Annotated in this window: 57 protein-coding genes and 3 pseudogenes (2 of these 60 only partly in view); 30 read left to right on the forward strand and 30 right to left on the reverse strand. The window is 64.5% G+C overall.

The window, feature by feature from the left end; translation table 11 throughout:
* Window positions 1-634, reverse strand: partial view of an enoyl-CoA hydratase/isomerase family protein gene (locus tag B9A11_RS15740; protein ID WP_058248768.1) — the 5' portion only. 173 nt of this gene lie to the left of the window's left edge; 634 of the gene's 807 nt are visible here — the first part of the coding sequence; its start codon is at window positions 632-634; its stop codon lies off the left edge, out of view.
* A gap of 126 nt (window positions 635-760) precedes the next feature.
* Here B9A11_RS15740 and B9A11_RS15745 point away from each other — a divergent pair, with 126 nt between their 5' ends.
* The 3 genes from B9A11_RS15745 to B9A11_RS15755 are packed head-to-tail and all read left to right on the forward strand — an operon-like array spanning window position 761 to window position 3,431.
* Window positions 761-1,237 (forward strand): MarR family winged helix-turn-helix transcriptional regulator, encoded by a 477-nt coding sequence (locus B9A11_RS15745; protein WP_058248769.1) that lies wholly within the window; start codon window positions 761-763, stop codon window positions 1,235-1,237.
* A 37-nt stretch (window positions 1,238-1,274) separates the two neighbouring features.
* Window positions 1,275-2,414 (forward strand): CaiB/BaiF CoA transferase family protein, encoded by a 1,140-nt coding sequence (locus tag B9A11_RS15750; RefSeq protein ID WP_058248770.1) that lies wholly within the window; start codon window positions 1,275-1,277, stop codon window positions 2,412-2,414.
* 21 nt (window positions 2,415-2,435) lie between these two features.
* Complete coding sequence (locus B9A11_RS15755; RefSeq protein WP_058248771.1) at window positions 2,436-3,431, forward strand: NAD(P)H-dependent flavin oxidoreductase; 996 nt, start codon at window positions 2,436-2,438, stop codon at window positions 3,429-3,431.
* Window positions 3,432-3,577: 146 nt separating this feature from the next.
* Here the strand turns inward: B9A11_RS15755 and B9A11_RS15760 are convergent, their stop codons facing one another.
* Window positions 3,578-5,149 (reverse strand): class I adenylate-forming enzyme family protein, encoded by a 1,572-nt coding sequence (locus B9A11_RS15760; RefSeq protein WP_058248772.1) that lies wholly within the window; start codon window positions 5,147-5,149, stop codon window positions 3,578-3,580.
* Window positions 5,150-5,303: 154 nt separating this feature from the next.
* On the opposite strand from B9A11_RS15760, the gene B9A11_RS15765 reads away from it, so the two are divergent.
* From B9A11_RS15765 to B9A11_RS15785, 5 genes are all read left to right on the forward strand, one after another.
* Window positions 5,304-6,392 carry a type 2 periplasmic-binding domain-containing protein gene (locus B9A11_RS15765; RefSeq protein ID WP_058248773.1) on the forward strand — a complete coding sequence of 363 codons (1,089 nt, stop codon included), beginning with the start codon at window positions 5,304-5,306 and terminating at the stop codon, window positions 6,390-6,392.
* 71 nt (window positions 6,393-6,463) lie between these two features.
* Window positions 6,464-6,991 (forward strand): TRAP transporter small permease, encoded by a 528-nt coding sequence (locus B9A11_RS15770; protein WP_143595904.1) that lies wholly within the window; start codon window positions 6,464-6,466, stop codon window positions 6,989-6,991.
* A gap of 65 nt (window positions 6,992-7,056) precedes the next feature.
* Complete coding sequence (locus tag B9A11_RS15775; RefSeq protein WP_058248775.1) at window positions 7,057-8,364, forward strand: TRAP transporter large permease; 1,308 nt, start codon at window positions 7,057-7,059, stop codon at window positions 8,362-8,364.
* 38 nt (window positions 8,365-8,402) lie between these two features.
* Window positions 8,403-9,260, forward strand: coding sequence for an IclR family transcriptional regulator (locus B9A11_RS15780; protein ID WP_058248776.1), 858 nt, complete (start codon window positions 8,403-8,405; stop codon window positions 9,258-9,260).
* A gap of 124 nt (window positions 9,261-9,384) precedes the next feature.
* Window positions 9,385-10,650 carry a 3-hydroxyacyl-CoA dehydrogenase family protein gene (locus B9A11_RS15785; RefSeq protein WP_058248777.1) on the forward strand — a complete coding sequence of 422 codons (1,266 nt, stop codon included), beginning with the start codon at window positions 9,385-9,387 and terminating at the stop codon, window positions 10,648-10,650.
* Between the two features lie 41 nt (window positions 10,651-10,691).
* Here the strand turns inward: B9A11_RS15785 and B9A11_RS15790 are convergent, their stop codons facing one another.
* Window positions 10,692-11,327 carry an aminotransferase class IV family protein gene (locus B9A11_RS15790; protein ID WP_058248778.1) on the reverse strand — a complete coding sequence of 212 codons (636 nt, stop codon included), beginning with the start codon at window positions 11,325-11,327 and terminating at the stop codon, window positions 10,692-10,694.
* Window positions 11,285-12,406: an aminodeoxychorismate synthase component I gene (locus tag B9A11_RS15795; RefSeq protein WP_058248779.1), complete on the reverse strand. Its 1,122-nt coding sequence runs from the start codon at window positions 12,404-12,406 to the stop codon at window positions 11,285-11,287. The genes B9A11_RS15790 and B9A11_RS15795 overlap by 43 nt, the downstream gene beginning before the upstream one ends.
* A 180-nt stretch (window positions 12,407-12,586) precedes the next feature.
* Between B9A11_RS15795 and B9A11_RS15800 the strand changes: the two genes are divergently transcribed.
* Window positions 12,587-13,459 (forward strand): alpha/beta fold hydrolase, encoded by an 873-nt coding sequence (locus B9A11_RS15800; RefSeq protein WP_058248865.1) that lies wholly within the window; start codon window positions 12,587-12,589, stop codon window positions 13,457-13,459.
* A 95-nt stretch (window positions 13,460-13,554) separates the two neighbouring features.
* Here the strand turns inward: B9A11_RS15800 and B9A11_RS15805 are convergent, their stop codons facing one another.
* Window positions 13,555-14,256: a FadR/GntR family transcriptional regulator gene (locus B9A11_RS15805; RefSeq protein ID WP_058248780.1), complete on the reverse strand. Its 702-nt coding sequence runs from the start codon at window positions 14,254-14,256 to the stop codon at window positions 13,555-13,557.
* Window positions 14,257-14,380: 124 nt separating this feature from the next.
* Between B9A11_RS15805 and B9A11_RS15810 the strand changes: the two genes are divergently transcribed.
* From B9A11_RS15810 to B9A11_RS15835, 6 genes and pseudogenes are all read left to right on the forward strand, one after another.
* Window positions 14,381-15,577: a mandelate racemase/muconate lactonizing enzyme family protein gene (locus B9A11_RS15810; protein WP_058248781.1), complete on the forward strand. Its 1,197-nt coding sequence runs from the start codon at window positions 14,381-14,383 to the stop codon at window positions 15,575-15,577.
* Window positions 15,574-16,341, forward strand: coding sequence for an SDR family oxidoreductase (locus tag B9A11_RS15815; protein WP_058248782.1), 768 nt, complete (start codon window positions 15,574-15,576; stop codon window positions 16,339-16,341). Before B9A11_RS15810 ends, B9A11_RS15815 begins: the two co-directional genes overlap by 4 nt.
* Before the next feature lie 9 nt (window positions 16,342-16,350).
* A complete protein-coding gene (locus tag B9A11_RS15820; RefSeq protein WP_058248783.1) occupies window positions 16,351-17,310 on the forward strand; it encodes a 2-hydroxyacid dehydrogenase in 960 nt (319 codons plus the stop codon).
* Window positions 17,311-17,442: 132 nt separating this feature from the next.
* Entirely contained in the window at window positions 17,443-17,901 is a 459-nt protein-coding gene (locus B9A11_RS15825) for a (R)-mandelonitrile lyase (protein WP_058248784.1), read from the forward strand.
* A gap of 81 nt (window positions 17,902-17,982) precedes the next feature.
* Window positions 17,983-18,918, forward strand: coding sequence for a LysR family transcriptional regulator (locus B9A11_RS15830; protein ID WP_234988871.1), 936 nt, complete (start codon window positions 17,983-17,985; stop codon window positions 18,916-18,918).
* Window positions 18,919-19,016: 98 nt separating this feature from the next.
* Window positions 19,017-19,241: pseudogene (locus tag B9A11_RS15835) on the forward strand (transposase); the annotation flags it as partial.
* 177 nt (window positions 19,242-19,418) lie between these two features.
* Here B9A11_RS15835 and B9A11_RS15840 read toward each other — a convergent pair.
* Window positions 19,419-20,096: an imm11 family protein gene (locus B9A11_RS15840; protein ID WP_058248785.1), complete on the reverse strand. Its 678-nt coding sequence runs from the start codon at window positions 20,094-20,096 to the stop codon at window positions 19,419-19,421.
* A gap of 203 nt (window positions 20,097-20,299) precedes the next feature.
* Between B9A11_RS15840 and B9A11_RS15845 the strand changes: the two genes are divergently transcribed.
* Window positions 20,300-20,698 carry a MarR family winged helix-turn-helix transcriptional regulator gene (locus B9A11_RS15845; protein ID WP_143595905.1) on the forward strand — a complete coding sequence of 133 codons (399 nt, stop codon included), beginning with the start codon at window positions 20,300-20,302 and terminating at the stop codon, window positions 20,696-20,698.
* Between the two features lie 15 nt (window positions 20,699-20,713).
* Here B9A11_RS15845 and B9A11_RS15850 read toward each other — a convergent pair whose 3' ends face one another.
* Window positions 20,714-21,367: a TetR/AcrR family transcriptional regulator gene (locus tag B9A11_RS15850; RefSeq protein WP_058248787.1), complete on the reverse strand. Its 654-nt coding sequence runs from the start codon at window positions 21,365-21,367 to the stop codon at window positions 20,714-20,716.
* 300 nt (window positions 21,368-21,667) lie between these two features.
* Between B9A11_RS15850 and B9A11_RS22235 the strand changes: the two are divergent.
* The 3 genes and pseudogenes from B9A11_RS22235 to B9A11_RS22515 all read left to right on the forward strand — a co-directional run bounded on the left by B9A11_RS22235 (window position 21,668) and on the right by B9A11_RS22515 (window position 24,759).
* A pseudogene (locus tag B9A11_RS22235) lies at window positions 21,668-23,044 on the forward strand (tannase/feruloyl esterase family alpha/beta hydrolase).
* 66 nt (window positions 23,045-23,110) lie between these two features.
* The gene (locus B9A11_RS22510) at window positions 23,111-23,980 is read left to right on the forward strand and encodes a carboxylesterase family protein (RefSeq protein ID WP_058248790.1); all 870 of its coding nucleotides are present in this window, start codon (window positions 23,111-23,113) and stop codon (window positions 23,978-23,980) included.
* The gene (locus B9A11_RS22515; protein ID WP_143595906.1) at window positions 23,929-24,759 is read left to right on the forward strand and encodes a carboxylesterase family protein; all 831 of its coding nucleotides are present in this window, start codon (window positions 23,929-23,931) and stop codon (window positions 24,757-24,759) included. Before B9A11_RS22510 ends, B9A11_RS22515 begins: the two co-directional genes overlap by 52 nt.
* Before the next feature lie 53 nt (window positions 24,760-24,812).
* Here the strand turns inward: B9A11_RS22515 and B9A11_RS15870 are convergent, their stop codons facing one another.
* Window positions 24,813-25,004 (reverse strand): hypothetical protein, encoded by a 192-nt coding sequence (locus B9A11_RS15870; RefSeq protein ID WP_058248792.1) that lies wholly within the window; start codon window positions 25,002-25,004, stop codon window positions 24,813-24,815.
* Between the two features lie 275 nt (window positions 25,005-25,279).
* Here B9A11_RS15870 and B9A11_RS15880 point away from each other — a divergent pair, with 275 nt between their 5' ends.
* Together B9A11_RS15880 and B9A11_RS22520 are read left to right on the forward strand one after the other, a co-directional pair.
* Window positions 25,280-25,549 carry a hypothetical protein gene (locus tag B9A11_RS15880; RefSeq protein WP_058248794.1) on the forward strand — a complete coding sequence of 90 codons (270 nt, stop codon included), beginning with the start codon at window positions 25,280-25,282 and terminating at the stop codon, window positions 25,547-25,549.
* Between the two features lie 6 nt (window positions 25,550-25,555).
* Entirely contained in the window at window positions 25,556-25,690 is a 135-nt protein-coding gene (locus B9A11_RS22520; protein WP_268811261.1) for a hypothetical protein, read from the forward strand.
* On the opposite strand, the gene B9A11_RS22525 is transcribed toward B9A11_RS22520, so the two are convergent.
* The 9 genes from B9A11_RS22525 to B9A11_RS15915 all read right to left on the reverse strand — a co-directional run bounded on the left by B9A11_RS22525 (window position 25,662) and on the right by B9A11_RS15915 (window position 33,409).
* Entirely contained in the window at window positions 25,662-25,922 is a 261-nt protein-coding gene (locus tag B9A11_RS22525; protein WP_222103134.1) for an acyl-CoA dehydrogenase family protein, read from the reverse strand. The two genes, B9A11_RS22520 and B9A11_RS22525, sit on opposite strands and share 29 nt — an antisense overlap.
* 8 nt (window positions 25,923-25,930) lie before the next feature.
* Window positions 25,931-26,296 (reverse strand): acyl-CoA dehydrogenase family protein, encoded by a 366-nt coding sequence (locus tag B9A11_RS22530; protein WP_222103135.1) that lies wholly within the window; start codon window positions 26,294-26,296, stop codon window positions 25,931-25,933.
* A gap of 12 nt (window positions 26,297-26,308) precedes the next feature.
* A complete protein-coding gene (locus tag B9A11_RS22250) occupies window positions 26,309-26,827 on the reverse strand; it encodes an acyl-CoA dehydrogenase family protein (RefSeq protein WP_222103136.1) in 519 nt (172 codons plus the stop codon).
* An 81-nt stretch (window positions 26,828-26,908) separates the two neighbouring features.
* The gene (locus B9A11_RS15890) at window positions 26,909-28,069 is read right to left on the reverse strand and encodes an ABC transporter substrate-binding protein (RefSeq protein ID WP_058248795.1); all 1,161 of its coding nucleotides are present in this window, start codon (window positions 28,067-28,069) and stop codon (window positions 26,909-26,911) included.
* Window positions 28,070-28,099: 30 nt separating this feature from the next.
* Window positions 28,100-29,908 (reverse strand): AMP-dependent synthetase/ligase, encoded by a 1,809-nt coding sequence (locus tag B9A11_RS15895; RefSeq protein WP_327442512.1) that lies wholly within the window; start codon window positions 29,906-29,908, stop codon window positions 28,100-28,102.
* Window positions 29,905-30,666: an ABC transporter ATP-binding protein gene (locus B9A11_RS15900; protein ID WP_058248797.1), complete on the reverse strand. Its 762-nt coding sequence runs from the start codon at window positions 30,664-30,666 to the stop codon at window positions 29,905-29,907. Before B9A11_RS15900 ends, B9A11_RS15895 begins: the two co-directional genes overlap by 4 nt.
* Window positions 30,663-31,436: an ABC transporter ATP-binding protein gene (locus B9A11_RS15905; protein ID WP_058248798.1), complete on the reverse strand. Its 774-nt coding sequence runs from the start codon at window positions 31,434-31,436 to the stop codon at window positions 30,663-30,665. The genes B9A11_RS15900 and B9A11_RS15905 overlap by 4 nt, the downstream gene beginning before the upstream one ends.
* Window positions 31,433-32,530 carry a branched-chain amino acid ABC transporter permease gene (locus B9A11_RS15910; protein WP_058248799.1) on the reverse strand — a complete coding sequence of 366 codons (1,098 nt, stop codon included), beginning with the start codon at window positions 32,528-32,530 and terminating at the stop codon, window positions 31,433-31,435. The genes B9A11_RS15905 and B9A11_RS15910 overlap by 4 nt, the downstream gene beginning before the upstream one ends.
* Window positions 32,531-32,533: 3 nt before the next feature.
* Window positions 32,534-33,409 (reverse strand): branched-chain amino acid ABC transporter permease, encoded by an 876-nt coding sequence (locus B9A11_RS15915; RefSeq protein ID WP_058248867.1) that lies wholly within the window; start codon window positions 33,407-33,409, stop codon window positions 32,534-32,536.
* Window positions 33,410-33,557: 148 nt separating this feature from the next.
* Between B9A11_RS15915 and B9A11_RS15920 the strand changes: the two genes are divergently transcribed.
* The 4 genes and pseudogenes from B9A11_RS15920 (at window position 33,558) to B9A11_RS15935 (ending at window position 38,777) form a co-directional block, all read left to right on the forward strand.
* Complete coding sequence (locus tag B9A11_RS15920; RefSeq protein WP_058248800.1) at window positions 33,558-34,178, forward strand: TetR/AcrR family transcriptional regulator; 621 nt, start codon at window positions 33,558-33,560, stop codon at window positions 34,176-34,178.
* Window positions 34,179-34,235: 57 nt separating this feature from the next.
* A pseudogene (locus B9A11_RS15925) lies at window positions 34,236-34,394 on the forward strand (nitronate monooxygenase); the annotation flags it as partial.
* 135 nt (window positions 34,395-34,529) lie between these two features.
* Entirely contained in the window at window positions 34,530-35,726 is a 1,197-nt protein-coding gene (locus tag B9A11_RS15930; protein WP_058248802.1) for a thiolase family protein, read from the forward strand.
* Window positions 35,727-35,987: 261 nt separating this feature from the next.
* Window positions 35,988-38,777 (forward strand): bifunctional aconitate hydratase 2/2-methylisocitrate dehydratase, encoded by a 2,790-nt coding sequence (locus tag B9A11_RS15935; protein ID WP_058248803.1) that lies wholly within the window; start codon window positions 35,988-35,990, stop codon window positions 38,775-38,777.
* Between the two features lie 79 nt (window positions 38,778-38,856).
* On the opposite strand, the gene B9A11_RS15940 is transcribed toward B9A11_RS15935, so the two are convergent.
* The 9 genes from B9A11_RS15940 to styA all read right to left on the reverse strand — a co-directional run bounded on the left by B9A11_RS15940 (window position 38,857) and on the right by styA (window position 46,313).
* Window positions 38,857-39,927, reverse strand: coding sequence for a 4-oxalomesaconate tautomerase (locus B9A11_RS15940; protein WP_058248804.1), 1,071 nt, complete (start codon window positions 39,925-39,927; stop codon window positions 38,857-38,859).
* Complete coding sequence (locus B9A11_RS15945; RefSeq protein WP_058248805.1) at window positions 39,911-40,591, reverse strand: 4-carboxy-4-hydroxy-2-oxoadipate aldolase/oxaloacetate decarboxylase; 681 nt, start codon at window positions 40,589-40,591, stop codon at window positions 39,911-39,913. Before B9A11_RS15945 ends, B9A11_RS15940 begins: the two co-directional genes overlap by 17 nt.
* 17 nt (window positions 40,592-40,608) lie before the next feature.
* Window positions 40,609-41,349, reverse strand: coding sequence for a PIG-L deacetylase family protein (locus B9A11_RS15950; RefSeq protein ID WP_058248806.1), 741 nt, complete (start codon window positions 41,347-41,349; stop codon window positions 40,609-40,611).
* A gap of 204 nt (window positions 41,350-41,553) precedes the next feature.
* Window positions 41,554-42,939 carry an aldehyde dehydrogenase family protein gene (locus tag B9A11_RS15955; RefSeq protein WP_058248807.1) on the reverse strand — a complete coding sequence of 462 codons (1,386 nt, stop codon included), beginning with the start codon at window positions 42,937-42,939 and terminating at the stop codon, window positions 41,554-41,556.
* Window positions 42,940-43,051: 112 nt separating this feature from the next.
* On the reverse strand, window positions 43,052-43,372 hold the full coding sequence (locus B9A11_RS15960) for an EthD family reductase (RefSeq protein WP_058248808.1): 321 nt from the start codon (window positions 43,370-43,372) through the stop codon (window positions 43,052-43,054).
* Between the two features lie 49 nt (window positions 43,373-43,421).
* Entirely contained in the window at window positions 43,422-43,757 is a 336-nt protein-coding gene (locus B9A11_RS15965) for a hypothetical protein (protein ID WP_058248809.1), read from the reverse strand.
* Between the two features lie 57 nt (window positions 43,758-43,814).
* Window positions 43,815-44,312, reverse strand: coding sequence for a flavin reductase family protein (locus B9A11_RS15970; RefSeq protein ID WP_058248810.1), 498 nt, complete (start codon window positions 44,310-44,312; stop codon window positions 43,815-43,817).
* Window positions 44,313-44,367: 55 nt separating this feature from the next.
* On the reverse strand, window positions 44,368-45,015 hold the full coding sequence (locus B9A11_RS15975; RefSeq protein WP_058248811.1) for an OmpW/AlkL family protein: 648 nt from the start codon (window positions 45,013-45,015) through the stop codon (window positions 44,368-44,370).
* 59 nt (window positions 45,016-45,074) lie between these two features.
* The gene (styA, locus tag B9A11_RS15980; RefSeq protein ID WP_370736544.1) at window positions 45,075-46,313 is read right to left on the reverse strand and encodes a styrene monooxygenase subunit StyA; all 1,239 of its coding nucleotides are present in this window, start codon (window positions 46,311-46,313) and stop codon (window positions 45,075-45,077) included.
* Window positions 46,314-46,438: 125 nt separating this feature from the next.
* Here styA and B9A11_RS15985 point away from each other — a divergent pair, with 125 nt between their 5' ends.
* Window positions 46,439-47,317: a LysR family transcriptional regulator gene (locus B9A11_RS15985; RefSeq protein WP_058248812.1), complete on the forward strand. Its 879-nt coding sequence runs from the start codon at window positions 46,439-46,441 to the stop codon at window positions 47,315-47,317.
* 22 nt (window positions 47,318-47,339) lie between these two features.
* On the opposite strand, the gene B9A11_RS15990 is transcribed toward B9A11_RS15985, so the two are convergent.
* From B9A11_RS15990 to paaG, 3 genes are all read right to left on the reverse strand, one after another.
* The gene (locus B9A11_RS15990; protein WP_058248868.1) at window positions 47,340-47,939 is read right to left on the reverse strand and encodes a TetR/AcrR family transcriptional regulator; all 600 of its coding nucleotides are present in this window, start codon (window positions 47,937-47,939) and stop codon (window positions 47,340-47,342) included.
* A gap of 98 nt (window positions 47,940-48,037) precedes the next feature.
* Window positions 48,038-49,345 (reverse strand): phenylacetate--CoA ligase PaaK, encoded by a 1,308-nt coding sequence (gene paaK / locus B9A11_RS15995; protein WP_058248813.1) that lies wholly within the window; start codon window positions 49,343-49,345, stop codon window positions 48,038-48,040.
* 59 nt (window positions 49,346-49,404) lie between these two features.
* A complete protein-coding gene (gene paaG / locus B9A11_RS16000; RefSeq protein ID WP_058248814.1) occupies window positions 49,405-50,196 on the reverse strand; it encodes a 2-(1,2-epoxy-1,2-dihydrophenyl)acetyl-CoA isomerase PaaG in 792 nt (263 codons plus the stop codon).
* Between the two features lie 247 nt (window positions 50,197-50,443).
* Between paaG and B9A11_RS16005 the strand changes: the two genes are divergently transcribed.
* A complete protein-coding gene (locus B9A11_RS16005) occupies window positions 50,444-51,466 on the forward strand; it encodes a PQQ-dependent sugar dehydrogenase (RefSeq protein WP_234988872.1) in 1,023 nt (340 codons plus the stop codon).
* Between the two features lies 1 nt (window position 51,467).
* On the opposite strand, the gene B9A11_RS16010 is transcribed toward B9A11_RS16005, so the two are convergent.
* Entirely contained in the window at window positions 51,468-51,902 is a 435-nt protein-coding gene (locus B9A11_RS16010) for a MarR family winged helix-turn-helix transcriptional regulator (protein WP_058248815.1), read from the reverse strand.
* A 139-nt stretch (window positions 51,903-52,041) separates the two neighbouring features.
* Between B9A11_RS16010 and hmgA the strand changes: the two genes are divergently transcribed.
* The 3 genes from hmgA to B9A11_RS16025 all read left to right on the forward strand — a co-directional run.
* Window positions 52,042-53,430: a homogentisate 1,2-dioxygenase gene (gene hmgA / locus B9A11_RS16015; protein WP_058248816.1), complete on the forward strand. Its 1,389-nt coding sequence runs from the start codon at window positions 52,042-52,044 to the stop codon at window positions 53,428-53,430.
* Between the two features lie 123 nt (window positions 53,431-53,553).
* Window positions 53,554-54,813 carry a fumarylacetoacetase gene (gene fahA, locus B9A11_RS16020; protein WP_058248817.1) on the forward strand — a complete coding sequence of 420 codons (1,260 nt, stop codon included), beginning with the start codon at window positions 53,554-53,556 and terminating at the stop codon, window positions 54,811-54,813.
* Window positions 54,814-54,886: 73 nt separating this feature from the next.
* On the forward strand, window positions 54,887-54,934 hold the beginning of the coding sequence (locus B9A11_RS16025) for an MBL fold metallo-hydrolase (RefSeq protein ID WP_058248818.1). It continues 903 nt past the right edge of the window; the window shows 48 of its 951 coding nt (coding positions 1-48); its start codon is at window positions 54,887-54,889; the stop codon falls past the right edge of the window.

Raw genomic sequence — 54,934 nt, forward strand, 5'->3', positions numbered from 1 at the left:
GCGAGCCTTGTTCCATCTGGCGGGCCATGTCCCAGGCGCGGTCCATCAGCGCCTCGGGGCTAACGATTTCAAGGGCGATGCCGATGCGCACGGCCTCTTCGGCGCCAACGGCGCGGCCGGTGTACATCAGCTCACGCGCGCGTTGCAGGCCAACGGCGCGGGGCAGGGCGTGGAACAGGCCCACATCCGGCACAAGGCCGACCTTGCAAAAGGCGCAGGAGAATTGCGCGCGGTCCGTCACCAGCACCAGATCGCAGGCCAGCGCCATGGCCAGACCCGCCCCCGCCGCCGGGCCATCCACCGCGGCAATCACCGGGACGGGCAGATTGCGCAGCACTCGCAGCCAGCCGTGGGTGTGGCGCATCCGGTCGAGGTAATCCTCGGCCCCGTCGTATTCGCCCGAGGCGCGCTCTCGTGCCATGGCCTTGAGATCGCCGCCGCCGCTGAACACCCCGCCAGAGCCGGTCAGGATCACCGCCGTCAGGGTCTTGTCGCCCTCAAGGCTACGCAGCGTCGCGTCCAGAGCCTGTTTCAACGCATTGTTGAGGGGGTTACGCTTTTGCGGCTGGGTCATCTCGATCAGCGCGATGCCGCCCTTTCGGGTCAGGCGCAGGGCTTCGGTCGTGTCGGTCATCTTGGGTCTCTCCTCCGGCTGCCTAGGGGCAAAGCTTTGAGCCGCAAGATAATTATCTTGCAAACAATGAGCAAGCTAAATAAAAATCCTCAAACGCCTTGGACAAGGCCGCCAGACGAGGACCACATGAGCACCGAACAGGCCGATCCCAAGCCGCGCAGCACCGCCACAAAAGGCCCGCTTTTTCAGGATATTGCGCGCTTTCGCGGGATCGTGTTCGACGCGCTGCTGCGGCCGCATGACATCACCATGTCGCAGGGCTGGGCGATCCTGCACCTGGTGGTCGAGGATGGCTTGCGGCAGGCCGATCTGGCCGAGCGGCTGGATATTGCCACGGTCACCACGTCGAAACTGATCGACCGGCTGGAGGCGCGCGGCTTTGTCGAACGGCAGGCCGACCCGGATGACCGGCGGTCCAAGCGCTTGTATCCGACGGACAAGGCGCGCGCGGTGTTCAAGACCATGACCAGCACCCAGCGCGAGGTGGACGCCATCGCCAACGCAGGCATCGACACCGAAGAGCTGCTGATCACGCTCAAGGTGCTGGGGCAGATGCGCGCCAATCTCAAGGCGGCCATCGCGGGCGGGATCGCGGCGCCCTGAAGCCGCACCCAAGACATCCATTTCGGGAGGGAACAGGATGACAACCGAAGGCACATCGGCACCGCTGAGCGGCGTGCGGATCGTGGAATTTGCCGGCATCGGGCCGGGGCCATTCGCCGGGATGATGCTGGCGGACATGGGCGCAGAGGTGATCCGCATCGACCGCCCCGGCGCGAAAACCCATCCGGCGGATTTCCTTGCGCGCGGGCGGCGCTCGATGGTTTTGGACCTGAAAAAGCCCGAGGCGGCCCGTGTGGCCCTGCGCCTGCTGGACAGCGCCGATGCTCTGATCGAAGGCTACCGCCCCGGCGTGATGGAGCGTCTCGGGCTTGGCCCGGACGTGGTGCACGCGCGCAACCCCAAGCTGGTGTATGGGCGCATGACCGGCTGGGGGCAGGACGGGCCGCTGTCCCATGCGGCGGGGCATGACCTGAACTATATCGCGCTGTCGGGCGCGCTTTGGGGGACGGGGGCGGCGGACCAGCCGCCGAGCTTTCCCATGAACCTGCTGGGCGATTTTGGCGGGGGCGCGATGTACCTGGCCTTTGGCATGGTGACGGCGCTGTTTGCTGCCGAGCGCACCGGCCAAGGCGACGTGGTCGATGCGGCGATCTGCGACGGGGCGGCCAGCCTGATGGCGATGACCTATTCCTTCCGCGCCATGGGCCGCTGGCGCGATGAGCGCGGCGCGAACCTGCTGGATGGCGGCGTGCCGTGGTACGGGGTCTATACCTGCGCCGACGGCAAGTGGATCACCATCGGCCCGCTGGAGCCGAAGTTCTGGGACGAGCTGTTGCGCCTGCTGGGGATCGACGCCGAGACCTTTGGCGACCGGTCGAACCGCGCCGATTGGCCCGCCATGCGCGATTGCTTTGCCGAGGTGTTCCAGACCCAGCCGCGCGATTACTGGACCACCCTGCTGGAAGGCACCGACGCCTGTGTCGCGCCGGTCCTGTCCTATGACGAGGCGCGCGCCCATCCGCATAACGCCGCGCGCGGGGTCTTTGCCCCCGATGGGCCGGAACAGCCGATGCCCGCGCCGCGCTTTGCCCGCGCGCAAACGCCCTTGCCCGCGCCTGCGCCGAGACTGGGCGCCGATACCCGCGCCGTTTTGCGCGACGCGGGCCTGAGTGAAACCGAGCTGGACGCGCTGTACGACAGCGGCGTCGTGGCCTAACTGACCCAAAGGAGCTTAGACATGGCCCTTCCGCAGATCATGCAAAAGATGCGCCTGCCGCTGGTGGGCAGCCCGATGTTCATCGTCTCGCACCCCGATCTGGTGATTGCCCAGTGCAAGGCCGGGATCGTCGGGTCTTTTCCGGCGCTGAATGCCCGCGAAAAGGACGGGCAGTCGCTGGACGGCTGGCTGACGCGCATCACCGAAGAGCTGGACCGCCACAATCAGGCGAACCCCGACCGGCCCGCCGCGCCCTATGCGGTCAACCACATCGTGCATCGCTCGAACGGGATGCTGGATCAGCATCTGGAAACCTGCGTCAAGCATAAGGTGCCGGTGTGGATCACCTCGCTGGGCGCGCGGGAGGACGTGAACGAGGCGGCGCACAGCTGTGGCGGGGTGGTGTTCCATGACGTCATCCACAACACCTTTGCGAAAAAGGCGATTTCCAAGGGCGCGGACGGTCTGATCGCCGTTGCCGCCGGGGCCGGGGGGCACGCGGGCGCGCAGTCTCCGCTGGCGTTGATCCGCGAGATCCGGAGCTGGTTCGACGGGCCGCTGCTGCTGTCCGGCGCGATTTCCGAGGGCGACAGCCTGCTGGCGGCGCTGGCGATGGGCGCGGACGGCGGCTATGCCGGGTCGGCCTTTATCGCGACGCAAGAGGCGAACGCGGTGGACCGCTACAAGCAGATGGTCACCGAATGCGGGGCCGAGGATATCCTGTACAGCAACGCTTTTACCGGGGTGCATGGGAACTATCTGAAGCCGTCGATCGAGGCGGCGGGGATGGACCCGAACAATCTGGATGCTTCTGATCCGTCAAAGATGAGCTTTTCCGAGGATCGCGACAAGAGCCGCCCCAAGAAGTGGGCCGACATCTGGGGCGCGGGGCAGGGGATCGGCGCGGTGCACGACGTGGTCCCGGTCGAGGCGCTGGTCGCCCGGCTGGAGGCCGAGTTCCGCACCGCCAAGACGCGGCTCGACGCGCAGGTTGCGGCGGTGACCTGGGGCGGCTGAGCCGCTTGAGCCGCGCATAAGAAAGGCCCGCGGACAGGGATGCCGCGGGCCTTTTTGCGTTTGCGGAGGCGGCGGAGGAATCAGGGAGCCGCCCCGCGCAAACGACACGCCGCCGGACGCCCCCGGCTGCGCATTCTGTGCCTTGGTCAGAGACGCTCTTTGAGCAGGGCTTTCTGGATTTTCCCGGTGGGGCCGATGGGCATGGTGTCGATCACGATGATCTCGGAGGGCACCTTGTAGGCGGTCAGGCTTTGGCGGGCGAAGGTGCTGAGCGCGTCCACATCAATGGTCTTGCCCGGCGCGGCGGTGACAAAGGCCACCACCTCTTCGTTGCCCGGCACGGTGCCGCCCACAACAGCGGATTCCATCACGTCGGGGTGGGCGGTGAGCGCCGCCTCGCCATCGGCAGGGTCGACGTTAAAGCCCGAGCGGATGATGATCTCTTTCTTGCGGCCCACGATGGCGAGCATCCCGACGGCGCGGATTTCGCCAAGATCGCCCGTCGCCAGCCAGCCGCCGGGTTTCAGGACCGCGTCGGTTTCGGAGGGGTTGCGGAAGTATCCCTTCATGCAGAAGGGGCCGCGCGCCCAGATCTCGCCGCTCTCGCCCGGCGCGACATCCGCGCCGATCTCGCCGCTCTCGCCCGGCGCGACATCCGCGCCGGTCTCGTTCACGATGCGCACCTCGACGCCGGGCGAGGGCAGGCCGACCACGTTGCTGTCGGCTTCGCGCCCGATGGGCACGCGGGTGACGGGGACAAATTCGGTCGCGCCATAGCCGTTGGACAGGGTCACGCCCATGACCTCTTTGACGCGGGCCTTGAGCGCCGGGTCCAGGGGCGCGCCGCCCGACGCCCCCACGCGCAGGCGGCAATCGGACATGTCCAGACCCTCGCGCGCGATGTGTTCAAGGATGCGGGTATACAGCTGCGGCACGGCGACCATCATCGTCACGTCCCCTGCGGCGATGCGGGTCACCAGCTCTGCCACGTTGAACTGCGGCGCCACGTGCAGCCGCGCGCCAGAGGCAAAGGCAGAGATCACGTTGGAGGACAGGCCAATGGCGTGGGCGATGGGGGAGACGAGGTAGATGGAATCGTCGGGCGTGAGTTCGCGGTTGATGACCTGCGCCTCGCCCTGCGCCAGCAGCGTGGCGTTGGTCAGCATGACGCCTTTGGGGGTGCCGGTGGTGCCAGAGGTGAACATGATCAACCCCAGATCGTCGCTCGCGTCGTTGGGCGTGCTGTCCTGCGCCGGGCAGGCGGTGATCTGGCCAAAGGGCGTGTCGATCAGCGGGCTGGCGTCGAATTCGGCGGACAGCTTGCGCGCCACGTTGCTGACGCTGGCATCCACGAGGGGAAAGGCGATCATCCGCGGTTCGGCAAAGGCCGCGATGCTGCGGATTTCCGAGGCGGTCATGCGCGCGTTCAGGATCGAGCAGCACGCGCCCACGCGGTTGGCCGCCGTCACCAGCGCAATGGCGGAGATCGAGTTTTCCGCCACGATCAGGATGCGGTCCTGGGCGCGCAGGCCTGCGCCCGTCAGGGCCGAGGCCACCTGATCCGTCAGCGCATCCAGCGCGGTCCAGGTGACGCGGCGGCCGTTTTCGACCAGTGCCGGCGCATCCCCATGCAAGCCCGCCCAGTGCGAAACCAACTGATGAAATCGCCCAAACCGGTCCGCAAGACGCGATTCTGCCTGCAATTCAACGCTGTTCATGACCGTCCTCCCCTACGTCTTGCCCCATGACCTCGCGTATCGCTGCGACAAAATCAACCAAAATTGTACCGCACAGCGAAATTTATGATTGTTTTTGTGAAACTACCGGGCCGCAAAACAGGTGCAAAGAGTCACAGGGAGGAGCCAGGTGACTATGCTCAAAGCCGCCGCGCTTGGCACTGTTGCAATTGCCGCGCAGGCGCAGGCCGAAACCATCACCTACGGCAACTTCATGCCCGCCGGTCACCCGATCAACACCCAAGCCGTCCTGCCCTTCTTTGAGCGCATGACCGAAGCCACGGGTGGCGAGATGACCCTGGACCTGCAAGCGGGCGGCGTCATCACCGGCACCAAGACCACGCTGGAAGGCATCGATTCGAACCTTGTGACCGCGGGCTACGTCGTCGACCTGTATATCCCGTCGTCGCTGCCCTACTCGGTCACGATCACCAACCTTGGCATGAACGCCGCAAGCCCGCTGGCCGGTTCTGCCGCCGCGACCGAGCTGCACCTGACCCAGTGCCCGGGCTGCGTCGCCGAGATGGAAGATTACAACACGCGCACCTTCGCCGTGCAGCGCATCACCGACTATACCATGTACTGCCGCGAGGGCATCGAGACCACCGCCGACATGGCAGGCAAGAACATCAAGGTCTCATCCAACTGGGGCTTGATCGTCGAAAAGCTGGGCGCGAACGCGGTCAACGTGCAGGCGTCGGAAATGTACGAAGCGTTCCAGCGCGGCCTGATCGACTGCGCCGTGGCGCCGGAAATCTGGCTGGAGCAGCGCAGCCTGTGGGACACCGCCAAGGTGGTCTTTGACCTGCCGCTGGGGGCGTTCCAGGGCGGTCACCTGATGGCGACGAACATGGACGTCTACGAAGACTTTGATGACGCCACCAAAGAGGCCTACTTCGGCAACATGCCCAAGCCGATCACCGAGGTGAGCGCGGCCTATATCGGCGGCGACGTGTCGGCCCGCGAAAAGGCGGCGAATCACGGCGTGAAATACGTAGAGGCGGACGACGCCTTCAAGGCGATCCTCGCCGAGGCCCGCGCCGAGAACGAAGCGCTGACCATCGCGCGCGCCAAGGACGCCGGTGTCGACAACCCCGAAGAGCTGGTGGCCAAGTTCAAAGAGCTGATCGCCAAGTGGGAAGCCATCAAGGCCGAAGTGAACGGTGACATGGACGCCTTTGAGGCGCGCCTCAAGGCTGACATCTACGACGGTCTGCCGCGCTAAGCGTCTGCTGCGAGTGACAGGCGCGTGTCCCAAAGCGGGGCGCGCGCACCAAAGGGAAGGGAGGCCCACGCGTGACACAACCTGTGAACGAATCCGTATTCACACCGATCGAGACGGCCATCGAATGGCTGGCCAAGCTGTCGTTCTTTGTGGGCGCGCTGTCGATCATCCTGATGATGCTGCATATCGGGGCCGATGTCTTTGCCCGCACGTTTTTCGGCTCTGGCGTGCCCGGCACGCTGGAGATCACCGCCGAGTGGTACATGATCGGCATCGTTTACATGCCCCTCGCTCTGCTGATGCTGCGCGACCAGCATATCTCGGTCGATCTGTTCATCCACAACCTGAGCCCCCGCGTCCAGCACGGGCTGCGCGCCGCGACCGGGGTGCTGGCCATGGCGTATTTCTACTATTGGGCGGATGCCTCTTTGCAGCTGGCGCTGAAAAAGACCAAACGCCTGTCGTTCCTTGACAGTGGTCTTTGGCAGATCCCCACATGGCCGGTCTATTGGGCCTGTTTCATTGGCGTGGTGCTGCTGATGCTGGCGACCGCCGTGATGATTGTCCGCGCGGTGATCGCGTCTCGCACGGCGGACTGAGCGCGGCCCGCGCGCCCAAGCCCTTCGCCTAACCGACTACTTTAGACTTGGAATGATATCCGCCCATGGAACCTGCAACCGTCTTTATTTTTGCGCTGCTGATGCTGTTTGTGCTGCTGGCGCTTCGGATGCCCATCGCGATTGCGCTGTCGCTGGTGTCCGCCGGGGGCATCCTGATGATCCGAGGCCCGCGCGCCGCCATGGCGATGATGGGGTCCGAGACGCATGATTTCGCCGCACATTGGACGCTGAGCGCGATCCCGATGTTCCTGCTGATGGGGGCCTTTGCCTTTCAGGGCGGGCTGACCACCTCTCTGTTCAAGGCCGGGCGCATCTGGCTAAGCCGTCTGCCGGGGGGCCTTGCGGTGGCGACAAACGCGGCGACGGCGATGTTTGCGGCCTCGTCCGGCTCTTCCATTGCGACCTCGGCGGCGATGACGCGGCTGGCGGCACCGGAAATGCTCAAAGCGGGCTATGCGCCGTCGCTGGCGACCTCTGTGATTGCCTGCGCGGGCACCATTGGCGCGCTGATCCCGCCGTCGATCCTGTTCGTGGTCTATGCGTGGGCCACCTCGGAGAACGTCGGCCAGCTGCTGATGGCGGGTCTGCTGCCGGGGATCCTGACCGCGCTGGCCTATACCGCGCTGATCATCACGCGGGTCAAGCTGGACCCCTCGCTCGCCCCGGCGGTGAACGATCATTACACTTGGGCCGACCGTCTTGGGGTGCTGAAGGAAATCTGGCCGATCCCCTTTTTGATGCTGGTGGTCACTGGCTCGATCTATGGCGGCTTTGCCACCGCGACAGAGGCCGCCGCGCTGGGGTTGATCGCGACGCTGCTGCTGGTGGTGCTGCGCGGCAGCTTTAGCATCAAGTTCCTGCGCGATTCCGTCACCGATGCGGTGACCAGCTCGGCGTCGGTGTTCTTTGTCGCGCTTGGCGCGGCGCTGTTTGCCAAGCTGCTGGCGCTGTCGGGCATCCCGCCAATCATCGGCAACTTTATCGAACAGTCGAACATGACCGCCATGCAGTTGGTGTTCGTGGTGATCGGAGTTTACCTGATCCTCGGGATGTTCCTTGACCCGATCGGCATCCTGCTGATCACCCTGCCGATCCTGCTGCCCGCCTTTGACGCACTGGAGACGAACCTGATCTGGATGGGCGTCATCATCGTCAAGATGATCGAGATCGGCCTGCTGACCCCGCCTGTTGGCCTGAACGTGTTTGTCGTCAAAGGCGTGCTGGGCGATGAGGTCGAACTGAAAGAGATTTTCAAAGGCGTGATGTGGTTCCTTGTGGCCGAAGTCTTTATCATGGGCCTTATCATCGCATTTCCGCAAATCAGTCTCGCCCTGCCGAACCTGATGCAATAAGCGGAGCGGCAGTGCGACAGGCCGGACAGGAGACACCGATGACCGAGACAAAGCTGAAAAACGAGGGCAGCCCGCATCCGTCGGCCCCTGCGCGCGTCTTTGCCTCTCGGTCGCTGGAATCGCTCGAAGAGGAGTACGGCGAGGATCGCAAGTTCATCTGGTCGGTGGCCCGCGCCATGCAGATCCTTCAGGCGTTCCGCCTGCGGGACGGGGCGATGGGCAACAACGAGCTGTCCGAAAGCACCGGCATCGCCAAGGCGACGGTAACGCGGCTGACCCATACGCTGACCGAGCTGGGGTATCTCAAACGCGACAACGCGCGCAAATACTACCCCAGCCCGACGCTGCTGACGCTGGGCTACACGGTGCTGGGCAAGCTGCGCGTGCGGCAGATGGCGCAGGCCGGGATGCAGGAAATCGCCACCGCGTCGAACGCGTCTGTGGCGCTGGCCTGGCCCGAAGAGGACACGATGGTCTATGTGGCGGCCAACGCCGCGCCCGGCTCTGACGGGTTGCTGCTGGACGTGGGCGCGCGCATCGGCATGGCGAACACCTCGGTGGGGCGGGCCTATCTGGCGTGCCTGCCGGACGACGCTTTGGCGGCGAAATACGCCCGCTGGGAGGTGCTGTACGGTGCGGAATGGCCCGCCATGAAGGACCGTATCGAGCGCGCCATCGAACAGGTGCGCACCCGCGGCTTTTGCATGGTGGATCGCGAGTGGCGGTCGAACGTGCGCGCCGTGGCGACGCCGGTCTACGATGCCGACCACCAGACCTATATGGCGATGAACTGCGGTGGGCCGGCCTTTGTGCTGGACCCGGCCAAGCTGGAACAGGAATACGGGCCCCGCCTTGTCCATTTGGCGGCAAAGCTGGGCTGGCGCTCGCCCTGGTGACCTTGGGGGTCGCGCGGGGCTGAACAAAGGAACAAGAGGAAAGACCCGAACGCGGTCCCTGCGGGGGACCGTGCGGGACAGCTATGGCCTGCGCCCTTTGTCGCACAGGGGGAGGAGAGGAAAGATGACCGATCATTTGCACGCCAACATGCAGGACAACCCCACCGACGCGACGCTGGCCTTGCGCGCGCTGCGGCGGTTCCCGGACCGTGTGGCCTTTCGCTGGGACGGGGGCGAGCAGACGATCCTCGCGTCCAACACCTCTTCGCTGTCGATTGCGTCGATTGCCAAGAACTGCGCGCAAAAGGATCGCGTGGTGGGGATGCACTTCTTCAACCCTGTGCCGCTGATGAAGCTGGTCGAGGTGATCCCCGGCGCGGCCACCAGCGCCGATGTGACCGAGACCACCGTCGCCGTGTCCAAGCAGATGGGCAAGGTGCCGGTGATCGCCAAGGACGGCCCCGGCTTTATCGTCAACCTCGGGGGCCGCGCGTATTACACCGAAGGGTTGCACATCGAGGCCGAGGGCGTCGCCCCGCCCGAGCAGATCGACCGCATCATGAAGATGGCGGGGGGCTTTCGCATGGGTCCGTTCGAGCTGATGGACCTGACGGGGATCGACACCAATTATCCGGTGTCGACGTTCATCTTTGACGGCTACCACAACGACGCGCGCCTGCGCACCACGCCGCGTCACGGCTATATGGTCGAGGCAGGGCGTCTGGGCCGCAAGGTCGGGCAGGGGTTTTATGACTATTCGCAAGACCTGCCCAAGCTGCCGGTGCCGCCCGAAGCGGGGCCGGTGACCGAGCTTGCGGCGCATGTGCCGGGCCAATTTGCGGACGCGTTTGGCGCTCTGGCGGACAAGGGGCTGAACGTGCAGGCCGATAATGGCACCGCACCGATTTTGGTTGCGCCCTTGGGCGAGGATTGCACCACGGTTGTGCATCGCCTTGGGCTGGACGCGCGGCGCACGGTGGCGGTGGACCTGTCCGGCGCGGCCATGGGGATCGTCACGGTGATGACCGCCCCCGGCGGCAATGACGCGCTGGAGGGCGTGACCTCTTGGCTGCAAGGCGCGGGCCTGCACGTCGAGGTGATCAAGGACAGCCCCGGTTTTGTCGCCCCGCGCATCATCGCGATGATCGTCAACCTGTGCTGCGAGATGGCGCAGATCGGCGTGGGCTCGCCCGAAGACCTCGGCAAGGCCATGACCATGGGTCTGAACTATCCCATGAACCCGCTGAGCTATGGCGACGAGGTGGGCCGCGAGCGGCTGCTGGCGACCATGCAGGGCTTGCAGGCGGTCACCGGCTCCGAACGCTATCGCCCAAGCCTGTGGCTGCGGCGGCGCGCCATGCTGGGGCTGTCGCTGATGTCGGCGGACTAAGTACGGGGGGCGGCGCGCCGAGGGGTGGGCCGCCTTTTGCCTTAGGGTATAAGCTGCGCCGGGATCAGGCCGCGCAGGGCGTTGCACAGCGCAAGACGCGGGGCGCGGTCCAGTTGTGCCGCCGGGATGCTAGCGACGCGGGCCTGACCCGTGGCCAGCAGCTCGGCCCGCATCACACCGGGCAGCACGCCATCGGACAGCGGCGGCGTGACCCACATCCCATCCACCTTTACCAGTAGGTTGGTGATCGTGCCTTCGCAGGCTTGGCCCATTTCATTGAGGAAAATCACCTCGTCGAGGCCTTGGGGCAGGGCGGCACGAGCGCTATCGTACAGGGCGCGCCGGGTGGATTTGACCCCCAGCCACGGATCGCGCGCAGACAGCCGCTGGGGCGCGATGGCCACCCGCCACAGGGTCGCCGGGGGCGGAACGGTGCCTTGGGTCATCTCCAGCCCCTCCGCGCCAAGGGTCAGGCGCAACCGCTGCGGGGCGTCGCCCGTGACCCCCGCCAAGGCCGCATCGAACCCCGCCGGGTCAAAGTCAAAGCCCAAGCGGCGCGCCGACAGGCACATCCGGTCCCGGTGCCGCCGGGCCAAGGCCACGCCCACCCCCGGCTGCCAGAGCATGGTCTCGATCAGGCGGGTTCCGGCTGGAACGTGGCGAAACGGCTCTTCCATAGGGCTTCCTCATATTCGCTGTCGGCGCGGCTGTCCCAGACCAGACCGCCGCCGACGTTCAGCACCGCCTGCCCGTTTTCCACCAAAAGCGTGCGGATGGCCACATTGAACGACGCGCGTCCGTCCGGCGCGGCCCAGCCGATGGCCCCGCAGTATGCCTCGCGCGGGTGCTGTTCCAGCGCGCGGATGATCTGCATCGAGCGGATTTTCGGCGCCCCGGTGATCGACCCGCAAGGGAAAATCGCCGTCAGGATGTCTGCAAGCCCTGTGCCTGTGGCCAGCTGCGCCTCGACCTGGCTGACGACCTGGTGAACCGTCTCGTAGGTTTCGACCTTGAACAGCTCGGGCACGCGGACGCTGCCCGGCTGGGCGATGCGCGACAGATCGTTGCGCAAAAGATCGACGATCATCAGGTTTTCGGCGAGGGTCTTTTCGTCCTGCGTCAGGGCATCGCGCAGCTTTGTGTCCTCGGCGGGGGTGGCGCCGCGCGGGGCGGTGCCTTTCATCGGGCGGGTGGCGATGGTGCCGTCCGCGTCAACGCGAAAGAACAGCTCTGGCGAGCGCGACAGGATCGCCGGACCCTCCGCCGGTTCGATCAGCGCCCCATGGGCCACCGGCTGCCGCCGCGCCAAAGCGGCATAAAGCCCGCGCGGATCGCCCTTGAACGTGGCCCGCAAAGGCATGGTCAGGTTCGCCTGATAGATGTCGCCCGCGCCAATGTGATCGCGCACCGCGTCAAAGGCCTGCGCATAGCGGGCGGAGTCCCAGTCGGGGATGAATTCCCCCAGCTCAAAACCATCGCCCCCAAGCGGCGCGGGCTGTTGCGGCGCGTCATAGACACCAAAGGACAGCAGCGGCATCCGGCGCTGGACGGGCATCAACGCGGCCAGCCGCGGCTCTAGCACGTAGCCCAGTTCGTAGCTGGCGTATCCGGCCAGCCAGTGGCCGCTGGCCTTGGCGGTTTCCAGCGCGGCAAAGGCGGCGGGCACCTCTTGGGGTGTGTGCGCCTCGATCAGCCGGATGGGGTGGTCAAAGCCCGAGGCGTTCCCTCCCGGACCGTTATCGAACCTGATGCGCATGACGGGAATCCTGTCGCGTTGTTTTGCGCCCCGTACATGGCAAATTCCGTATGAGTGCCAGTGAAAAATGCGCCTCTTGAGGGCGGGCAGCGACACTTGGCCGATTTATGGGCAAAGCGGGGCGGTTTCGCCCCTTTGCGCGATGCGCTAGACCGGGGGCAGCTAATGAAAGGCCAAAAGATGCAGACCAAAGCGCGCCCCTGTCACTGGATCGTCGACGGCCTCGAGCTGGCCGGGTTGGAATGGGGGCCACAGGACGGCGTGCCGGTGCTGGCGCTGCACGGCTGGATGGACCACGCCGAGAGCTTTGCCGTGCTCGCGCCGCTGCTGGAGGGGTGCCACGTGGTGGCGCTGGACCTGAGCGGGCAGGGGCTGAGCGGGCATCGCGCGCCCCATGCGACCTATAATATCTGGGATGACCTGCCGCAGGTTGCGCAGGTGCTGGACCAGCTTGGGTGGGAGTCTTGCGTGCTGATGGGGCATTCGCGCGGGGCCAATATCAGCGCGCTGTTCACCGCCGCCCAGCCAGACCGGGTGCGGGCGCTGATCTCGATTGATTGCCTGACGCCCGAGCCGGTGGAGGCCAGCGTGGTGACGACGCTGCGCGCCTTTATCGAAGAGACGCGCAAAGTGGCCGCACGGCCCCCGCGCGTGTTCGAGAGCAAGGACGCCTACGCGGCGCGGCGGCGGCACCAAGGCAACCCCGAGCATGTCTCGTACGCCTTGGCCGCGCGCGCTTTGGAAGAGGACGAGGGGGGATTTCGCCTGCGGGGGGATGCGCGCATGTTTGCCAGTTCCGCGATCAAGCTGACCCAAGCGCAGGTCGAAGACGTGATGCGCGCGATCCAGTGCCCGGTGCTGAACATCTGGGGGCAGGATGGGTTGCTGGCGCGGCGGCCGCAGACAGTGGCTTTGGCCGAGCGGGGGGCGGCGTTGATTGCGCGCTATGAGCGGCACGATCTGCCGGGCGATCACCATCTTCACATGGACCCCGCTGTTGCGCCGCGGATTGCCGAGTTGGTGCTGGATTTCCTGCGGCGGTCTTTAGGGTAGGGGTGGAGGGGGCTCTGCCCCCCCTGCCCGTTGGGCATTCCCCCCGGGATATTTTTCAAGAGAAGAAGACGGGAGCGTGGTGCGGGCGGCGTCCGTCAGGTGACACCGGCGCGCAAGAGCGTGGTGATGGCGCTGTCGAAGTGATCGGACATGGCTGTTTCCGCGCGGGTGGCGTTTTGGGCGAGGATCGCTGTGGCGATGCGCTCGTGGCATTTGATGTTTTCAAGGCGGTTGTCGTAGGTGCTGCGGGCGTGCCAACCGATGGTCCATGTCTGCCGGGTGATGTCGCTGAGGCTGTCGACCAGCATGGCATACAGCGGATTGCCCGAGGCGGCGGCGATGGTCGCGTGAAAGCGGATGTCCAGTTCCATCAGGTCGGTGTGGCCGCCCTGAAGCGCTTTGAGCATGGCGGCGGTAAGGTCGAGCAGGTCTTTGGCCTGCGCGTCGCTGCGGCGCAGGGCGGCGAGGCTGACGGTGCGCATTTCCAAGCTGCGGCGCACGTCCAGGATTTGCTGGATGGTGAGGCTGTTGGCTTGCGTCGCGTGGTTCAGCACAAGCGCGAGCGGGCCTGCGTCGGGCATGGCCACGCGGGCCCGCCGTGAGCCGCCGATGTCGAGGATGCGCAAGGTGGCCAGCCCGCGCAGCGCCTCGCGGGTGATCGGGCGCGACACGCCGAGGTGCGCGGCCAGCGCGCTTTCGGAGGGCAGGGCATCGCCGGGGCGCAGGCCTTGGGTGCGGATCAGGTCTCGGATGCCTTGCATAGCGATTTCAGGGAGGCTGGCGGCAGTTTCGGGCATTTTGCGGCTTTGGCTGGGGGATTTGACATGGATTGTCTGACAATTAGCCCCGAATTGTAACCTCAAACTGGCGTTACGGCGGGAAATCTTTAGGGAGGGTCTCTAGCAGGGCAGGGAGGCCGCCATGAAGATCACCGCCATTCGGACCTATCGGGCCGAGGAATTTGCCAACGTGCTTTGGGTGCATGTGGAGACCGACGCCGGGATCACCGGGCTGGGCGAGACGTTCTACGGGGCCGAGGCCTGCGCCGCGCATATTCACAATACGCTGGCGGGGCGTCTGTTGGGGCAGAACCCCCTGAACATCGAGGCGTTGCACCGCGAGATGGTGAGCCTGCCCAATGCGCAGGCCTCGACCGGGGTGGAGTATCGCGCCGCCTCTGCCATCGACATCGCGCTGTGGGACATCTTTGGCAAGGTGGCCGGGCAGCCGGTGCACGTGATGATGGGCGGGCAGTCCTGGGACCGCGTCCGCGTCTATAACACCTGTGCGGGCACGCGCTATGTGCGCACCAACTCAATCCGGCCGGTGGACACGTGGAACCGGGGTGCGGGGCGGTTTGAGGACCTCGACGCCTTTATGACCGACGCTGGCGCGCTCGCCGAAGACCTGCTGTCGCAGGGGATCACGGCGATGAAAATCTGGCCGTTCGATCCGCCCGCGATCGAGAACAAGGGGCAGTTCATCACCGCAGAGCAGATGAAAACCGCCGTCAAACCCTTCGAGCAGATCCGCAAAGCCGTGGGCGACCGGATGGAGATCATGGTCGAGCTGCATTGCCTGTGGAACCTGCCCGTGGCCAAGGACATCGCGCGCGTCTTGGAGGACTACGCCCCCCGCTGGTTTGAGGACCCGATCCGCATGAACAACCCGCAGGCCTTGGCCGAGTTCGCGCGCAGCACGCATGTCTGGACCTGCGCGTCGGAGACGCTGGGGTCAAGGTTCGCCTACAAGGATTACCTCGACCGGGACGCGGCGCATGTGGTCATGGCGGACCTGTGCTGGACCGGCGGGCTGACCGAGGGGCGCAAGATCGCCGCGCTGGCGGACCTGCACCACCGCCCCTTTGCGCCGCATGACTGCATCGGTCCGGTGGGCTTTGCCGCCGCCATCCACATGAGCTTTAGCCAGCCCAACACCCTGATCCAAGAGAGCGTGCGCGCCTTCTACAATGGCTGGTACAAGGAGCTGGTGACAGAGGTGCCGCGCATCGAAGGCGGCTATGTCTACCCGATGGAGGGGCCGGGGCTGGGGACCGAATTGGTGCCGCAGTTCTTTGACCGCTCTGACCTGACAACACGTGTATCGGAGGCGTCATGAGCCTGAATTTGTTTGATCTTTCCGGGCGGACTGCCTTGATTACCGGATCGTCGCGGGGTCTGGGCCGGGCCTTTGCCCAAGGGCTGGCGGGTGCAGGCGCGCGGGTGATCTTGAACGGGGTTTCGACGGAGCGACTGGAGCAGGCCGCGGCAGAGATGCGCGCGCAGGGCTTTGACGTGCTCACTTGCGCCTTTGACGTGGCGGATGAGGCGGCGATCGTGGCGGCGTTCGAGGCTTTGGATGCTGACGGCATCGCGGTCGACATCCTCGTGAACAACGCCGGCATCCAGTTCCGCAAACCCATGCTGGAGCTGGAGACCGCCGACTGGCAGCGCGTACTGGACATCAATCTGACGGCGGCGTTTGTCGTGGGCCGGGAGGCGGCCAAGCGTATGGCCGAACGGGGCCGGGGCAAGGTGATCAACATCGGCTCGCTGACCTCGGAATTGGCCCGCGCCACCGTCGCGCCCTACACCGTCGCCAAGGGCGGCATCAAGATGCTGACCAAGGCGATGGCCGCCGAGTGGGGCGAAAAAGGCATTCAGGCCAATGCCATAGGCCCCGGCTACATGGTCACCGACATGAACGAGGCGCTGCTGTCGAACCCTGAGTTTGACGCTTGGGTCAAGGGGCGCACGCCCATGCGCCGCTGGGGCTTGCCGCAGGAGCTGGCGGGCACCTGCATCTACCTCGCGTCCGATGCGTCGAACTATGTGTCGGGGCAGATCATCTATGCCGATGGCGGCATGATTTCCGTTCTCTGAGGGGCTGCTATGACCACGAAAATCGTCTTTTACGGGGCCAACGCTTCGACCTTTCAGCCGGGGCTGGCCGAGCAGTTGGACGCCCCGCACCAGATCACCGTGATCTCGGACGCCGCTGATCAGCCGGGCGAAGCGCAGGCGCTGGCCGAGGCCGACGTGGTCGTCGGCGTGCATTACAGCGTGGCAGGGGTGCAAAACGCCCGCCTGTTCCAGCTGCCCGCCGCCGGATACGACAAGGTGGACATGGACGCGCTGCCCGAGGGCTGCGCCGTGTGCAACGCCTTTGGCCACGAGAACGCCATCGCCGAATACGTGATGACCGCGCTGCTGTCGCGGCATGTGCCTTTGGCCGATGCGGACGCGCGGCTGCGGCGGGGCGACTGGCTGTACTGGGCGGGTGGCCCCGGCGGGCTGCGCACCGAGATGGGCCAGCAGAGCATTGGCATTGTTGGCCACGGCCATATCGGCAAGGCGGTCAAGGAGCGGGCGCTCGCCTTTGGCATGACGGTGCATGTGGCCAACCGCTCGCGCATTGGCGACCCGAGGGTGACGCAGCACGGCCTCGATGCGCTGGCCGAGATGGCGGGGCAGGTGGACGTGCTGCTCAATACCCTGCCGCTGGCGGACACGACCGAAGGGCTGATCGACGCCGCCGTCCTTGCCGCGATGGCCGACGGCGCGCTGGTGATGAACGTCGGGCGCGGACCGGTAATCTGCGAGGATGCGCTGTGGGGCGCGCTGAAAGACGGGCGGCTGAGCGGTGTCATCGACACGTGGTACAGCTATCCCGCCGCGCAGCAGGACGCCGCGATGCCGTCGAAATACCCCTTTCACACACTGGAAAACGTGACCATCACGCCGCATATGTCCGGCTGGACCACCGGCACCATCGCGCGGCGGACCCAGACCGTGGCTGAAAACATCAACCGTCTGGTGCGGGGCGACGCCTTGCTGAACCGTTTGAGATAAACGCAAAAGGTTCCATGAGTCAGCCTCATCGGCGCGATGGGCGATGCGGGCATTATCCACAGCATGCGCCAGCCTAGCTCCTTTAGCAGCGAACCGGCCAAAAGGCCGCCTCTGTCCAAAAGGAGACGACCCATGAAACGCACCCTGACGACCCTCGCGCTGATCCTGTCCGCGCCTGCCGCCTTTGCCCAAGAGATGACCGTGACCAAGGCGGGCGAGCTTGCAGGGCAAATCGGCGCGGCGGAAACCTTTACCGGGACGGCCTATGTGGCGCCGGTGTTCTCGCCCAACATGAACGACGTCAGCGCCGGTCACGTGACCTTTCTGCCCGGCGCGCGCTCGGCTTGGCACACGCATCCGGCGGGGCAGCAACTGGGGGTGACCTCGGGCACCGGCTGGACGCAGGAACGCGGCGGCACGTGCTACATCATCGAGGCCGGTGACGTGGTCTGGTGCCCGCCGGGCGTCGAGCACTGGCACGGCGCGACCGACAAAACCGCCATGTCGCACTATGCCATTCAGGCTTCGGTGGACGGCTCTGCCGTGGAATGGGGCCCGCTGGTGACCGACGAAGAGTATCACGACCACTGACCAAAGGTACGGCGCGTCCGGGCTTGGCCCCGTGGCGCGCCGCATAATCGCTCGACCTTATGAGCAGGGGGCATATATGGTATGGCAAACACCTTGGTCCTTGACCGGAAATCCTCTGCCATGCTTCGTGAAAATATCAACGATCTCATTGCCTTGGCCGCCGTTGCCGAAGAGCGCAGCTTTACCCGCGCCGCCGCCCGCCTGAACGTGTCGCAATCGGCGCTGAGCCATAAGATCAAGAGTCTTGAGCAACGTCTTGGGCTGCGGCTGCTGACCCGCACGACGCGATCGGTTGCCCCTACGCTCGAGGGCGAAGACCTGCTGGCCACGCTCAACCCGTGCTTTGAAAAGATCGAAGCGCGGCTTATGGCGCTGAACGATGCCCGCGACGAGCCGACGGGCACGGTGCGGATCGTGGCGGTGGAATATGCCATTGATACGATCCTGTGGCCCAAGCTGGCGCCGCTGCTGAAAGACTACCCCAAGATGAACCTCGAGTTCGTCATGGACTATGGCTACACCGATCTGGCCAGCTCGCAGTGTGATGCGGGGGTGCGCTATGGCGATCAGGTCAGCGACGGCATGATCGCCATGAAGATCGGCCCCGAAGAGCGGATGATCTGCGTCGCGGCCCCCGGCTATTTCGAGGTGGCAGGCCGTCCCGAGACGCCGCAGGATCTGTCCGACCATCGCTGCATCAACCTGCGGCTGTCGACGCATGGCGCGCTGTATGCGTGGGAGTTCGAAGACGCCGACGGCCATGAGATCAACGTCAAGGTGCAGGGGCAGCTGTGTTTCAACACGATCCACCCGATCCTGCGGGCGGCGGTGGACGGGCATGGCTTGGCTTTGGTGCCGGACCGGCTGGCCGCCAAGGACATCGCGGAAGGGCGGCTGGAGGTCTGTCTGGACGATTACTGCCCGTCGTTTCCCGGCTTTCACCTGTATTACCCCAGCCGCCAGCGCCCGTCGTCGGCCTTTCAGGTTGTGCTGGACGCCCTGCGCCACCGCGACTGACGCGCCCGCCCGCGGGGCGCCTGGGCGGCGGAGTCCCTGTAATCATGATTATGTGAATACTCCAGCCTGACCGGACCAGCGTTTGCTTGGAGTCCTGTGGTAGTATCTTCATTAATCGCAATGGGTTGCGTTGGCGGGACGCCCCGGCGGAATATGGTCCGCACAAAACGCTCTACAGCCGGTGGCAACGCTGGAGCGAGAAAGGCATCTTCGTGCGGATGATGGCCGGGCTGGCGGCGGAACACGGTGAGAAGACGACCGCGATGATCAACGCGACCTACCTGAAGGCGCACCAAACTGCGGCCCTATCCCGAGTTCAGCGACGTTATCGCCTTTGTTTTGACCGCCACGACAGCTACGAGGCCAGTCTGGCGCAATTCGACTGGTTAAGCCAGACGGTCCGCCCGACGTGGGACACTCTCGCGGTGACCGCAACGGAATAAGGATCAGGGGCGCAATTTTCCCTTTTGTCAGGGAGCGCCCCAAGCCCGCAGATTTTTTCAAACCGCCATCAAGCGCATGAACTTGGGTGTTTTGAGCTTCGCCGCAGCAATCGCATCATGAAAGCTGTCCGAGACATAAAAATCAAAACCCGAAATGCCGGTTTCCGCAGAGAAAAAGCCACGCCAGAGGTGATGCCCCTCAATCACCTTCGGATCCAATGCAATTCCCGCAGCACAATCCTTTGAGGTCCCATTTATTCTCATCAGACCACTCTTTGCCTTGGTAAAGCAGTTCGGATCACTATTTTCAGCGTCGAAAGCATCCAGAATGCTTCGGATTCGCAGTAAATAGTAAGACCCCTTTACTGCCTCGCCTGTCAAAGAAATCACGTCCATCGGGGCGATTTGATGTCGTCCGGGCTCCAACCCCTCCAGGATATCCTTGACCTCTTGGGACAGGCAAAGCCCAAAGCCCACGTCAAAGATATCTCCAAGAGACTTGTAGGCCTTTGCCAAGTGGTAAGACCGGGGGAAAATCTCGTCTGGAATAACAGCAGTTCCCTTGTGATACTCTTTCCAGAGCTCAAGCTTGTAAGTCGTGAAAAACGCGTGTTCGGTTTTACCGTCCTCGACCAGCTTTTTGTAATACTCTTCCACAAGGGGCCAATAGCCCCGAAACTCCCCGTCTGGATTAAACCGCCCAAAGACGCTGGGGATGTCAAAAGCATAGGGCATCTGTTTCGCCTCTTATCTGGGTGACGGCCTGAACAGGCCCGCCCCGTGCGGCGCCCATCTTGCGCAGGCAAGACGGGTTGTCAAACCGCCTCGCCTTATCCAAGGGACTGGTCTGCCTTAACACCAAAGCAAGAAGCCACTCCCCGCAAAATGGCGTATCACAGCATCAGGTTTTCATTGACGACCGACGATGGAGCACCCTCTTGCGAGGCAGCAACTGCCAAGGGATTACCGGTGCGCGGTTTCGCGGCGCAGTCGGCCTTGGGATAACAGAGTGGCGGGTGATCGCGATGCTCGGCATCGAACCGGACACCACCGCCCAGTGGGTCGCCGAGGTGGTCAAGCTTGACACGTCCGCGGTCAGCCGGGCGCTGAAATCGCTTGCGGCATCCGGCCATGTCATCGCCCAAGAGATCGGCACCGGCGGTCGGCAAAGCACCTGGCAGTTGACCGACTTTGGCATGGAGGCGCATCGGCGCATTCTGGCCATCGCCCTTGCGAACGAGCTTGCCAGGATCGAGGGCATCCCCCTTGCAGACCTCGGGATTTGTCAGCGGGTTCTGCGACAGATGCTGCGCAACCTCGCCGCGCTCGAATCCTAAGACGGCCCGGTGGGATCAGCTTAACCCGTCCAGCACAAGGCGCACCGCCATGGCGTAAGAGGTCCGAAAGGTCTCCTTGGCGAACATCGGCGCGAGGTCTTCGGGCACGTCATCGGGTTTGCGCGCGGCTGCGATGTCGAACTGCGCCGCGCCCTGCATCGACAGCATCAGCACCATGCTGGCTTCGCGCGTGCGCTCTAGCGACGCGCCGGTCTGCGCCGCCAGAACCTGCGCCACGCGCAGGCCCATCTCGCGCATCCGTCGTTTTTGTTCGAACAGCGGCTCGGGGGCGATATTGGTCTCGATCACCGTGAACAGCCGCGCCAGCAGCGGCAAAAACACCGGCACCTGCGCGGGCGCATCGACCAGGACACGCGCCAGCGTCTCCGGCGTCGCCTCTGCCTCGATCTGCTGGACGACCTGCTCCATCGCGTCAGCAAAGAGCGCCAGCAGCAGCTCTTCCTTGGTGCGGGCGTATAGATAGAGCGTCCCCTTGGACACGCCCGCCTCCTTGGCGATGGCGTTCATGGTCAGCGACTCAAAGCCGGTCTGGCCGATCATCGCCCGTGCGGCATTCAAGATCGCGCCGCGCCGCGCCTCTTTCTCGCCGTCAGAGCGGGCGCGTTTTCGTTTTCCGGCAATGGCATAGCGGATTTCCCCCGATGTCATGAGATTTTCACCCGATAACTGACCGCCGGTCAGTATTTATATGACCGCAAGTCAGTTATACGTCACTGCGACCAGAATAGCCACCCCGGCGTGACTGCCCCTTTTGAAACACCAAGCCACCACGGACCCCACATATGACACGTTCTCTCGTGACCGCCGCCTTGATGAGTACCGCGCTCGCGGCCCCCGCCTTTGCCGACAATTGCGCCGATCTTGGCGGGATTTCGCCTGTATAACACGCGCATCGACAGCGCGGCCCTGCAAGGCGCGGGCACCCTGCCCCCCGATCCCATGAGCGCCATGACCGGCGGCTCGCCCACCCCCGTCGAGGTCGGCGCGCATTGCCTTGTCGAGGGCAAGATCGAAGACCGCGAGGGCGTGAACGGCCAATATGGCATTCGCTTTCAGCTGCGGATGCCCGAGGATTGGAACGGCAAGTTCCTGTTCCAGGGCGGCGGCAATGATGGGTTCATCGCCCCCGCCATTGGCGCGATCCCGTCGACAGGCTCCAGCGCCACGCCTGCGCTGAAACGCGGCTATGCGGTGGTCAGCATGGATGGCGGCCACGCGGCCATGAGCCTTGAGTTCACCCAAGACCAGCAATCGCGCCTTGATCTCGCCTATGCGTCGATCGGCAAGGTGACCTATGCCGCCAAGTCGCTGATCGACGCCTACTACGACGCCGCTCCCGACCAGTCCTATTTCATGGGCTGCTCGAACGGCGGGCGCGAGGCGATGATGGCCGCGCAGCGTTTCCCGCTGGAGTTTGACGGCGTGGTCGTGGGCAACCCCGGCTTTCACCTGTCGCGCGCCGCGCTTGGCGGGGTCTGGGACGTGACACAATGGGCCAAGATCGCCCCGCGGGACGCCATGCACAGCGCGCTGACCCAGGCCGATCTGGACACCGTCGCCGCCGAGATCAACGCCCAGTGTGATGCGCTCGACGGGCTGGAGGACGGCGTGGTCGCCGCCTACCGCCAGTGCGCATTCGACCCCGAGGCGCTGCGCGGCCAACTGCCGGACGCTTAGCTGGATGCGCTGATCGCCGTGATGGACGGCGCCAAGGACGACCAAGGCACCAACGTCTACACCGGCTGGCCGTGGGATCCGGGTGTTGCCGCGCCGGGCTGGCGCGCGTGGAAGCTGGGCAGCGAACAGATGCCCGCCATGCACCAGACGCTGACGGTTCCCTCGACGGGCGCGGTGTTCATGACCCCGCCGCAAGAGGTGCCGCTGAACCCCGATTTTGCCGAACTGGCGCGTGAGGTCGCGGATGTGGGCGGCTACTTCGACGCGGATGAGACCTTCTTGACCACCTTCGCGCAGCGGGGCGGCAAGATGGTGATCTTCCAAGGGCTGGCCGACCCGATTTTTAGCGCCGAGGACATCGCCCGCTGGCATGACGAGGCGGAACGGTACACCGGCGCGGAGTTTGCCCAGCTGTTGATGGTGCCGGGGATGACCCACTGCGGCGGCGGCAACGCCACCTTCGAGGATTTCGATCCGCTGACCGTGCTGGAGGGTTGGACCGCCGGGGGCGAGACGCCGGTGTCCATGCCCGCCCGCGCCCCGTCAATGCCAGAGCGCACCATGCCGATCTGCGCCTACCCGCTTGAGGCGCTGTATACCGGCGGCGATGTGAACGACGCCGCCAGCTACACCTGCACCGCACAATGAGTTTACGGGGCGCGCCTAAGGCCGGGCGCGTCCCTTTTCCAGCAATTTCCCGCAAGCAGACAAGACATGTCCTTTTCCCTGACCCGCCGGAGCCTGCTGCGACGCGGCGGCGCGGCCCTGATGGCCACCACCCTGCCCCGCTTTGCGCGTGCAGAGGCTAGCGCCATGATCGAGACCGCGCTTGGCCCCGTCCAAGGCGTGACCGAAGGCGGCGTGACCCGCTTTCTTGGCCTGCGCTATGCCCAGCCGATCAGCGGCAAGAACCGCTTTCTGCCGCCGCAGCCCTTGGCCCCGTGGACCGTGACCTTTGTCGCCGGCACCCACGCCGACACCGCCCCCCAAAGGCCAGAGTCGGTGAATGGCACCCCCGTCACCCACGCCTTTGCGCCGCCTGAGTATGTCAAAGCGGGCGAGGATTGCCTCGCGCTGAACGTCTGGACGCCCGAGGGCGCGCGCGGTCTGCCGGTCATGGTCTGGCTGCACGGCGGCGGCTGGCAGTCGGGTTCTGGCTCTTGCGCGATCTATGACGGCACGCGGCTGGCGTCGCGCGGCGATGTGATCGTGGTGACCCTGAACCACCGCCTTGGCGCACATGGGCTGACCGGTTTTAGCCGTATCCTCGGCGGAGACTACGCCGACAGCGACAACCTGTCGGTCAAGGATATGGTCGCGGCGCTGGAATGGGTGCAGGCCAACATCGCGGCCTTTGGGGGCGACCCGGACAGCGTCACGATCTTTGGCGAATCCGGCGGCGGCTGGAAGGTCAACACGCTGCTGGGCGTGCCCTCGGCCAAGGGGCTGTTCCACCGCGCCATCGTGCAAAGCGGGCCTTTGATGCGCTTCCACACACGCCCGAAGGCGCCGACGCGGTCGCGCTCAAGCTCTTGGAACACCTCGGGATTTCCCCCGATGCCCCGCAGGCGCTGGAAAGCCTGACCATGCAGCAGGTGCTGGACGCCGAACGCGCGGTCATGGCCGACTTCCTCATGGGCGCGGCCGCCCCCGGTTTCCCGTCCGGCTTTTGGCCGGTGATCGACGGCGACTTTGTTCCCGCGCATGTGCACGACCCGGTGACCGCGCCTGCCAACGCCGATGTGCCGGTGATGCTGGGCCAGACAGGGACCGAGTTCACCCTGTTCATGCTGCAAGACCAAGGCGCCTACACTCTGGACGATGCCGGGCTAGAGGCGCGCGTCACCCGGATGCTGAGCGAGGATGCGCCTTGGGTGCTGGACAGCTACCGCCGCGACTTCCCCGATTACGTGCCCTCGGCGCTGTACTTCCGCATCTACTCGGACTTTGCCATGGGGGCGCTGTCGAACAGCATCCTCGACGTGCGCGCCACGACGGGCGCGGCTCCGGTCTATGCCTACCGCTTTGACTGGATGACCCCGATCGAAGGCGGGCGGCTGTTCTCGCCCCACACGATCGAGATCCCCTTTGCCTTTGACAATGCCACGACCGAGGCAGGCATCATCATGACCGAAGGCGGCGACGCGGTGGCAACTCTGGCCAAGACCGTCTCCGAAGCTTGGGTGCAATTCGCCAAGACCGGCACGCCCGCCGCGCCCGGCCTGCCCGAGTGGCCCGCCTACGATCCACAGGCCCGTCAGGCGATGCACCTGAACACGCAAAGCCACGTCGCCCCCTACATCGACCCGCGCGCCTTTGACCTGTTCAAGGCCAAGCTCTGGGCGAGCGCGGGGCTGGAGTAGCGCGCCAAACCCCGCCGCGCTTTGCCCAGTCGCGGGCACGGCGGGCTACCCCGTCACATCAATCGGCGCGTAAGGATCGTTGTCAGGAAAATCTCGGACACGGTTCGGCGCAGCCACGTGAGCCCCGCAGCTTGGCCAGCGCCTGACTGACCGTCGGCTGGCTGACGCCCAGACGCTCGGCGTGCGTTCAGGTCCCGCAGCAGCGTGTCCAGCAGCAGCTTGATGTCGATGTCCCGTAGCTTCATCCTGCGGCGCCCAAGGTATTGGCTTTCTGAATAATGGGTATTCAGATCCTTTGGGGGGTCTTGGGCATCTACAGCTGGAAGCGCGGTCGCTGGAACGCCTTCTTTCTTTATGGCTTCGCCTTCACGGTGTTTCTGAACAGCCGCTACATCACCGAAGGGATGCACGGCGCGATCACCTTTTCACCGGTATTTTCGACCTCTCGGCGCATCTTGGCGTCGACTCGGACGCCCCCGGCGCGGCGCTGGCAACCTGCGCAAACAACGCGTGTTCGGTGATGACGCAATCCGACACGCACCTGTCGTGGGCCGTGGCCTTTCACCAGCGTTTCGTCGGCGAGCCTGCGCGCGCGGGGCTGCTGATCGGGCATCTGGCCTTCAACACGATCGCTCTGATCCTTGCCTCGGTGCAGATCTGGCGGCCCGGTGGGCAATTCCGCAACCACAAGACCCTCGGCCAGCTTTGCGTCGGCAGCTTTGCCCTAAGCATGGTCTGCGCCGGTCTGCTCAATTCCGAATTGCACGCGGTCAAGTCCTACGGGCTTTGATGGACGATGCTGGGCTTGTATTTCCTTGGGCTGGTGGCGCTGGTGCCCATGGTGATCGGGATCGCGCTGGCGGACATGATCCGTAAACGGGCGGACGCGCGGAAGGCCGCAGTCACGCTCCAAGCAGTCCCTGCGCAATAAGCCAACGGACGCCCGTCAGGTCCGCTGCCGGTCGTCCAACCCCAACCCCGCGCCCGATGATCTCGCGCATGATTTCAGACGTACCGCCATGAAAGCGGCTGATCCGGGCGTCGCGATAGAGTCGCGAGATCTCGTATTCCTCCATGTAGCCCGCCCCGCCGTGCAGTTGCAGGCACTCGTCAACCACGCGCGCCTCGACCCCCGAGGTAAACAGCTTGGCCTCAGCGGCCATCTCGGCGCTCAGCGCCCCCCCAGATGTTCGCGCGCACAGTGATCGGTCAAGGCCAAGGCCGCGTCGATCTGGGTGCGCATCGAGGCCATCTTGAACCGCGAGTTCTGAAACGCCCCCACGTTCTGGCCAAAGGCGCGCCGCCCGGTGATGAACTCCAGCGTGATCTCAAAGGCGCGTTCCGCCCGCGCGCAGAACCCCACCGCGCCTTGCAGACGTTCCTCGGCAAGGTTCTTCATCATGATGCGGAATCCCTTGTCTGCGGGGCCCTGCAGGTTTTCCTTGGGGACTTTAACATCGTCAAAGAACAACTCGGCGGTGTCCTGGCTCTCCAGCCCCAGCTTTTTCAGGTTGCGCCCGCGGGCGAACCCGTCCATCCCGCGTTCCACCTAGAACAGCCCGATGTCATGGGCGCGCTCGGGGTTGGTGCGGGCGGCGACCAGCACCAGATCGGCCAGATGCCCGTTCGAGATATAGGTCTTGGCCCCGTTCAGCAGCCAGTGATCGCCCATGTCCACGGCCCGCGTACGGATGCCCGACAGGTCAGACCCGGCCCCCGGTTCGGTCATGGCGATGGCAAGGATCGTCTCGCCCGACACCGCGCCGGGCATAAAGCGCGCGCGCTGATCGTCGGTGCCGTGGTGGTGCAGGTAAGGCCCGACAATCCGGTTGTGCAGATGGGTGAACAGCCCGGGCGCGCGCACCGACAGCTCTTCGATCAGGATCATATCATAGCGGAAATCGTCCACCCCCAGCCCGCCGAATTGCGGGTCGGCATACATGCACAAAAACCCTTCGACCCCGGCCTTTTGCCAGACGGCGCGGCTGACCATGCCCGCCGCGTCCCAGTCGGCCTGATGGGGAAAGACATGCGCCTCGGCAAAGGCGCGCACGGTGCCACGGAACATCTCGTGTTCCGGCTCGTAAATCGTTCGTTTCAACATGTAAAAAACAGCGGGCGAGGGCCGAAACCCTCGCCCAAAGCCCCGTTACTCAAGGGTTTTCACCAGCTCCCAAGAGCCGTTGTTGATCTTGTGCAAAAAGATCTCGTCCGAGGCGGTGTGATCCTCCGGCCCCATCTTGATCTGCGCGCCGCCGATCGGGTCAAAGTAATCAAGGCTCTCCAGCGCCGCGACAAAGCTTTCGCGGGTCAGGTCCGGGCCTGCCGCCTCGAGCGCGCGCACCACCAGTTCGGCGGCCTGACGGCCCAGGATCGCGCCCGAAGACGGGAAATCCTCGCCGGTTGCGGCCTTGAACTGGGCGACCCATTCACTCACGGCGGGATCGCTCAGGCGCGCCTCAAGGTCTTGCCAGCCGCCGCCCGCGTACAGCCCGCTGGTGACGCCCTGCTTGGCCAGCGCCTTGGCGACCACGGTGTGGAAACCGGCGGTGGCCACGTAGAACTTGGTGTCGGTCATGCCCAGCTTGTTGGCGGTGGCCACGGCGTTGATGATCTGCCCGACCCCAAGCGCCAGCCCCACGGTGTCGCAGCCATCGTCACGCACGCGCCCCAGCGCGCCGGTAAAGTCGGTCTCGTCCGGCTTGTGGCCGATCTCGACGCCCAGCTCGAACACACCCTCGGCGGCCAGATCTTGGGCCGAAGCCTTGATTTCGTTGCCAAAGTCAGTCGGCAGGATCATCAGGCACACCTTCTTGGTTCCTTCGTTCTCGGCCATGTAGCGCATCGACGCCAGCGAGGCGTCATAATAGGTGGACACGCCCGCGAATTTCCACGGCTCAAACGGTTCGACCATCTGCCGCGCGCCGGTCAAGGGCGAGACGTTGGGGATGCCCTGCGGCGCCATCTGCTGGAACATGGCAAGGTTCGTCGGCGTACCGAGGTTCATCACGAAGGCAAAGACTTCGTCTCGGTTGATCAGCTTGTTGGCGGCCTGCGCGGCGCGCGGCACCTGATAGCCGTGGTCCTCGATGATGTAGGTGATCTTGCGCCCGTGCACGCCGCCCGCCGCATTGATCGCGTCGAAATAGGCGTTTGCCGCCTGTGTCGCAGGCACAGAGAAGGGCGCGAAAATGCCCGACAAATCGTGCGCCCCGCCCAGCTTTACTTCGGTGTCGGTGACGCCCTGTGCGCCGGCCTGCGTGGCCAAAGCCAACGCGCCTGCGGTGGCCAATCCTTTGATAACGTTCATGACTTCCTCCCTAAAACGACCTGTGACGGGTCAATACATCTGGTTGATCAACGCCGCGTGCCGTTCGTTCACATAGGACCGTTTCAGCTTCATCGTCGGCGTCAGTTCCTCATCCTCGGCGGTCAGCAGGATGTCGATCAGCCTAAAATCCTTGATCTGTTCCACCTGCGCAAAGTCGCGGTTGGTTTCGGCCACGATGCCGCCGATCAGATCGCGCACCTGAGGCGCACGGGTCAGCGAGCCGAAATCGGAAAACGGCACGGCGCGGTCCTGCGCGAATTTCTCGACGTTTTCCTGATCGATCATGATCAAGCAGGTGAGGTACTTGCGCCGATCCCCGATCACCACCGCGTCGGAAATATAGGGCGAGAACTTGAGCTTGTTCTCGATCTCGGCGGGGGTGATGTTCTTGCCGCCCGCGGTGATGATGATGTCCTTGATCCGGCCGGTGATGGACATGTAGCCATCCTCGTCGATCCGCGCCACGTCACCGGACAGCAGCCAGCCATCGGGGGTCAGCGTCTCGGCGGTCTTGTCTGGCTTGTTCCAGTACCCGGCGAAGATCCCCGGCCCGCGCATCATCAATTCGCCCCCCTCGCCGATCTTGATCTCTGTCCCCGGCAGGGCGCGGCCTGCGGTGCCGACGCGGTTTGCGCCCACGGGGTTGATCGTCGCCAGCGCCGTGGTTTCGGTCATGCCAAAGGCTTCGATCATCGGGACGCCAATGGCGTGATACCAGCGGATCAGATCGGGCGAAGAGGGCGCGCCCCCGGTCCCGGCCCGCCGACAATTGGCCAGGCCCAGCATCCGCCGCAGGTTGTTCAGGACGGTCACTTGCGCCAAGGCGAATTGCAGCCGCAGCAGGGGCGAAGGGCTGTCGTTTGCCGCCCGCCGCGCGCCAACGCTTAGCGCCCAGTCAAAGACCTTGCCCCCCAGCCACCCCGCTTCGGAGCGCAGGATCATCACGCGCGAATAGATCTTTTCCCAGATGCGCGGCACGCCGACAAAGGTGTCGGGGCTGACCTCGCGCATATTGTCGAACACCGTCTCGGGGCTTTCGGCAAAGTTCACCGTCGAGCCGTGCGCAATCGGCAGATCGACCGACACCAGCCGTTCCAGAACGTGACACAGCGGCAGGAAACACAGCTGTTCGTCGGTGTCCTTCATGTCGAACACGCCCTGCCCCGCGACATATTGATAGATCACGTTGCGATGGCTGATGACCGCGCCCTTGGGCGGGCCAGTGGTGCCGGAGGTGTAGATCATCATGCGCCCGTCCTCGGGCTGGACCTTTTGCAGCGCCTCCTCGAAGCGTTGCGGGTTTTGCGCCGCTGCCCCGCGCGCCAGCAGGTCGTCGTAGAACATCACCTGCGGGTGCGCGAAGGTTGCCAGCCCGTCGCGGTCCAGCACGATCACATGCTCGACGCCGGGCATGGTTTCGCGCGCCTCCAGCCACTTGTCGAGCTGCTCGTCGTTTTCCACGAACAAGACCCGCGCGCCGCTGTCATTGGCCAGATAGGCCAGCTGCTTGGCGCTGTCGGTGGTGTAGACGCCGGACGGGATCGCACCGATGGCCGCCGCCGCCAGATCGGCATACAGCCACTCGCGCCGGTCCTCGGACAGGATCAAGACGACCTCGCCGTGCCCCACCCCCAGGTCCATCAGCGCCAGGCCTATCTGACGCGCGGTCTGGTAATAATCGGTCCAGGAATACTCCTGCCAGATGCCCAGCTTTTTCTCGCGGTGACAGACCCGCGCGCCGTAATGCGCGCACTGCTGCGCCCACAGGCCGACCACGGTGCGCTGACCTTTGAAGGTCCTGAAATCCTGCGCGCTCATCTCCATGTCTTGCGCCTCTTCCAGCGTTTCTGGCCGCGCTCGTTCGCCTCTGCCTTGCCCAGATAGAATTCCTGAATGTCGTCCGAGGCGCGCAGCTTTTCCGTCGGGCCGCCCATGACGATCCGCCCCATTTCCAGCACATAGCCGGTGTGGGCGGTGGCCAGAGCGATATGGGCGTTCTGTTCCACCAGCAGCATGGTCACCTTTTGCTCGGCATTCAGCCGCGCGATGATACCAAAGATTTCCTGCGTCAGCAGCGGTGACAACCCGAGGCTCGGCTCGTCCAGCATCATCAGCCGGGGCCGTGCCATCAGCCCGCGCCCAATCGCCAGCATCTGCTGTTGCCCGCCGGACAGATAGCCCGCGTTCTGCTTGCGCCGTTCTTTCAGGATCGGGAAATAGTCGTAGACCAGCTCCAGATCGCTGGCCGGATCATCCCGCCGGGTATAAGCGCCGAGCTTGAGGTTTTCCTCTACCGTCAGGTAGGGAAAGACCTCGCGTCCCTCGGGGACCAAGGACACCCCCGCGCGCACCACCCGGTCCGGCTCCAGCCCCGCGATGCTTTGCCCGAACAGCTCGATCGAGCCTTTCTCGGGGTCCATCAGCCCGGCAATCGTCTTCATCAGCGTCGACTTGCCCGCGCCATTTGCGCCAAGGATCGTGACGATCTCGCCTTCGGTCACGTCGATGGACACGCCGCGCAGGGCCATGATCGCACCGTAAAACGTCTCGAGGTTGCGGACAGACAGCACCGTCATGCTGCGGCCTCTGGCGAGCCAAGATAGGCGGCCTGCACATGCCTGTCGGCCTGCACCTCGGCGGCGGTCCCCAAGGCAAGCGGCCGCCCGTTCGCCACCGCCAACACCCGGTCCGACACCTGCGCCACCAGCCCCATGTCGTGTTCCACCATCAAGACCGTCAGCCCCATGTCGCGCCGCATGTCCTCGATCCAGAAGGCCACGTCCTGCGTTTCCTCCACCGACAGGCCAGAGGCGGGCTCATCCAGCAGGATCAGACGCGGGCCGATGGCCAGCGCGCGCCCGATCTCGATCACCTTGCGCACGCCGTAGGGCAGCCCCTCAATGCGCTTTTCGCGGTAGGCTTCCAGTTCGAGGAACTCGATCACCTCTTCGACATGCCGCCGATGCGCCCGCTCTTCGCGGCGGACCGATGGCAGGTGCAGGATGTCTTGCACAAAGTTCGTCGCCCGGTGGGTGTGCCGGCCCATCAGCAGGTTGTCCAACACCGTCGAATGGTCGAACAGCTCGATGTTCTGGAAGGTCCGCGCGATGCCAAGGCGGGCAATGTCATGCGCCTTGAGCGCCGTGATGTCCTGCCCGTCAAAGCGGATGGTGCCATGGGTTGGCTGATAGATCCGGCTGATGAGGTTGAAGATCGTCGACTTGCCCGCGCCGTTCGGCCCGATGATGGCAAAGACCTCGCCCTCTTCGACGCTGAACGACACCCCGTCCACCGCCTTCACCCCGCCGAAATGCACGGCCAGATCGTCCACTTCGAGCAGGCTCATCGCATCCGCTCCGTCTTGAGATAGGTTTTGTGGCGGCGGAACATATCCCGCCGCGCCAGCGGGAATATCTCGAACCAGGTGCGGATTTTCAGCCAGCGGCCGTACAGCCCCGTCGGTTCAAAGAGGATGAAGCCGATCAACAGGACCGAGAACATCATGGTGTCGATCCCCGGCAGCGACGCAAGGTCGATGCCCGTCGAGGCGTTGACCGTGTCGCGCAGGATGGCGATCACCTGCGGCATCCCGGTGATCAGGATCGCGCCCAGAAACGCCCCCTGGATGAACCCAAGCCCGCCGATGGTCACCACCAGCAACAGGTTGATCGAGATGAAGATCGAGAAGAGCTCGTAGTTGAAGAAGCCGATGTAGTGCCCCATCAGCGCCCCGCCGAGGCCTGTGACCCCTGCCGACAGGCCAAAGGCCAGCGCTTTGGTCCGGGTGACGTTGATGCCAAGGCTGCGCGCGCTCACCTCGCTGTCTCTGACCGCAAGGAACGACCGCCCCGTGGGCGAGCGCATCAGGTTGGCGTAGCCCCAAGTGACCAAGGCGACGATCCCCAGCACCAGCCAGTAGAAATTCGCCAGCGCGCCGTAGCGGTCGAAACTGATGCCCATCAGGCTGATCGACGGTGCCATGGTGCCGCCCACCCCGCCGGTGATCGGCTCCAGCATGATGATCAGTTCCTCGACGATGACGAACACTGCCAGCGTGGCGATGGCAAGGTAGATGCCCGACAGCCGCACCGCCGGAATGGCGATCACCGCGCCGAACAGCCCCGCCGCCAGCCCCGCCACCGGAAAGGCGATCCAGAACGGCATGCCCGCGTTCATCAACCCCGCATCGGTGTAGGCTCCGATGGCAAGAAAGGCCGCGTGCCCCAGCGACACCTGCCCCGTGTGCCCCACGGCGATCATCAGCCCCATCCCCGCCAGCGCCCAGATCAGCGTATTGGCCGCCTCGGCGAGGTAGTAGTTGCCGACGAGGAACGGCAGCGCGGCCATGACCGCCAGCAGAACGGCGATCTTTGCCCGGTCCAGCCAATGTTCATGCAGGTCGATGTCGCGGTCGTAGGATTTCTTGAAGACGACGCGCATGGCTCAGACCTTCTTCATGTGGATCTGGGCAAACAGCCCGCCGGGCCGCGTCACCAGCACCACCAGCATCAGGATGTATGGCGACATGATCGCCAGTTCTCCCGGCGCGTAACGCCCCGCGATGGGTTCGATGATGCCGATCAACAGCCCGCCTAGCAACGCGCCCGGCAGGCTCCCCAACCCGCCGATGACGGCGGCGGCAAAGGCCTTGATCCCCAGAAGCCCGATGTTCGGGTCGATCGCCCCGCGCGTGGCGTACAGCACCCCCGCCACCGTCGCCACGGCCCCCGACAGGCCCCATGTCAGCGCGTTGATCTTCATCACCGGGACGCCGACGATATAGGACGCCATCTGGTTCTGGCTCGACGCCTGCGCGGCGAGGCCCACCTTGGTAAAGGCGAAAAACGCCCAAAGCGCCACGGTCAGCACCAGCGTCACCACGATGGCGATCAGATCCGCCAGCGAGATCACCACGCCGCCAAGGCTTAGGTTCACGCCGGCAAAAGGCGTCTCCAACACAAGCGGCGAATAGCCCCAGATCGACCCTGCGATAAAGCGAAAGACAAAGCCCATGGCGATGGTCAGGATCACCAGCGCGAACTGCGGCTGGCCGAACAGTTGCCGCACCACGACACGTTCCACCGTCCAGCCGATCCCGAACATCAGGGCAATCGCCAAGGGCACCGCCAGCCAGAACGACAGGCCCAGCTGCCCCTCGTTCCCCAGCCCAAGCGCGATGAACGCGCCAAGCATCATCATGTCGCCTTGGGCGAAGTTGACCCCCTCGGACGCCTTGTAGATCAGCACGAACCCAAGCGCGACAAGACCGTAGATACATCCGTTGGCAAGGCCGCCGATCAGTAGCTGCAAGACCTCCATCAGGTGTGCAGCCATAGGCATAGGGGCGCTGTCGCGCCTCTCTTGTTCAGCATGCCGTCTCCTCCCCGTCAGGCTGTGAACGTTGTTGACTTGAGCTAAACACAGGTGTCAATTTCCGGTCAACAGTGTTTTTCAACCGGGACGTGCCGTGAACCAGATTGCCCTGCGCATCCACCATGCCGCCATGCGGGTCTTTGCCGAAGAGGGCGGAACCTGCCTTGCGGTCAGTGACGTGGCCCGCGCCGCCGGGCTGTCGCGCGCGACGATTTACAACAATCTGGACAATCCCAGCGCGCTCTATGCCTCTGTCTGCGATCTGATCTCGGACGAGCTGGACCATTCCTTTGGCCTTGTGACCGAGGGGATGGATGACCCGGCCGAGGTGATCTCTGCCTGTGTGCGCCTTTCCCTGCGCCGCACCCACGAAGAACAGGACTGGGGGCGCTTTCTGGCGCGCTTTGCCATCGTCGAACCCAAGGTGCGCAGCTTTTGGGGCCGCATCCCGACCCAAGCGATCAAGCGCGGCGTCGACGAGGGGCGATTCACCATCCCGCGCGGCTATTCCGCCACCATGGCCGCGACGCTGGGCGGCACGACGCTGGGCGGCATGGCGCTGGTGCTGGATGGTCTGCGCACGTGGCGGCAAGCGGGCGAGGAAATGGCCGACATCACCCTGCGCGGCCTTGGCGTGCCCCCGGACGACGCCGCGCGGATCGCCCGCATAGACCTCGACCCGCTGCCAAAGCTGGCGGTCTTTGGCAAACACTAACTGGGACTTTGGGAGGAGCCCCATGACAGCCAGAGGCACACCCAAGGCGGTGCCGGCATGACCTTGCCCGCTGTTTTCGACACCATGCGCCTGCCGCTGATCGGCGCGCCCATGTTCATCCTGTCCGGTCCCGAACTGGTGATTGCCCAGTGCAAGGCCGGGATCGTCGGCACCTTTCCGGCGCTGAATGCCCGCGAGAGGGACGGCGACCTCGTGCAGGAAATCCGCGAGTGGTTCGACGGGCCGCCCTGCGCCGATGTCGTCGCCCGCCCGAAGGCCGATTTCGCGCGCGCCAAAGCCCGGCTTGACCGGCTCACCGCATAAAATTTCACGATACCGGAGGAGATATCCGTGACAGCCTACATCCCTTATGGGGCCTATTGGTCAACGCCCTTTGCCCGCTGGCAGGGGTCGTTTTCCCACCTGCATTCCATCGAATTCGCCGCGCATGTGGCCAAGAGCGCCTTGGCGGCGCGCAGCCTGACGCCGGAAACCTTTGACTTTGCCGCCTATGGCATGACCGTGCCGCAGTACCGCAGCTTTTACGGCACGCCTTGGTTTACTGCGTTGATGGGGGCCGAGCATCTGGCCGGCCCGACCGTCAACCAAGCCTGCGCTACCGGCGCACGGCTGGTGGCGACAGCGATGGGCGAGATGGCCGTGAGCGGCGTCGAGACCGCGCTGATCGCGTCGGGCGACCGCACGTCGAACGGCCCGCACGCCTATTACCCCGCCCCCGATGCGCCGGGCGGCACGGGCCAAGGCGAGAACATCGTGATGGAAAGTTTTAATCGCGATCCCTTTGCCAAATGCGCCATGGTCGACACCGCCGACAACGTCGCCCGCAAGCTGGGCATCTCGACCGAGGAACAGCACGAGGTCGCCAGCTTTCGGGCCGAGCAATACGCCGCCGCGCTGGCCGACGATCGCGCGTTCCAGAAACGCTACATGGAGGCGGAGTTCCCCGTGCCCGACGGGCGCTACCGCAAGACGGTCAAGACCTTGCAGGGCGACGAAGGCATTTACCCCGCCTCGCCGGAAAAGATGGCCGCGCTGAAACCCGTGATGCCGAACGGCTCTGTGACCTTTGCGGGGCAGACGCACCCGGCGGATGGCTCTGCGGGGATGGTGCTGTGTGCGTCAGAGGCCCGCGCGCAGGAGATCGCGCCCAAATCCGGCCCCGTCACGCAGGTTCTGGCGGTGGCGCAGGGCCGTGATGAGCTGGCCCATATGCCCGCCGCGCCGATCCGTGCCGCGAAACGCGCGCTAAAGGTCGCCGGGCTGGAGATCGGCCAGATCGACGTCTTTAAATCGCACAACCCCTTTGCGGTGAACGACATTGCCTTTGCCCGCGCCTTTGATCTGGATTGGAAGCGGATGAACAACTACGGCTCGTCACTGATCTGGGGGCACCCGCAGGGGCCGACCGGCCTGCGCGCCATGATCGAGATGATCGAAGAGCTGGAAATGCGCGGCGGCGGCACCGGCCTGTTTCAGGGCTGCGCGGCAGGCGACAGCGCCATGGCGGTGATCCTCAAGGTGGGCTGACGCCCCCTTTGGCCGTTCCCGTCATGGGGGCGGCCTGCGGTTTTGGGGCCATTTCGCACGCAAGCGCCCCATAAGAATGTCCAATTGCGGCTATCTGTTCACTCGACTCCCCTATCCCATACGCTGTATCGCCAGCGGTAAGAGACTTGCCAAAGCGCAAGGTTCGGTATACATCCGCATACAAACGGCCATCCACCGTTCGCGGGTCGAGAATCGCGACCTGCGCTCCAGCCATATCCGACGTCACATGTAGGGACCGCCATGAGCCTGTACACCGAGTATCTGAACGAGATCGAAACCCGCAAAGGCGAAGGCCTGCACCCCAAGCCCATCGACGATGGCGCGCTGGTGGCAGAGCTGATTGCCCAGATCGAAGACACCGGCAACGAACACCGCGAGCAGTCGCTGAACTTCTTTATTTACAACACCCTGCCCGGCACCACGCCTGCGGCGGGCGTCAAGGCGGCCTTCCTCAAGAAGATCATCACCGGCGAGGCCACCGTGGCCGAGATCACCCCGGATTTCGCCTTTGAACTGCTGTCGCACATGAAGGGCGGCCCCTCTGTCGAGGTTCTGCTGGACATCGCCTTGGGCGACGATGCGGACAACGCAGCCAAGGCGGCTGAGGTGCTGAAAACGCAGGTTTTCCTCTATGACGCCGACATGGACCGTCTGGCCGAGGCCCACAAAGCGGGCAACGCCGTCGCGGGCGACATCCTGCAAAGCTACGCCAAGGCAGAGTTCTTTACCAAGCTGCCCGACATCGAAGACGAAATCGAAGTCGTGACCTACATCGCCGCCGAAGGCGACATCTCGACCGACCTTCTGTCCCCCGGCAACCAGGCGCACTCGCGCTCTGACCGCGAGCTGCACGGCAAGTGCATGATCTCGGAGACGGCGCAGAAGGAAATCGAAGCGCTCAAGCTCCAGCATCCGGGCAAGCGCGTTATGCTGATCGCGGAAAAGGGCACCATGGGCGTGGGGTCTTCGCGTATGTCCGGCGTCAACAACGTGGCGCTGTGGACCGGCAAGCAGGCCTCTCCCTACGTGCCTTTCGTGAACATCGCCCCAGTTGTGGCAGGCACCAACGGCATCTCGCCGATCTTCCTGACCACCGTTGGCGTGACCGGCGGCATCGGCCTTGACCTGAAAAACTGGGTCAAAAAGCTGGACGAGGACGGCAAGCCGGTGCTCAACAACGAAGGCAACCCGGTTCTCGAACAGAAATACTCGGTCGAAACCGGCACCGTTCTGAAAATCGACACCAAGGCGCAGAAACTGAAATCGGCGGACGGCGAAGAGCTGACCGACGTGTCCAGCGCCTTCACCCCGCAGAAGGTCGAATTCATGAAGGCCGGCGGTTCCTACGCCGTGGTCTTTGGCAAAAAGCTGCAATCCTTCGCGGCAGAGACGCTTGGCGTGGAAGCGCCGCAGGTCTTTGCACCGTCCAAGGAAGTTTCGATCGAAGGTCAGGGCCTGACCGCGGTTGAAAAGATCTTTAACGCCAACGCCCGCGGCACCACGCCGGGCAAGGTGCTGCACGCAGGCTCTGACGTGCGCGTCAAGGTCAACATCGTGGGCAGCCAGGACACCACCGGCCTGATGACCTGTCAGGAACTCGAAGCGATGGCCGCCACCGTGATTTCCCCGGTTGTGGACGCCGCCTATCAGTCCGGCTGCCACACCGCCTCGGTCTGGGATAAAAAGGCGCAGGCCAACATCCCCAAGCTGATGTCCTTTATGAACAACTTTGGCGTTGTCACCGCGCGTGACCCCAAGGGCGTTTATCACTCCATGACGGACGTGATCCACAAGGTGCTCAACGACATCACCGTGTCGGATTGGGACATCATCGTGGGCGGCGACAGCCACACCCGTATGTCCAAGGGCGTCGCCTTTGGCGCGGACTCCGGCACCGTGGCGCTGGCGCTGGCGACCGGTGAGGCAACCATGCCGATCCCGCAGTCCGTCAAGGTCACCTTCAAGGGCAAGATGGCCGATTACATGGACTTCCGCGACGTGGTGCACGCGACGCAGAAGCAGATGCTGGAGCAGCACGGCGACAACGTCTTCCAGGGCCGCGTCATCGAAGTGCACATCGGCACCCTGCTGGCGGACCAAGCCTTCACCTTCACCGACTGGACCGCAGAGATGAAGGCGAAAGCCTCGATCTGTATCTCCAACGATGAGACGCTGATCGGCTCGCTGGAGCTGGCGCGTGATCGTATCCAGGTGATGATCGACAAGGGCATGGACAACGAAGCAGGCACCCTCGCGGGTCTGATCGCCAAGGCCGAAGCGCGCATCGCCGAGATCAAGTCGGGCGAAAAGCCTGCCCTGACCCCGGATGACAACGCCAAGTACTTCGCAGAGGTTGTGGTTGATCTGGACAAGATCGACGAGCCGATGATCGCCGACCCGGACGTCAACAACGCCGATCCGTCGCGCCGCTACACCCACGACACCATCCGCCCGATCTCCTACTACGGTGGCGACAAAAAGGTGGACCTGGGGTTTGTCGGCTCGTGCATGGTGCACAAGGGCGACGTGAAGATCGTGGCCCAGATGCTGCGCAACCTTGAAAAGGACGCAGGCGAGGTCAAGTTCAACGCGCCCCTCGTGGTCGCAGCGCCGACCTACAACATCATCGACGAGCTCAAGGCCGAGGGTGACTGGGAAATCCTCCAGAAGTACTCTGGCTTTGAATTCGACGATCTGTTCCCCAAGGCGCAGGCCCGCACCGAGTACGAGAACATCCTGTACCTGGAACGCCCCGGCTGTAACCTCTGCATGGGCAACCAGGAAAAGGCGGCCAAAGGCGACACCGTTCTGGCGACCTCGACCCGCCTGTTCCAGGGCCGCGTGGTGGAAGACACCGCCGAGAAGAAAGGCGAGAGCCTGCTGGCCTCGACCCCGGTTGTGGTGCTGTCGGCGATTCTTGGCCGGACCCCCTCTTCCGAGGAGTACAAGAAGGCCGTGGAAGGCATCGACCTGACCAAGTTCTCGCCGCCGCTGCAAGCGCCGAGCACGACGCAGTCGGCGCACTTCTGATCCGGATCGGACACGACATAAAGGGGGGCGAGCCGCACAGCTCGCCCCTTTTTCGTTGCCAATTGGGATGGAAACGGGCCTAGACCGGCGCGGGAAAGACGCGCCCTTCCATCAGCAGGCGCGCGGTGCGCAGGGTGCCAGCGCCGGTCACCGTCCCCGCCGCGTCACGCCGGAGCAAAACGTCCGCCGCGCCGCTGGCATGTTCAATCGCAAGCGTGTCGCCCTCGGGCAGCTGGGCCAAGCGCGCGGCAGGGCCATCGCTTAGCGTGCAGGCGGCAGCCACGGTGACCGCGCCGAACACCCCGATCGCCGCATGACAGCGGTGCGGGATAAAGCTGCGGGTGGCAATCGCCCCGCCCGCGCGCGCGCGCGACACCAGCACCATTTTCGGCACCGATTTGTCCGCCACATCCCCGAGGGTCATCATCGGACCCACCTTGAGGCGGATCGCCTCCAGCCGCGCCTTGAGCGGCTCATTCGCGTCCAGCGCCTCGCGCGTCTCGTCCCCGCTCAGGCCAAAGTCCGCCGCATCAAGAATCACGCTCGGCATCCCGTAGTCGATCAGCGTCACCTGCACGCCGTTCACAACGTCCACCGCGCGCCCGGTGGGCAGCATCGCCCCGCACATCGACCCTGCGAGCGCGGTGAACAGCAAGGACACCGGCGCGTGCGTCCCCGGCACGCCGTCGATCCGCGCCGCACCGTCATAGCTGACGCGCCCGCCGGGGGTCTGGACGATGGCCGTGGCGACTTCGCCGGTGTTCCGCATGTGGATGCGCACGGGCGTCTCGCCGTCCTGCGCCGTCACAAGCCCGCGTTCAATGGCGGCAGGGCCGACACAGGCAAGGATATTGCCGCAGGCCTGCGCGTCACTGACAACGGCGCGGTCCATAAAGACCTGAAGGAACAGGTAATCCACGTCGGCATCGGCGCGGCTGGGCGGCGCCAAGACCGCCGCCTTGGAGGTCAGCGGGTCCGCCCCGCCCATGCCGTCGATCTGCGTTGCCGAGGGAGAGCCCATGATCCGCAAAAGCAGCGCGTCCCGCTGCGCCGGATCGGCGGGCAAATCAGACGCAAGGAACACCCCGCCCTTGGAGGTGCCCCCGCGCATCCACAGGCAGGGAATGCCTGCATCAAAGCTCTGAGACATAGGTCAGCCCCTTTGCCGCCAGACGCGAGCGCATGTCGTAGATGTCCAGCCCCAGCTCGCCCGCCGCCAGCCGCTGTCGTTTTGCCTCTTCGGCGTCCAGCCGCGTTTGCGCGGCGGCCATGACGCTTTCCGCCTGCGCGCGCGGCACCACGCAGACGCCGTCATCATCGGCCACGATCACATCGCCGGGGTGCACGGCAGCCCCTGCGCAGACGATGGGGACGTTGACGCTGCCCACGGTTTCCTTGACGCAGCCCTGCGCCGAGACGGCGGTGGACCAGACATGGAACCCCATCTGCCGCAGATCGCGCGTGTCGCGCACCCCCGCGTCAATGATCAGCGCCCGGCACCCGCGCGCCATGGCCGAGGTCGCCAGAAGGTCGCCAAAGTAGCCCATGTCGCAGGGGGCGGTGGGTGCGAGCACCATGATATCGCCCTCTTGCAGCTGTTCGATGGCCACATGCACCATCCAGTTGTCGCCGGGCGCGGCAGAGATCGTCACCGCGCTGCCCGCGATGGCCGCGTCCTGCTGGATTGGCCGCATGTTTGCCCGCATCAAACCGCTGCGGCCTTGGGCTTCGTGCACCGTGGCGACGCCGGCTGCGCCAAGGCGGGCAATGGTCTGCGCGTCGGCGCGAGGGATATCTTGAACAACGGTGGTCATGGTGGCACGCCCCGCTTTCAGGCCAAAGTGTCGACGCAACGCGGAAAGATGCTTTGAAAGCCTTCGGCGTATTGGCAATCGCGCCCGCCGCTTTGCCCGCCCGAGTTGCGCTTGAAGTGGTTGGCGCGCTGCTGGGCGACGCGGGTGTAATAGTCCCACAGGTGGACCTGGCCTTGCATCGCCTCCATCGCCTTGCGCTTTTTGTCCCAGACCGGGGTGATGTCCAGAAAGACGTCCGGCTTCCAGCCCATCTGCTCGGTCTGGTGCGGCTCGAACAGGTACATCTGCGGCGCGCCAAGCACCTGTTCGCCGGGGTTGTGGCCCCAGGCCTGCGCGATCATGCGGGCCTCTAGCGCCACTTGGGTCATGTACATGTGGTCGGTGTTGTAGGGGTCGTACTGGCTGTGGCTCATCATGAAGGACGGCTGCACGGCGCGGATCAGATCGACCAGCTTGTCCTTGTCCGCGCGCTCCAGATGCAGCGGGTAGTCGCCCAGATCAAAGCACTCCAGCCGCGCCACGCCCAACGCGTCGGCGGCGGCTTCGGCCTCGGCGCGGCGGATGTCCTTGACCTCTTGCAGGGACTTACCCTCTTTCCACAGCCGGGCGCTTTCGCCGCGTTCGCCAAAGGACAGGCAGGCGACGGTGACGTCGATCCCCTGCTCGGCGTGCAGCGCGATGGCCCCGCCGCAGCGCCAGACAAAGTCCGCGGCATGGGCCGAAATGATAAGGGCGGTCTTGCGATCCGTGGCGGGCATGGGCGGTCTCCATCGCAGTTGTCCGGGCGGTTTTCCGGGCGAAGGTGTCCCACGCAGCCCCCCGGCGCGGCAATTTCGAACCGCCTGCGCGAGGATAAGTTTGGTCTATAGCAGCTGCGCCCACAGTCCGCCAAAATAAGGAACGGCGACCCGGGGGGAGACCGAGCCGCCGTCGCTTGTTTCGCAATCTCTTAGGGAGCCAGATTACGAAAACACCACTTGGATGTCGGTGTATTCCGCGAGCCCTTCCTCGCTGAATTCCACCCCAAGGCCGGACTGCTTCACGCCGCCAAAGGGGGCGTTGGGCTGGATCGCGCCGTGCTTGTTGATCCAGACAGAGCCGCACTCCATCCGGCCCGCCAGCGCGCGGCCCTTTTCGATGTCCGAGGTCCAGATCGACCCGCCAAGGCCGTTGTCCGAGGCGTTTGCGGCGGCGATCGCCTGATCCACATCGGTGTAGCGGATAATCGGCAGCGCCGGGCCGAACTGCTCCTCGGACACCAGCGGGTCAGAGGCGTCGAGATCGGCGACGATGGTCGGCGGAAAGAACAGGCCTTCGCTCGCTTCGCCGCCCAGCAGGACGCGGCCCTTGCCCTTGGCAGCCTCGACCAGACGCGCGACCTTGTCGAACTGCATCTGGTTCTGGATCGGGCCGAGGATGCTGTTCTCGTCCTGACCGTCGCCCACCGGGATGTTTTTCGCAAAGGCCACGAGGTGTTCGCAGACCGCGTCGTAGATGCTGTCATGCACGTAAAGGCGCTTCATCGCGGCGCAGGTCTGGCCGTTGTTGATAAACGCGCCCCAGAACAGGCCTTCGGCAATCGCCGCCGGATCGGCGTCGGGCAGGACGATGCCTGCGTCGTTGCCGCCCAGCTCCAGCGTCAGGCGCTTCATGGTTTCGGCAGCGGTCTGCATCATGCGGCGGCCGGTGGCGCAAGAGCCGGTAAAGACGATCTTGCGGATGCCCTCATGCGCCGACATCGCCGCGCCAAGGTTCACGGTTTGGTCATCGCAGGTCACCACCTGCACCACGTTTTCAGGCAGCACGCTGGACATGATTGCCACAAGGCGGATGGTCGCCAGCGGCGTGTGCGGCGAGGGCTTGACCACCACGGTGTTGCCGGTGCGCAGCGCGGGCAGGATGTGCCAGACGGCGATCATGACGGGGAAGTTCCACGGCGTGATCGAGCCGACGACCCCCAGCGGCTTGCGGTGCAGTTCCACCCGGCCTTCGTTGGTATCCTGCAGGGTCTTGGGCGGCAGCGACAGCGAGGCGGTATACCAGGCCCAGGCCTGCGCCCCGCCGATTTCCCAGCGCGAGCCAAGCCCGTTCAGCGGCTTGCCCTGTTCCTTGGTGACCATCTGGGCCAGCTCTTCGGCGTGCTCGCCAATGGCCCCGGCGACCTTTTCGCAATAGGCTTGCAGCTCGGCGTCGGGCGTCTGCGACCAGCTTTCAAAGGCAGTCTGCGCGCGGGCGACGGCGGCATCCAGATCGGCGAGGCTGTTCATCGGCGCGTGGCCGACCACATCACCGGTCGAGGGGTTCACAACGGCAAAAGCGGCAGCGTTGGCAGAGGCTTGGGTGTTCATGGCGGGGTGTCCTGTGTTGTTCGAGGGTGCAGCGGTCTGGCCGCCGCGGAACATCCGGGCGAGTGTCTGTAGGATCATGATTTTCGGAAAGCTTGAGTGGTTTGGGTGGCCCTTACGCGAGGGCCAGCGCCTTGGTGTCGACGGCAAAGTGGAACATGGTCGCGCCCTTGGGCGAGTAGTTCGGCACGTCGGCGGCGACTTCTGCGCCTTGTTCGCTCATCAGCGCGCGCTGCATGTCCTCGGCGCTATCGAAATAGCCGCGAAAGATGCAGAAGGGCGTGCCGTTGTCCGGGCCAAGCGGCGCGGGATAGGCGACGTCGTAGGACCGCAGACCCGGCAGGCGCTCGGCCAGCGGCAGGTGACGATCCGCGTAATACGCGCGAAAGGCGTCTGCGTCGTCGGGGGTCGGGTATTGTACGCTCAGGCAGTACATTGTGGCTCTCCTCTTTGTCGAAAAGGGGGGCGCGTGGCCCCCCAGACGTTTACGCGGCCTGCATCTCTGCGGCGCTGGCCTGACCGGCGCGGCGCGCCTTGGCCTCTAGGATCGCCTGGCGGCCAATGGCGACCAGCGCGATCATGTTCAGCACACCAAAGACATAGGCCGGGAAGAGCGCGAGAAAGCTGAAGATGTCCGCGGCGGTCCAGCCCCGTTCCGAGCCGGGCAGTTGGAATTCGATGAACACCCCCGGCAGCAGCTCAAAGCCGCCAAGGACATACATCCACAGGCCCAGCCCGCCCACGAGCGAAGCAAAGATCATAAGAACGCCGTTGCCGGCCATCAGGTCGCGCAGCTGCGGCTGCCACGTGTTCGTGGTCATGTTAAAGTCCCTCTCCCTAGGAATTGGCCCCGTCTCCTGCGGGGCGCTGTGCGGCGATCAGCTCGCCAGTTTCATGTCGGTCAGGCCGCGGAAGCCGCCCGCGTGGTAGACCAGCGGCGCGATGCCCTGGATGGACGCGCCCTTGACGTGACCAAAGATCACCGCGTGCGTGCCCGAGGTGACGATCTCGGCGACCTCGCATTCGAGCGAGGTCGCCCCTGCCAGGACCGGCAGTCCCAGCGCATCCCCATGCCGCCAGTGTCCGGTCTCAAAGCGCGCGTCGCCGGTGACGCCGCCCCTGCCTGCAAAGGTTTCAGCCACCGCCCGGTCATCGCCGCCCAGAATGTTCACCGCAAAGACGCCCGCATCGCGGATCATCGCATAGGTGCCGGTGTTCATGTTGGTGCAGGCCAGGATCGTCGCCGGCTCGGCGCAGACAGAGGTGACGGCGGTGGCGGTGATGCCCCTGCGTTCCCCGTCCAGCTGGGTGGTGACGATATTGACCCCGGCGGCCAGTTCGGCCAGCGCGGCGCGGAAGGTGTCGATGGTAACCATTGGACGTTCCTTTGCGGTTAGCTTTGCGCGCCAGTTCGCCCCGGCGCGCAAAAGGTCAGAAGTTGATGCCGATGCCCGCCGTGATGATCGTCGGGTTCAGCGTGATGTCGGCGCTGGCGGTGTTGGGGCCAACCATGCCGGTCGCCTTGGTTTTCAGCGGGATGTATTTGACGTCCACGAACCAATCGGTGTTGGTGCCTTGGATCGCGCCGGACAGGCCCGCCTGAACGACCGGCGCCCAAGCGTTATCCACCTTGAAATTGGTCAGCGCCGCGTCCTCGGTGCCAAACACCAGCGTGTCGTTCACACCGCCGCCGACGTAGGCTTCGAGGCCTTCGGTCAGGGGCATGTGGTACAGGCCGGTGACGGTCGCCGGGCCGTAGGTGACCTCGCCCAGTGTCAGGCCAGCCAGCGGGCCAGAGCCGTTCAGCGTCGCGGTGGGCGGGATGCCCACGGTGGCCTCGGCCGAGAACCGTTCACTAAAACGGTAGCCCAGCGAGAACACCACGCTGGCGTCGTTGTCGGTGGTAAAGCTGGCACCGGGCACCACCGCGCCGTTTTGCTTGACCGTCGCGCTTTCGTCAAAGCCGATCCCGGCCAGGCCAATGCGCAGCGACCAGGGGCCGTCTTGGGCCTGCGCCATCATCGGCGCGCAGGTCATCAGGGCGGTCAGCGCGGCTGCCGCAGAAAAATGGGTCTTCATGTCGGTCTCTCCGAATTAAGGGAGCGGGCGCCGGGAAGGCGGTCGGCGCCCGCCAACGCTCATTCCGCTGCCATCGGCAGGGCCATACGCGCCACGGTCGCGCGCACGCGCTCGGGGCTGGAGAAGATGTCCCATTGAGCTTCGGGATGGTTGAAGTCTTCGGTGAACTGGTCGGTCAGCGCGCGGCTCTGCGCCATGCCGCCGATGAATTCCAGCAGCGTGGGGTCCAGCTTGGCGAGGTTTTCCAGCATGTAGTTGGTCCAGCGGGTACCGGACATCACGCGGTCATGACGGCGCGTGTCGAACTTTTCGACGAACCGCTGATCAAAGACGTCGTTGGCCACGATCTCTTCACCAAGGATGACAGCGGCGTAGGACGCCATGTTGGCCCCCTGCCCCAGCACCGGGTCAACGACCGCGTGCACGTCACCCAGAGCCACGGCCATCTTGCCGTTGTCCAGCGTGGTACAGGTTTGGCGGACGGTGGGCGTCACGCCCCCCTGAAGAATGTCGAGCGGCGAGTTGGCCAGGTCGAACTCTTCACGATCGATGCGGGCATAAAGCGTCGGGTAGTGCTTTTCGAGCTTTTCCAGCAGCAGATCGAGAAAGGCGCGCGGGTCGTCCTGGTATTTGGTCTTGGCGAGGATTTCCAGATCGCCGCCGATTTGTTTTTCCAGAACCAGCGCGTTGCACCAGCCATTGAACGACCAGGACGGGATCTCGATCAGCTCGCCAGCGCCGGGCGAGAAATACATGGTCACGGCGCGGGTCTCGGGCTCGGTGATGCCTTTGACCAGGCCGACGCACAGCATCCGCTGCGGGCGCTCGAACGGCGAAAAGCGGTCGTCGCGGCCGAACATCTGGCCAATCGGGCCTTTGCCGGTGCAGACCACGGTCAGGTCGTGTGCGTCCGAGATGCCTTCGATCATCTCACGCTCGACCGGGCCGTAGACCACTTCGCCGCCGCGCTCGATAAAGTCTTTGAGCAGCTTGGGCTGGTAGATGCGGTAATCGACGGCGCGGCTGGGACGCGCGAGGTCGCCGAACATCTCGATCGGCTCGGGCGTGCCGATGTAGTAGTAGTGGCCAAAGTAGCCGAATTCGTCCGACGGCCAGTGGTTGCAGCCCAGAGCGTCCTCACGCTCGGTGGTCACATGGTGGTGCGCCACGGTGTTCATCAGGCGCGCGTCTGCGTATTCCTCCGGCGTACGATCCGTGTACAGCGTCGGCTTGATCCCGTTTTGCAACAGGTGCAGGCCCAGATGCAGGCCGGCGGTGCCCGCACCGATGATGGCGATCTATTTGGTCATTGAATTTCCTCCCGTAGTCCTTGGGATCAGGAATAAATCGACAGAGCGGTCAGCGATAGATGAATTATCGCATATGACTTATCACAAAACGAATAAATCAGGATACTCTGACCATGAGCGACCGCCTACAGGCCTATGAAATCTTTGCCGAGTTGATGGATCGCAAAAGCTTTTCCGAAACCTCGCGAATCCTGCGGGTGCCGCAGGCGACGGTATCGAAACAGATTGCCTCGCTCGAAGCGGCCTTGGGGGTGCAGCTGTTCATCCGCTCGACGCGGCGAATCAGCCCCACCGCCGAGGCCGAGGAACTGATTCCCCACGTGCGCCACATGCTGGACGCCCGTGCCGAGGTGCTGCGTGTGGCCCATGGCGAACTGCCCAAGCTGTCGGGCAAGATGCGGGTCGCCGCGCCGCATTCCTACGGGCGGCGCATTCTGCTGCCGCAATTGGTCGAATTCATGGACCTGTATCCCGACATCAGCATCGAGGTCGCCCTGCACCGCAGCCCCCCTGACCTGCTGGACAACAAGATCGACCTCGCGCTGAGCGGCGCGACCATCCTCGAAGGGCCCTACCACCAGCGCTTGCTCAGCACGCACCGCTGGGTGGTGGCGGGGGCGCCGGCCTATTTGGATCAAAAGGGGCGGCCCTCGCTGCCGATGGATCTCGAAGACCATTGGCTGATCCTGCCAGAGGTCTTTCCGTCGGACATGCTGACTTTTGATTCCGAGGACGGGCGGCAATCCATCGAGATTCGCGCCCGCCTGACCGGCAACGATGTGGATTTTTCCGAAGGGGCGGCGTGGCAGAACGCCGGGCTCGCGATCCTGCCCGATTGGATGCTGGGGCATGACGGCGCGCTCGAGCAGGTCTTGGCCGATTACGTGCTGGAACCGATTCCCGTGCGTCTCGTCTTTCCCGAGGCCAAGATCATCCCCCGCCGGGTGCGCGCCTTGATCGAGTTTCTGGTCGAGCGGGCGGGACGCATGTAAGCGGGGCGGGTGTAAGGGCGCGCTAGCGCAGCCCCTTGACCCCGTCCAGCACCAGCGCCGTGGCCATGCGCGCGTAATCGGCGCGGCTGAGCGCGCCATCGTCGCGGAACCACGTATAGACCCAGTTCAGCATCCCAAAGAGCGACATGGTCACCGGCATCACCATGCGCGGCTCTTGGCCGGCCAATTCGGGATGCAAGACCGCGATCACCTCAGAGAAATGCGCAACGATGCCGCGCGTGCGCTCTCGGACGACCGCCGATTGCTCTGCGTTGAGCGCCTCTCCGGCGTTCAGCTGGACCTTGTGCGCGTCGTCAGCGCCTTGGTAGGCGGTCAGCACCGCGTCCACCATCGCCTCTAGCCGCGCGCGGGGCGGCAAGGACGCATCATCCGCTGCCTCGATCGCCGCCAGCAGCTCGTCAAGGTGTTCGATGATGATCGCGTAGATCAACTCTCCCTTGGAGGGGTAGTAGTGATAAAGCAGCGATTTGGACACGCCCGCCTGCTTGGCGATCCCCGACATGGACGCCTTTTCCATGCCCTCGGTGGCAAAAACCTGGGCGGCCACCAACAGCAGTTGGTGCTGCTTTTCCTCAAAGTCTTTTGCGCGGGTTCTGGCCATGGGTTTGGTATCCAACAGGAATAGGCGAAAGGCTGTGCCCTTCGCTCTACGCCATTTACCGATGATTAACCAGTCGTTCGGTCAATCTTCTCCACACCTTACGCGCTGCGGTTGTCCACCACGCGCTTGGCCTTGCCTTCGGAGCGGGCGATGCCATCGGGGTCGTGGACCTCGATCTTGGTAGAGATACCGACCACGGACTTGATGTGGTGCGACAGTTCCTTGGCCGAGACCGCGCGCGCATCCGCAGAGGCCATCGCAGGCGTCGCCTCGACGTGCACCACCATGGCGTCCATCCGCCCGCTCGTCACCAGCTCGATCTGGAAGTGCGGCGCAAGCCCCTTGCACTTGAGGATCTGCTCTTCGATCTGGGTCGGGAAGACGTTGACGCCGCGCAGAATGATCATGTCGTCGCTGCGCCCGGTGATCTTTTCAATCCGCCGCATGGACCGCGCAGTCCCCGGCAGGATGCGGGTCAGGTCGCGGGTGCGATAGCGCACCATCGGCAGCGCTTCTTTGGTCAGCGTGGTAAAGACCAGCTCGCCCATCTCGCCGTCGGGCAAGACCTCGCCCGTCGCGGGGTCGATGATCTCGGGGTAGAAGTGGTCTTCCCAGACGTGCAGCCCGTCCTTGGTTTCCACGCATTCGTTGGCCACCCCCGGCCCCATCACCTCGGACAGGCCGTAGATGTCGACCGCGTGCATGTCAAACGCCTGCTCAATCTCCTCGCGCATGGCGTTGGTCCACGGCTCGGCCCCGAAAATCCCCACCTGTAGCGAGCTGCTGCGCGGGTCGATCCCCTGCCGTTTGAACTCGTCGAGGATCGCCAGCATGTAGGACGGCGTGACCATGATGATGCGCGGCTTGAAATCCTGGATCAGCTGCACCTGCCGTTCGGTCATCCCGCCCGACATGGGGATCACGGTACAGCCCAGACGTTCCGCGCCATAGTGTGCGCCCAGACCGCCGGTGAACAGCCCGTAGCCATACGAGATGTGGCACTTGTCCCCGGCACGCCCGCCGGACGCCCGGATCGAGCGCGCCACGCAATCGGCCCAGTTGCTGATGTCATTCGCGGTATAGCCCACCACCGTCGGCTTGCCCGTGGTCCCCGAAGAGCCGTGAATCCGCGCGACCTTTTCCTCTGGGACGGCGAACATGCCGAACGGGTAGGTGTCGCGCAGGTCTTGCTTCATGGTGAAGGGAAACTTGGCCAGATCGGCCAGCGTTTTGAAATCGTCCGGGTGCGCGCCGTGCTTGTCGAAATTCGCCTTGAAGAACGCCGAGTTCTCATAGGCATGGCGCAGCGACCACGCCATGCGCTGTTCTTGAAGGGCGGTGATCTCGTCGCGGCTGGCGATCTCGATCGGGTCGAGGATTTCCTTGGATGGGGTCATGTTGGTCATTGCGTTTCCTCCCTTTGGCCGCGTGTGATTGCGGCCTGTGCTAATCTTGAGCTGTCCTGTTAGTGGCCCGTAAAGCGGGGCGCGCGTTTTTCGAGAAAGGCGGTGACGCCTTCGGCATAGTCGTCGCTGCGGCCCGCTTGGCGTTGCAGGGCGCATTCGCGGTCCAGCTGGGTGTCCAGATCGTTGGTCGCGGCCTCTTGGATCAGTTGTTTCGTCAGCCCCAGACCCAGCGTCGGCCCCTGCGCCAGCTGGGCGGCCAAGGCCTGCGCCTGCGGCATCAGCTCGGCATCGTCCAACGCCTGCCAGATCAAGCCCCAATCGGCGGCTGTCTCGGCGGTCAGCGGCTCGGCGGTCAGGGCCAAAGCCTTGGCGCGCGCCTCGCCGATCAAGCGGGGCAGCGACCAGCTGCCGCCGGCGTCGGGGATCAGGCCGATCTTGGCAAAGGCCTGGATGAACTTGGCCGATTTCGCCGCCAGAACGATGTCGCAGGCCAGCGCGATATTGGCCCCTGCCCCCGCCGCGACGCCATTGACGGCGCAGATGATCGGCTTGTTCAGGCTGCGCATCAGCCGCAGGGTCGGGTTGTAGAACGTCTCAAGCGTCTTGCCCAAGTCGGGTGTCTCGCCGCTGCGCGGATCGCGGTCGCCAAGATCCTGGCCCGCGCAAAAGCCGCGCCCCGCCCCGGTGATCAGCACTGCGCGCACGTCGGGATCGTCATGCGCCCGCTGGATTTGCGCACGCAAGGCAAGGTGCATGTCTTCGTTAAAGGAATTGAGCTTGTCCGGCCGGTTCAAGGTCACGGTCAGCACGCCGTCCTTCAGGGACGACAGCACAGGGTCAGTCTGGGTCATTCGCGTCTCCTCCGGGCTGTCCGATCCTCCTCGGGGGCGCCCTCTCAAGGGTAGCTATCACATAAACCGACCGGACGGTCAATTGTGTTGTGGCCGCGAATTCAAAAACCTTAGTCTCAGAGGTCATTTTCCAGCAATCCATTTTGGGGCGCTTGGTGGCTTTGATGAATGGCGCTCATCGGTGGCTTTGGCCCGGCGGGCATTGAAGCGCTCGGCCCAGAGCGCATGTTTTGCCCAGAAAACCCAAGTGAACGGAGACGCCCCTTTGCCCCTTTGCCTGCACCGCCGCGCCGCCCCTGCCGCCTTTGCCGCCGTCCTGACCGCGGCCACCGCCGCGCAGGCGCACACCACCGTACTGGAGGGGCTCGACTACCCTTGGGACATCGAAGCAGCGGGCGAGACGCTGTTCCTGACCGAAAAGGGCGGCACCCTTGGTGTGCTGTCGCAGGGCGCGTTCACCCGCCATCCGCTGGTGACCCGCGTGCCGATCCTAAACGATCGCGGCGGCGGTTTGATGGGGCTGGCGCTGACCGATGATCCGTTGCACGTTGTGCTCTATCACCACGCGGGCACGCCCAGTGACCGCTACAACCGCGTGATCGAGGCCGAACTGCAAGGCGACGCCTTTGTCGAGACCCGCGTGCTGATCGACGACATCCCCGGCCATCCGCTGTACAACGGGGGACGTGTGGCCTTTGGCCCCGATGGGATGCTCTATGTGACCACCGGCTGGACGGAAAATCCCGATCTGCCCCAAGACCTTGAGAGCCTTGCCGGAAAGATCCTGCGGGTCACGCCCGATGGCGACATCCCGACAGGCAACCCCTTTGATGGCTCGCTTGTGTGGTCGCTGGGGCACCGCAACCCCCAAGGGATCGCGTGGGACGACGCAGGGACGATGTATGCCGCCGAGCATGGGCAAAGCGGCCACGATGAGGTCAACCGGATCACCGCCGGGGGCAATTACGGCTGGCCCTTGGTGCAGGGCGACGAGACGGGCGAGGGGCTGACGCCGCCTTTGGCGCATTCCGGCGGGCGCACCTGGGCGCCGTCGGGGCTGGCGTGGGGCGAGGACGGCCTGCTGCTGGCCAGCCTGCGCCAAGGGGCGGTGCTGGCGGTGTCACAGGACGGCACGGTGCGGCAGGCCTATGACGCGGGCGCGCGCATCCGCGATGTGCTGGCCGTGGGGCACACGTTCTATGCGATCACCACCAACCGCTCTCCGCGCCGCGATGGCCCGTCCGAAGATTACCTGATCCGGCTCGACTGACCTATAGGTCCTGCGTTTCCAGCGTATCCAGCGCAGCGTTCAACGCGTCAAGCTGGGGCGCGAGCAAGGCGTCCAGACGCGCTTGGTAATCGCGGGCGATCTGGGTCAGATCCTGCATCAAGGCCTGGCCCTGATCGGTCAGCGTCAGGGAAATCAGCCGCCGGTCGGTCTCGTTCACAGTCTTGGTGACATAGCCCGCCGCCTCAAGGCGCGTGGCGGCGCGGCTGGCCTTGGACTTTTCCAGATGCACCCGGCTGTGAATGTCGCGGATCGACACCGCGCCCGCATCGGCCACATGGACCAACACGCGCCATTCGGCCACGGAAATCCCGAACTCGTCGCGATAGCGCCGCGCCATCCCCGCGCTGAGCCGCTCTGCCGCGACGGTCATGCGGTAGGGCAGAAACTCGGCCAGTTCAAAGGGGCGTTGGGGCATGGGAATTCGTCTCTTGTGCGCGGGGCAACTTTTGGCACGATTTGTGGCATCTGCAATGAAATTCTTGACACCGTTGCATTTGCAATGAACAGTGCGGGCAAATACGACTCTGTCAGTCACGTTTAGGAGGAGGCCTGTCATGACGTCGCAAGAGCTGCCCACGGGGATGATCCGCGCCACCGCAAAGGCCGGCCCGCATGAGGGCTATATGCCCGGTTTCGGCAACGACTTTGAAACCGAAGCGCTGCCCGACGCGCTGCCGCAGGGCATGAACTCGCCGCAAAAGTGCAACTACGGTCTTTATGGCGAGCAGCTGTCCGGGACGGCTTTTACCGCCAATCCGCCAGAACGCACCTGGACCTATCGCATTCGCCCGTCGGTGAAACACTCCGCCCGCTATACCAAGATCGACCTGCCCTACTGGAAAAGCGCGCCTTGCGTCGATCCGGACGTGATTTCGCTGGGGCAGTACCGCTGGGATCCGGTGGAGATGCCGGGGGGGACTGACTCGCGCTCAAGTCGCGAAGCGGTAGCCCCACTGAACTGGCTGACGGGGATGCGGACGATGACCACGGCGGGGGATGTGAACACGCAGGTGGGCATGGCCTCGCATATCTACCTCGTGACCGAGTCCATGGTAGATTCGTATTTTTTCAGCGCTGACAGCGAATTGCTGGTGGTTCCGCAGCAGGGGCGCTTGCGCTTTTGCACCGAGCTGGGGGTGATCGACCTTGCGCCGCAAGAGATCGCGATCCTGCCGCGTGGGTTGGTGTACCGGGTCGAAGTGCTCGAAGGCCCGTGCCGCGGGTTTGTCTGCGAAAACTACGGTCAAAAGTTCGAGCTGCCGGGGCGCGGGCCGATCGGGGCGAACTGCCTTGCGAACCCGCGCGACTTCAAGGCGCCGGTGGCCGCATTTGAGGACCGCGAGGTGCCCTCGACCCTGACGATCAAGTGGTGCGGCCAGTTCCACGAGACCCGGATCGGGCAGTCGCCCTTGGACGTCGTGGCGTGGCACGGCAACTACGCGCCGTACAAGTATGACCTGCGGACCTATTGCCCCGTTGGCGCGATCCTGTTCGACCACCCGGACCCGTCGATCTTTACGGTTTTGACCGCCCCGAGCGGCGTGCCGGGGACGGCGAACATCGACTTTGTGCTGTTCCGCGAGCGTTGGATGGTGGCCGAGGATACCTTTCGCCCGCCGTGGTATCACAAGAACATCATGTCCGAGCTGATGGGCAACATCTACGGGCAGTATGATGCCAAACCGCAGGGGTTCGTGCCGGGCGGGATGTCTTTGCACAACATGATGCTGCCGCACGGGCCGGACCGGAATGCCTTTGAAGGGGCGTCCAACGCCGAGCTGAAGGCGGAGAAGCTGGACAATACCATGTCGTTCATGTTCGAGACGCGCTTTCCACAGCATCTGACGGCCTTTGCGGCGCAAGAGGCGCCCTTGCAGGATGATTACATCGATTGCTGGGAGAGCCTGGAGAAGAAGTTCGACGGCACCCCCGGCAGGAAGTGAGCCGCAGGGGAAGAGGGGGCGCTGCCCCCGCCGCCCGCTGGGCGACTCCCCCGGGATATTTTACAAGAGAAGAAGATAGGGTGTGGGCGCGTGGCCTGCCCCGATAAGGAGTGAGGAGCCCCCATGCCCCTGATGACCAGCTGGGTCGACAGCGCCAATACGCCGGAGACGGATTTTCCCTTGAACAACCTGCCCTATGGCGCGTTTGTCAGCGACAGCGGCGAGCAGCATTGCGGGGTGGCGATTGGGGATATGATCCTTGATGTGACCGCTTTGGAGGCGGACGGTGTGATCGCGGTGCCCGACGAGGAAGAGGTGTTCTTTTTCGGCGACTGGACCGAGTTCATGGCCTTGGGGCCGGCGGTCTGGGCGGGGTTCCGGGCGGCGGTGACAGAGCTGTTGCGGGAGGATTATGAGGACCCGCAGGGCTTGGTGCGCTATATGGTGCCGCAGGTGGGGACGCAAATGTGCTTGCCGTTTACGGTTGCCGAGTACACCGACTTTTACGCGTCGTTCAACCATGCGAGCAATGTGGGGACGATGTTCCGCGGGCCGGAGAATGCGCTGCCGGCAAACTGGTTGTCGGTGCCGATCGGGTACAACGGGCGGGCGTCTTCGGTGCAGGTGTCGGGGACGGATGTGCGCCGCCCTTGGGGGCAGTTGAAATCCCCCGATGCCGAGTTGCCGGTCTTTGCCCCCTGCAAGCGGTTCGACATCGAGCTGGAGATGGGGGCCATTGTGGGGCAACCTTCGACCGGGCCGGTGACCGTGGCCGAAGCGGACGAGATGATCTTTGGCTACGTGCTGCTGAACGACTGGTCGGCCCGCGACATCCAAGCGTGGGAGTACATGCCCCTCGGCCCGTTCCAGTCCAAGGCCACCGCCACCACGCTGAGCCCGTGGATCATCCCCAAGGCCGCGCTGGAGCCGTTTCGCTGCCCCACGCCCGAACGCAAGCGCCCGCTGCTGGACTACCTGACCGAACCGGGCCCGATGCTCTATGACATCGCGCTCGAAGTGGGCCTTGCGCCCGAAGGTGCGCCCGAGACCGTCATCAGCCGCACCAACTACAACACGATGTACTACTCCAGCGCCCAGCAGCTGGCGCATCACACCACCTCTGGATGTCCGATGAACGTCGGCGACCTGCTCGGCTCTGGCACCATCTCTGGCACCGAAAAGGACCAGCGCGGCGCCCTGCTGGAAATCACATGGGGCGGCCAGGACCCGATCACGCTGGACACCGGCGAGACCCGCGCCTTTGTCGAGGATGGCGACACCCTGACGCTGCGCGGCCACGCCTTGGGGGACGGCTTCCGCATTGGCTTTGGCGACTGCACCGCCAAGGTCCTGCCCGCACTTGAGGACCCTTACAAACGCTAAGGTCTTCTTCTCTTTATAAATATCCAAAATTCCGCCGCCACCACAGGCGCCGCACGCACTAAGGAAACGCGACATGACCAAAGGATTTGCCTCGGCAAACGACATGGAAGAAAAAACCATC

The sequence above is a fragment of the Tropicibacter naphthalenivorans genome, assembly GCF_900176475.1.
Classification (GTDB): domain Bacteria; phylum Pseudomonadota; class Alphaproteobacteria; order Rhodobacterales; family Rhodobacteraceae; genus Tropicibacter; species Tropicibacter naphthalenivorans.

Bases quoted from the DNA above. Each gene is read 5' to 3' on its own strand.
- B9A11_RS15780 (WP_058248776.1), top strand. From the start codon at position 8,403: ATGACCGAGACAAAGCTGAAAAACGAGGGCAGCCCGCATCCGTCGGCC.
- B9A11_RS22510 (WP_058248790.1), top strand. From the start codon at position 23,111: ATGTCCTTTTCCCTGACCCGCCGGAGCCTGCTGCGACGCGGCGGCGCG.
- B9A11_RS15745 (WP_058248769.1), top strand. From the start codon at position 761: ATGAGCACCGAACAGGCCGATCCCAAGCCGCGCAGCACCGCCACAAAA.
- B9A11_RS15905 (WP_058248798.1), bottom strand. From the start codon at position 31,436: ATGAGCCTGCTCGAAGTGGACGATCTGGCCGTGCATTTCGGCGGGGTG.
- B9A11_RS15805 (WP_058248780.1), bottom strand. From the start codon at position 14,256: ATGCCCGAAACTGCCGCCAGCCTCCCTGAAATCGCTATGCAAGGCATC.
- B9A11_RS15900 (WP_058248797.1), bottom strand. From the start codon at position 30,666: ATGACGGTGCTGTCTGTCCGCAACCTCGAGACGTTTTACGGTGCGATC.
- B9A11_RS15935 (WP_058248803.1), top strand. From the start codon at position 35,988: ATGAGCCTGTACACCGAGTATCTGAACGAGATCGAAACCCGCAAAGGC.
- fahA (WP_058248817.1), top strand. From the start codon at position 53,554: ATGCCCCTGATGACCAGCTGGGTCGACAGCGCCAATACGCCGGAGACG.
- hmgA (WP_058248816.1), top strand. From the start codon at position 52,042: ATGACGTCGCAAGAGCTGCCCACGGGGATGATCCGCGCCACCGCAAAG.
- B9A11_RS16010 (WP_058248815.1), bottom strand. From the start codon at position 51,902: ATGCCCCAACGCCCCTTTGAACTGGCCGAGTTTCTGCCCTACCGCATG.
- B9A11_RS15825 (WP_058248784.1), top strand. From the start codon at position 17,443: ATGAAACGCACCCTGACGACCCTCGCGCTGATCCTGTCCGCGCCTGCC.
- B9A11_RS15810 (WP_058248781.1), top strand. From the start codon at position 14,381: ATGAAGATCACCGCCATTCGGACCTATCGGGCCGAGGAATTTGCCAAC.
- B9A11_RS15850 (WP_058248787.1), bottom strand. From the start codon at position 21,367: ATGACATCGGGGGAAATCCGCTATGCCATTGCCGGAAAACGAAAACGC.
- B9A11_RS15820 (WP_058248783.1), top strand. From the start codon at position 16,351: ATGACCACGAAAATCGTCTTTTACGGGGCCAACGCTTCGACCTTTCAG.
- B9A11_RS15890 (WP_058248795.1), bottom strand. From the start codon at position 28,069: ATGAACGTTATCAAAGGATTGGCCACCGCAGGCGCGTTGGCTTTGGCC.
- paaG (WP_058248814.1), bottom strand. From the start codon at position 50,196: ATGACCCAGACTGACCCTGTGCTGTCGTCCCTGAAGGACGGCGTGCTG.
- B9A11_RS22530 (WP_222103135.1), bottom strand. From the start codon at position 26,296: ATGGACGGGTTCGCCCGCGGGCGCAACCTGAAAAAGCTGGGGCTGGAG.
- B9A11_RS15870 (WP_058248792.1), bottom strand. From the start codon at position 25,004: ATGAAGCTACGGGACATCGACATCAAGCTGCTGCTGGACACGCTGCTG.
- B9A11_RS15750 (WP_058248770.1), top strand. From the start codon at position 1,275: ATGACAACCGAAGGCACATCGGCACCGCTGAGCGGCGTGCGGATCGTG.
- B9A11_RS15895 (WP_327442512.1), bottom strand. From the start codon at position 29,908: ATGAGCGCGCAGGATTTCAGGACCTTCAAAGGTCAGCGCACCGTGGTC.
- B9A11_RS22250 (WP_222103136.1), bottom strand. From the start codon at position 26,827: ATGTTCCGTGGCACCGTGCGCGCCTTTGCCGAGGCGCATGTCTTTCCC.
- B9A11_RS15985 (WP_058248812.1), top strand. From the start codon at position 46,439: ATGAGCGACCGCCTACAGGCCTATGAAATCTTTGCCGAGTTGATGGAT.
- B9A11_RS15840 (WP_058248785.1), bottom strand. From the start codon at position 20,096: ATGCCCTATGCTTTTGACATCCCCAGCGTCTTTGGGCGGTTTAATCCA.
- B9A11_RS15755 (WP_058248771.1), top strand. From the start codon at position 2,436: ATGGCCCTTCCGCAGATCATGCAAAAGATGCGCCTGCCGCTGGTGGGC.
- B9A11_RS22520 (WP_268811261.1), top strand. From the start codon at position 25,556: ATGCTGGGCTTGTATTTCCTTGGGCTGGTGGCGCTGGTGCCCATGGTG.
- B9A11_RS15790 (WP_058248778.1), bottom strand. From the start codon at position 11,327: ATGGAAGAGCCGTTTCGCCACGTTCCAGCCGGAACCCGCCTGATCGAG.
- B9A11_RS15910 (WP_058248799.1), bottom strand. From the start codon at position 32,530: ATGCGCGTCGTCTTCAAGAAATCCTACGACCGCGACATCGACCTGCAT.
- B9A11_RS15990 (WP_058248868.1), bottom strand. From the start codon at position 47,939: ATGGCCAGAACCCGCGCAAAAGACTTTGAGGAAAAGCAGCACCAACTG.
- B9A11_RS15795 (WP_058248779.1), bottom strand. From the start codon at position 12,406: ATGCGCATCAGGTTCGATAACGGTCCGGGAGGGAACGCCTCGGGCTTT.
- paaK (WP_058248813.1), bottom strand. From the start codon at position 49,345: ATGACCAACATGACCCCATCCAAGGAAATCCTCGACCCGATCGAGATC.
- B9A11_RS15955 (WP_058248807.1), bottom strand. From the start codon at position 42,939: ATGAACACCCAAGCCTCTGCCAACGCTGCCGCTTTTGCCGTTGTGAAC.
- B9A11_RS15775 (WP_058248775.1), top strand. From the start codon at position 7,057: ATGGAACCTGCAACCGTCTTTATTTTTGCGCTGCTGATGCTGTTTGTG.
- B9A11_RS15760 (WP_058248772.1), bottom strand. From the start codon at position 5,149: ATGAACAGCGTTGAATTGCAGGCAGAATCGCGTCTTGCGGACCGGTTT.
- B9A11_RS15960 (WP_058248808.1), bottom strand. From the start codon at position 43,372: ATGTACTGCCTGAGCGTACAATACCCGACCCCCGACGACGCAGACGCC.
- B9A11_RS15785 (WP_058248777.1), top strand. From the start codon at position 9,385: ATGACCGATCATTTGCACGCCAACATGCAGGACAACCCCACCGACGCG.
- B9A11_RS15940 (WP_058248804.1), bottom strand. From the start codon at position 39,927: ATGTCTCAGAGCTTTGATGCAGGCATTCCCTGCCTGTGGATGCGCGGG.
- B9A11_RS15800 (WP_058248865.1), top strand. From the start codon at position 12,587: ATGCAGACCAAAGCGCGCCCCTGTCACTGGATCGTCGACGGCCTCGAG.
- B9A11_RS15975 (WP_058248811.1), bottom strand. From the start codon at position 45,015: ATGAAGACCCATTTTTCTGCGGCAGCCGCGCTGACCGCCCTGATGACC.
- B9A11_RS22525 (WP_222103134.1), bottom strand. From the start codon at position 25,922: ATGGCCGCTGAGGCCAAGCTGTTTACCTCGGGGGTCGAGGCGCGCGTG.
- B9A11_RS15965 (WP_058248809.1), bottom strand. From the start codon at position 43,757: ATGACCACGAACACGTGGCAGCCGCAGCTGCGCGACCTGATGGCCGGC.
- B9A11_RS15830 (WP_234988871.1), top strand. From the start codon at position 17,983: ATGGCAAACACCTTGGTCCTTGACCGGAAATCCTCTGCCATGCTTCGT.
- B9A11_RS15950 (WP_058248806.1), bottom strand. From the start codon at position 41,349: ATGCCCGCCACGGATCGCAAGACCGCCCTTATCATTTCGGCCCATGCC.
- B9A11_RS15915 (WP_058248867.1), bottom strand. From the start codon at position 33,409: ATGGAGGTCTTGCAGCTACTGATCGGCGGCCTTGCCAACGGATGTATC.
- B9A11_RS15945 (WP_058248805.1), bottom strand. From the start codon at position 40,591: ATGACCACCGTTGTTCAAGATATCCCTCGCGCCGACGCGCAGACCATT.
- B9A11_RS15815 (WP_058248782.1), top strand. From the start codon at position 15,574: ATGAGCCTGAATTTGTTTGATCTTTCCGGGCGGACTGCCTTGATTACC.
- B9A11_RS15970 (WP_058248810.1), bottom strand. From the start codon at position 44,312: ATGGTTACCATCGACACCTTCCGCGCCGCGCTGGCCGAACTGGCCGCC.
- B9A11_RS15880 (WP_058248794.1), top strand. From the start codon at position 25,280: ATGACGCAATCCGACACGCACCTGTCGTGGGCCGTGGCCTTTCACCAG.
- B9A11_RS15765 (WP_058248773.1), top strand. From the start codon at position 5,304: ATGCTCAAAGCCGCCGCGCTTGGCACTGTTGCAATTGCCGCGCAGGCG.